Annotated in this window: 52 protein-coding genes and 1 pseudogene; 27 read left to right on the top strand and 26 right to left on the bottom strand. The window is 68.0% G+C overall.

What is annotated here, in order from left to right:
• Positions 1-64: 64 nt before the first annotated feature.
• Positions 65-526: a hypothetical protein gene (locus tag ACFXIV_RS19980; RefSeq protein WP_379393872.1), complete on the top strand. Its 462-nt coding sequence runs from the start codon at positions 65-67 to the stop codon at positions 524-526.
• A 266-nt stretch (positions 527-792) separates the two neighbouring features.
• On the opposite strand, the gene ACFXIV_RS19975 is transcribed toward ACFXIV_RS19980, so the two are convergent.
• Positions 793-972: a hypothetical protein gene (locus ACFXIV_RS19975; protein WP_379393870.1), complete on the bottom strand. Its 180-nt coding sequence runs from the start codon at positions 970-972 to the stop codon at positions 793-795.
• A 429-nt stretch (positions 973-1,401) separates the two neighbouring features.
• Entirely contained in the window at positions 1,402-2,412 is a 1,011-nt protein-coding gene (locus ACFXIV_RS19970; protein WP_379421302.1) for an Lrp/AsnC family transcriptional regulator, read from the bottom strand.
• Between the two features lie 99 nt (positions 2,413-2,511).
• Here ACFXIV_RS19970 and ACFXIV_RS19965 point away from each other — a divergent pair, with 99 nt between their 5' ends.
• Complete coding sequence (locus ACFXIV_RS19965; protein WP_379393866.1) at positions 2,512-4,041, top strand: MFS transporter; 1,530 nt, start codon at positions 2,512-2,514, stop codon at positions 4,039-4,041.
• On the opposite strand, the gene ACFXIV_RS19960 is transcribed toward ACFXIV_RS19965, so the two are convergent.
• Entirely contained in the window at positions 3,964-4,662 is a 699-nt protein-coding gene (locus ACFXIV_RS19960) for a transposase (RefSeq protein ID WP_379394341.1), read from the bottom strand. The two genes, ACFXIV_RS19965 and ACFXIV_RS19960, sit on opposite strands and share 78 nt — an antisense overlap.
• A 54-nt stretch (positions 4,663-4,716) precedes the next feature.
• Entirely contained in the window at positions 4,717-5,328 is a 612-nt protein-coding gene (locus ACFXIV_RS19955; protein WP_379393864.1) for a transposase, read from the bottom strand.
• Positions 5,329-5,945: 617 nt separating this feature from the next.
• Here ACFXIV_RS19955 and ACFXIV_RS19950 point away from each other — a divergent pair.
• Positions 5,946-7,397, top strand: a complete 1,452-nt coding sequence (locus tag ACFXIV_RS19950; RefSeq protein WP_379393862.1) for an amidase — start codon at positions 5,946-5,948, stop codon at positions 7,395-7,397.
• A 223-nt stretch (positions 7,398-7,620) separates the two neighbouring features.
• Here ACFXIV_RS19950 and ACFXIV_RS19945 read toward each other — a convergent pair whose 3' ends face one another.
• On the bottom strand, positions 7,621-9,870 hold the full coding sequence (locus tag ACFXIV_RS19945; RefSeq protein ID WP_379393861.1) for a serine/threonine-protein kinase: 2,250 nt from the start codon (positions 9,868-9,870) through the stop codon (positions 7,621-7,623).
• A 182-nt stretch (positions 9,871-10,052) separates the two neighbouring features.
• On the opposite strand from ACFXIV_RS19945, the gene ACFXIV_RS19940 reads away from it, so the two are divergent.
• Together ACFXIV_RS19940 and ACFXIV_RS19935 are read left to right on the top strand one after the other, a co-directional pair.
• Positions 10,053-10,238 carry a hypothetical protein gene (locus ACFXIV_RS19940; protein ID WP_379393859.1) on the top strand — a complete coding sequence of 62 codons (186 nt, stop codon included), beginning with the start codon at positions 10,053-10,055 and terminating at the stop codon, positions 10,236-10,238.
• 55 nt (positions 10,239-10,293) lie between these two features.
• Positions 10,294-11,643 (top strand): serine hydrolase domain-containing protein, encoded by a 1,350-nt coding sequence (locus tag ACFXIV_RS19935; RefSeq protein WP_379393857.1) that lies wholly within the window; start codon positions 10,294-10,296, stop codon positions 11,641-11,643.
• A 714-nt stretch (positions 11,644-12,357) separates the two neighbouring features.
• Here the strand turns inward: ACFXIV_RS19935 and ACFXIV_RS19930 are convergent.
• Together ACFXIV_RS19930 and ACFXIV_RS19925 are read right to left on the bottom strand one after the other, a co-directional pair.
• Positions 12,358-12,531: a hypothetical protein gene (locus tag ACFXIV_RS19930; RefSeq protein ID WP_379386452.1), complete on the bottom strand. Its 174-nt coding sequence runs from the start codon at positions 12,529-12,531 to the stop codon at positions 12,358-12,360.
• 347 nt (positions 12,532-12,878) lie between these two features.
• Positions 12,879-13,565, bottom strand: coding sequence for a TetR/AcrR family transcriptional regulator (locus tag ACFXIV_RS19925; protein ID WP_379393855.1), 687 nt, complete (start codon positions 13,563-13,565; stop codon positions 12,879-12,881).
• Positions 13,566-13,600: 35 nt separating this feature from the next.
• On the opposite strand from ACFXIV_RS19925, the gene ACFXIV_RS19920 reads away from it, so the two are divergent.
• Positions 13,601-14,974, top strand: a complete 1,374-nt coding sequence (locus tag ACFXIV_RS19920; protein WP_379393853.1) for an FAD-dependent monooxygenase — start codon at positions 13,601-13,603, stop codon at positions 14,972-14,974.
• A gap of 227 nt (positions 14,975-15,201) precedes the next feature.
• Here the strand turns inward: ACFXIV_RS19920 and ychF are convergent, their stop codons facing one another.
• Both ychF and ACFXIV_RS19910 read right to left on the bottom strand, forming a co-directional pair.
• Positions 15,202-16,281, bottom strand: a complete 1,080-nt coding sequence (gene ychF / locus ACFXIV_RS19915; protein WP_354833494.1) for a redox-regulated ATPase YchF — start codon at positions 16,279-16,281, stop codon at positions 15,202-15,204.
• Positions 16,282-16,343: 62 nt separating this feature from the next.
• A complete protein-coding gene (locus ACFXIV_RS19910; RefSeq protein WP_379393851.1) occupies positions 16,344-16,973 on the bottom strand; it encodes a TIGR03086 family metal-binding protein in 630 nt (209 codons plus the stop codon).
• Positions 16,974-17,073: 100 nt separating this feature from the next.
• Here ACFXIV_RS19910 and ACFXIV_RS19905 point away from each other — a divergent pair, with 100 nt between their 5' ends.
• Positions 17,074-18,024, top strand: a complete 951-nt coding sequence (locus ACFXIV_RS19905) for a helix-turn-helix transcriptional regulator (protein ID WP_379393849.1) — start codon at positions 17,074-17,076, stop codon at positions 18,022-18,024.
• Positions 18,025-18,066: 42 nt separating this feature from the next.
• Here the strand turns inward: ACFXIV_RS19905 and ACFXIV_RS19900 are convergent, their stop codons facing one another.
• Complete coding sequence (locus tag ACFXIV_RS19900) at positions 18,067-18,981, bottom strand: hypothetical protein (RefSeq protein ID WP_379393847.1); 915 nt, start codon at positions 18,979-18,981, stop codon at positions 18,067-18,069.
• Positions 18,982-19,126: 145 nt separating this feature from the next.
• Positions 19,127-20,167 (bottom strand): epoxide hydrolase family protein, encoded by a 1,041-nt coding sequence (locus ACFXIV_RS19895; RefSeq protein WP_379393845.1) that lies wholly within the window; start codon positions 20,165-20,167, stop codon positions 19,127-19,129.
• Between the two features lie 37 nt (positions 20,168-20,204).
• On the opposite strand from ACFXIV_RS19895, the gene ACFXIV_RS19890 reads away from it, so the two are divergent.
• On the top strand, positions 20,205-20,765 hold the full coding sequence (locus ACFXIV_RS19890; RefSeq protein WP_379393843.1) for a TetR/AcrR family transcriptional regulator: 561 nt from the start codon (positions 20,205-20,207) through the stop codon (positions 20,763-20,765).
• Positions 20,762-21,499 (top strand): hypothetical protein, encoded by a 738-nt coding sequence (locus tag ACFXIV_RS19885; protein WP_379421301.1) that lies wholly within the window; start codon positions 20,762-20,764, stop codon positions 21,497-21,499. The genes ACFXIV_RS19890 and ACFXIV_RS19885 overlap by 4 nt, the downstream gene beginning before the upstream one ends.
• Here ACFXIV_RS19885 and ACFXIV_RS19880 read toward each other — a convergent pair.
• Both ACFXIV_RS19880 and ACFXIV_RS19875 read right to left on the bottom strand, forming a co-directional pair.
• Positions 21,450-22,295, bottom strand: a complete 846-nt coding sequence (locus ACFXIV_RS19880) for an alpha/beta fold hydrolase (RefSeq protein WP_379394339.1) — start codon at positions 22,293-22,295, stop codon at positions 21,450-21,452. The two genes, ACFXIV_RS19885 and ACFXIV_RS19880, sit on opposite strands and share 50 nt — an antisense overlap.
• A 113-nt stretch (positions 22,296-22,408) precedes the next feature.
• Entirely contained in the window at positions 22,409-22,609 is a 201-nt protein-coding gene (locus ACFXIV_RS19875) for a hypothetical protein (RefSeq protein ID WP_379394385.1), read from the bottom strand.
• A 274-nt stretch (positions 22,610-22,883) separates the two neighbouring features.
• On the opposite strand from ACFXIV_RS19875, the gene ACFXIV_RS19870 reads away from it, so the two are divergent.
• Positions 22,884-23,825 carry an acyl-ACP desaturase gene (locus ACFXIV_RS19870; RefSeq protein WP_379393839.1) on the top strand — a complete coding sequence of 314 codons (942 nt, stop codon included), beginning with the start codon at positions 22,884-22,886 and terminating at the stop codon, positions 23,823-23,825.
• A gap of 55 nt (positions 23,826-23,880) precedes the next feature.
• Here ACFXIV_RS19870 and ACFXIV_RS19865 read toward each other — a convergent pair whose 3' ends face one another.
• The 3 genes from ACFXIV_RS19865 to ACFXIV_RS19855 are packed head-to-tail and all read right to left on the bottom strand — an operon-like array spanning position 23,881 to position 26,908.
• Positions 23,881-24,720, bottom strand: a complete 840-nt coding sequence (locus tag ACFXIV_RS19865; RefSeq protein WP_379393837.1) for a carbohydrate ABC transporter permease — start codon at positions 24,718-24,720, stop codon at positions 23,881-23,883.
• Entirely contained in the window at positions 24,717-25,613 is an 897-nt protein-coding gene (locus ACFXIV_RS19860; protein WP_379393835.1) for a carbohydrate ABC transporter permease, read from the bottom strand. Before ACFXIV_RS19860 ends, ACFXIV_RS19865 begins: the two co-directional genes overlap by 4 nt.
• Positions 25,610-26,908 (bottom strand): ABC transporter substrate-binding protein, encoded by a 1,299-nt coding sequence (locus ACFXIV_RS19855; RefSeq protein WP_379394337.1) that lies wholly within the window; start codon positions 26,906-26,908, stop codon positions 25,610-25,612. The genes ACFXIV_RS19860 and ACFXIV_RS19855 overlap by 4 nt, the downstream gene beginning before the upstream one ends.
• A gap of 325 nt (positions 26,909-27,233) precedes the next feature.
• Between ACFXIV_RS19855 and ACFXIV_RS19850 the strand changes: the two genes are divergently transcribed.
• The 5 genes from ACFXIV_RS19850 (at position 27,234) to ACFXIV_RS19830 (ending at position 32,238) form a co-directional block, all read left to right on the top strand.
• A complete protein-coding gene (locus tag ACFXIV_RS19850) occupies positions 27,234-29,561 on the top strand; it encodes a carbon starvation CstA family protein (protein ID WP_379393833.1) in 2,328 nt (775 codons plus the stop codon).
• Positions 29,562-29,568: 7 nt separating this feature from the next.
• Entirely contained in the window at positions 29,569-29,808 is a 240-nt protein-coding gene (locus tag ACFXIV_RS19845) for a YbdD/YjiX family protein (protein WP_379380002.1), read from the top strand.
• A 67-nt stretch (positions 29,809-29,875) separates the two neighbouring features.
• Positions 29,876-31,375 carry a DNA-3-methyladenine glycosylase 2 family protein gene (locus ACFXIV_RS19840; RefSeq protein ID WP_379393831.1) on the top strand — a complete coding sequence of 500 codons (1,500 nt, stop codon included), beginning with the start codon at positions 29,876-29,878 and terminating at the stop codon, positions 31,373-31,375.
• Positions 31,375-31,893 carry a methylated-DNA--[protein]-cysteine S-methyltransferase gene (locus ACFXIV_RS19835; protein ID WP_379393829.1) on the top strand — a complete coding sequence of 173 codons (519 nt, stop codon included), beginning with the start codon at positions 31,375-31,377 and terminating at the stop codon, positions 31,891-31,893. Before ACFXIV_RS19840 ends, ACFXIV_RS19835 begins: the two co-directional genes overlap by 1 nt.
• A gap of 72 nt (positions 31,894-31,965) precedes the next feature.
• A complete protein-coding gene (locus ACFXIV_RS19830) occupies positions 31,966-32,238 on the top strand; it encodes a DUF2277 domain-containing protein (protein WP_379393827.1) in 273 nt (90 codons plus the stop codon).
• Positions 32,239-32,276: 38 nt separating this feature from the next.
• Here the strand turns inward: ACFXIV_RS19830 and sigJ are convergent, their stop codons facing one another.
• Positions 32,277-33,167: an RNA polymerase sigma factor SigJ gene (gene sigJ, locus ACFXIV_RS19825; protein ID WP_379393825.1), complete on the bottom strand. Its 891-nt coding sequence runs from the start codon at positions 33,165-33,167 to the stop codon at positions 32,277-32,279.
• Positions 33,168-33,302: 135 nt separating this feature from the next.
• Between sigJ and ACFXIV_RS19820 the strand changes: the two genes are divergently transcribed.
• Complete coding sequence (locus ACFXIV_RS19820) at positions 33,303-33,887, top strand: NADPH-dependent FMN reductase (protein ID WP_379393823.1); 585 nt, start codon at positions 33,303-33,305, stop codon at positions 33,885-33,887.
• Positions 33,888-33,897: 10 nt separating this feature from the next.
• On the top strand, positions 33,898-34,365 hold the full coding sequence (locus ACFXIV_RS19815; protein WP_379393821.1) for a YybH family protein: 468 nt from the start codon (positions 33,898-33,900) through the stop codon (positions 34,363-34,365).
• Positions 34,366-34,419: 54 nt separating this feature from the next.
• On the opposite strand, the gene ACFXIV_RS19810 is transcribed toward ACFXIV_RS19815, so the two are convergent.
• Both ACFXIV_RS19810 and ACFXIV_RS19805 read right to left on the bottom strand, forming a co-directional pair.
• The gene (locus tag ACFXIV_RS19810) at positions 34,420-37,659 is read right to left on the bottom strand and encodes an AAA family ATPase (protein WP_379393819.1); all 3,240 of its coding nucleotides are present in this window, start codon (positions 37,657-37,659) and stop codon (positions 34,420-34,422) included.
• Positions 37,660-38,233: 574 nt separating this feature from the next.
• Positions 38,234-39,370, bottom strand: a pseudogene (locus ACFXIV_RS19805) (exonuclease SbcCD subunit D); the annotation flags it as partial.
• A gap of 246 nt (positions 39,371-39,616) precedes the next feature.
• Between ACFXIV_RS19805 and ACFXIV_RS19800 the strand changes: the two are divergent.
• Positions 39,617-40,783, top strand: coding sequence for a DNA recombination protein RmuC (locus ACFXIV_RS19800; RefSeq protein ID WP_379393817.1), 1,167 nt, complete (start codon positions 39,617-39,619; stop codon positions 40,781-40,783).
• A gap of 124 nt (positions 40,784-40,907) precedes the next feature.
• Complete coding sequence (locus ACFXIV_RS19795; protein WP_379393815.1) at positions 40,908-42,095, top strand: DUF6542 domain-containing protein; 1,188 nt, start codon at positions 40,908-40,910, stop codon at positions 42,093-42,095.
• A 137-nt stretch (positions 42,096-42,232) separates the two neighbouring features.
• Here the strand turns inward: ACFXIV_RS19795 and ACFXIV_RS19790 are convergent, their stop codons facing one another.
• Positions 42,233-43,249, bottom strand: coding sequence for a 4-hydroxy-3-methylbut-2-enyl diphosphate reductase (locus ACFXIV_RS19790; protein WP_379393813.1), 1,017 nt, complete (start codon positions 43,247-43,249; stop codon positions 42,233-42,235).
• Between the two features lie 114 nt (positions 43,250-43,363).
• Between ACFXIV_RS19790 and ACFXIV_RS19785 the strand changes: the two genes are divergently transcribed.
• The 3 genes from ACFXIV_RS19785 to ACFXIV_RS19775 all read left to right on the top strand — a co-directional run bounded on the left by ACFXIV_RS19785 (position 43,364) and on the right by ACFXIV_RS19775 (position 45,886).
• Positions 43,364-44,080, top strand: a complete 717-nt coding sequence (locus ACFXIV_RS19785) for a lipid droplet-associated protein (RefSeq protein ID WP_379393811.1) — start codon at positions 43,364-43,366, stop codon at positions 44,078-44,080.
• 355 nt (positions 44,081-44,435) lie between these two features.
• Positions 44,436-45,662 (top strand): exodeoxyribonuclease VII large subunit, encoded by a 1,227-nt coding sequence (xseA, locus tag ACFXIV_RS19780; RefSeq protein WP_379394335.1) that lies wholly within the window; start codon positions 44,436-44,438, stop codon positions 45,660-45,662.
• Complete coding sequence (locus ACFXIV_RS19775; protein WP_354833459.1) at positions 45,662-45,886, top strand: exodeoxyribonuclease VII small subunit; 225 nt, start codon at positions 45,662-45,664, stop codon at positions 45,884-45,886. Before xseA ends, ACFXIV_RS19775 begins: the two co-directional genes overlap by 1 nt.
• Positions 45,887-46,003: 117 nt before the next feature.
• Here the strand turns inward: ACFXIV_RS19775 and ACFXIV_RS19770 are convergent, their stop codons facing one another.
• The gene (locus ACFXIV_RS19770; RefSeq protein ID WP_379393809.1) at positions 46,004-46,585 is read right to left on the bottom strand and encodes a DUF4245 domain-containing protein; all 582 of its coding nucleotides are present in this window, start codon (positions 46,583-46,585) and stop codon (positions 46,004-46,006) included.
• Positions 46,586-46,713: 128 nt separating this feature from the next.
• Between ACFXIV_RS19770 and glpX the strand changes: the two genes are divergently transcribed.
• Both glpX and ACFXIV_RS19760 read left to right on the top strand, forming a co-directional pair.
• Positions 46,714-47,745 carry a class II fructose-bisphosphatase gene (glpX, locus tag ACFXIV_RS19765; RefSeq protein ID WP_356995734.1) on the top strand — a complete coding sequence of 344 codons (1,032 nt, stop codon included), beginning with the start codon at positions 46,714-46,716 and terminating at the stop codon, positions 47,743-47,745.
• A 151-nt stretch (positions 47,746-47,896) separates the two neighbouring features.
• Complete coding sequence (locus ACFXIV_RS19760; protein ID WP_379380029.1) at positions 47,897-49,303, top strand: class II fumarate hydratase; 1,407 nt, start codon at positions 47,897-47,899, stop codon at positions 49,301-49,303.
• A gap of 66 nt (positions 49,304-49,369) precedes the next feature.
• On the opposite strand, the gene ACFXIV_RS19755 is transcribed toward ACFXIV_RS19760, so the two are convergent.
• Entirely contained in the window at positions 49,370-50,554 is a 1,185-nt protein-coding gene (locus tag ACFXIV_RS19755) for an FAD-dependent monooxygenase (protein WP_379393807.1), read from the bottom strand.
• A 105-nt stretch (positions 50,555-50,659) separates the two neighbouring features.
• Between ACFXIV_RS19755 and ACFXIV_RS19750 the strand changes: the two genes are divergently transcribed.
• A complete protein-coding gene (locus ACFXIV_RS19750) occupies positions 50,660-51,412 on the top strand; it encodes a TetR/AcrR family transcriptional regulator (RefSeq protein ID WP_379393805.1) in 753 nt (250 codons plus the stop codon).
• A gap of 49 nt (positions 51,413-51,461) precedes the next feature.
• The gene (locus ACFXIV_RS19745; protein ID WP_379393803.1) at positions 51,462-51,884 is read left to right on the top strand and encodes a limonene-1,2-epoxide hydrolase family protein; all 423 of its coding nucleotides are present in this window, start codon (positions 51,462-51,464) and stop codon (positions 51,882-51,884) included.
• 108 nt (positions 51,885-51,992) lie between these two features.
• On the opposite strand, the gene ACFXIV_RS19740 is transcribed toward ACFXIV_RS19745, so the two are convergent.
• From ACFXIV_RS19740 to ACFXIV_RS19725, 4 genes are all read right to left on the bottom strand, one after another.
• Entirely contained in the window at positions 51,993-52,850 is an 858-nt protein-coding gene (locus ACFXIV_RS19740; protein ID WP_379393801.1) for an acyl-ACP desaturase, read from the bottom strand.
• Between the two features lie 114 nt (positions 52,851-52,964).
• Complete coding sequence (locus ACFXIV_RS19735; protein WP_379393800.1) at positions 52,965-53,489, bottom strand: LGFP repeat-containing protein; 525 nt, start codon at positions 53,487-53,489, stop codon at positions 52,965-52,967.
• Between the two features lie 194 nt (positions 53,490-53,683).
• On the bottom strand, positions 53,684-55,027 hold the full coding sequence (locus ACFXIV_RS19730) for a PhoH family protein (protein WP_354834070.1): 1,344 nt from the start codon (positions 55,025-55,027) through the stop codon (positions 53,684-53,686).
• 288 nt (positions 55,028-55,315) lie between these two features.
• Positions 55,316-55,702 (bottom strand): DUF488 domain-containing protein, encoded by a 387-nt coding sequence (locus ACFXIV_RS19725; protein WP_379393798.1) that lies wholly within the window; start codon positions 55,700-55,702, stop codon positions 55,316-55,318.
• A 22-nt stretch (positions 55,703-55,724) separates the two neighbouring features.
• Here ACFXIV_RS19725 and ACFXIV_RS19720 point away from each other — a divergent pair, with 22 nt between their 5' ends.
• Positions 55,725-55,997, top strand: coding sequence for a hypothetical protein (locus tag ACFXIV_RS19720; protein WP_379393796.1), 273 nt, complete (start codon positions 55,725-55,727; stop codon positions 55,995-55,997).
• Positions 55,998-56,150: the final 153 nt, after the last annotated feature.

Below are 56,150 nucleotides of genomic sequence, written 5' to 3'. Positions count from 1 at the left end.
TCCTCAATATCGCGGGCATGTTCGAGGGCAACCCGATCACGGTGCTCGGGTCGAGCTGGACACCATGCTGGCCGACAACGACGACTCGGTGCGCGGATTCAGCAACAAGATCACCCAGATGACCGGTCTGCTGGCCGATCAGGCGCCCGGTCTGCAGGGCACGCTCGATCAGCTGAATGCGTTCCTGGCCAACACCAGTGGCGCGTTCTCGCAGTACTCCGATCAGCTCAACGGCACCCTCACCGGGCTCACCAATGTCACCAACCAGCTGCGCGCCAACGCGGCCGGCGTGACCGAGGTGGTCGACGTGGCCCCGCTGCTCATGCAGAACCTGGACCGCTCGGTCAACCGAAACGGCCGATACGTGCGCACCCATTTGGTTCTGGGCTCCGCGCTCTCCGGCGAAATCGTGAGCGTGTTCTGCGAGCGCATCCAGATGAAATCGGACGGATGCCGGACCGGGCAGATGGAGGACTTCGGACCCGATTTCGGACTCATGGCCGCAATGCTGGGGCTGACGAAATAGCGCCAGCTCCCCCACCTCATCCGCTCGGCCGGCACCGCCCTGGGATCATCCCTGCGGCCACATCACCTGGCTGACTCTAGCGAACTCGAGTGCGCGCTCATGGCGCATACCGCGCTGACTGAACCGGCCAGCGTCGACGGCGGAAGATCAACCGGCCATGCCCATCTGACGTCGACCGAACATCCGCAATTGCCGAGTTCCGTGTATTTAGGGCGGCCCGCCGCGGTTCGGGTTGTTGACGGAGCTTCGGGAGCGGATGGCGAGGGTCAGGCCAGTTCCGCTCGGGCATCGGCATAGTCGGGGAAGCGTACGCGGAGGGCGATGTCGAAGGCTGTTGCCCGATCGAACGAATCGAAGTCGTCGAACCTTCCGCCGCGGAGGTACCAGGCGATCAGATCCGCCGCGTCTGCGGAGTGGTTGTTGAGTGCGCAGAGAATCACGATCATCCGCAAGTGTTCACCACTAACACCACTCCACACTGACGGTCGGTCAGAACGCACTCATCTGCCGCATACCGCGCTGACCGAACCGGCCAGCTTGGGCATCGGAAGATCGACGGGCAGAGGGTCGTACGGCTGGCGGCAGTGCTCGCTCATGCTGATGTGAGATGAGTTGCAGTACAGGCAATCCGGAATGTCATGAGGTATGCCTTAGCTTGGTGCAAGACGCCACCTCATGTCACGTGGACGCCAGGATCGCACTTCTGGATTGGTCTGTGTCATGCTGCGGCTAGTTGGATCCGTCCAGCGGCTGCCGGCGGCCGGAACCTGGTGCGCTGCAGAACATCCGGAAATGCCGATTTTCGGGCTTGTTCCAGAGCTGCTCGTCTTGTTCGGTCCGCGCCAGTGCCCAGACTCCGAGGTTCTGCCCGATGCTCAGCGTCTGCGACGTCGCGTTGGTGTGGGTTGCGCGAGTCGATCACCGTTCATGAGCGCACCCGCTTGCTTCAGCTGCCGCAGCACCGGCGATATTTCGGCGGTATGGATGCCGGTCAGATCGGCCAGTTTGGTGGTCATGTGGCGGTACAGGTCGTTGGTGTTGCCGAAGGACAGCGTCGCGATCAGGTTGAACGGTCCGGTGATCGCGGCCGCGTAGGTCGTGTTCTCGTGTTCGACGATGGCCTGCGCGACTGGTTCCAGTTGTGCTGGAGTGACAGTGAGCCACAGCAGTGCCGCGAGCCGGGTGCCCAGTGCGGCGGGAGCAATGTCGAGGTCGAAGTAGAGAAGCCCGGAGGCTTGCAATGCTTCGATGCGACGCATGACTCTTCCTGGACTCAGGCCCGTCGAGCGGGCCAGCATCGCATAGCTTGTCCGTCCGTCGCGGGCAAGGAGGTCCAGCAGTGGACGATCAGCGTCCTCGATTCGGGTATCGCCCGGGGCGACGGGCGTGGCGGCCGGATCAGCGAGCCGACGACCACGCGAATCGACCGGACTCGCGCCGACGAAGCGATGCAGAATCATCGACGCCGAGACGTCCAGGACCGGTGCACTCCGCTGCAGTCGTTGCGCCAGAAGGTCTTCGCGCGCGTGCTGGGCACGTGGATGCAGCGAAAACACCACCTCGGCGCCGCCGCCGGCGAGGCTGACCCACGCCGTGTCGTCGCGGCGCGCGAGCGCCTCGGCCACTTGTAGCGCTCCCTCGGGGCGACAACGCACCCGGACGATCCACTCCGTCTCGCCGATCGCGCGGGCATCGACCGCCCCGATCACCCGAACCAAGCCGTCGCGACGCAGTCGCCGATACCGGCGCGCAATCGTCTGTTCCGCGACACCCAGTTCGTCCGCCACGACACTGAATGGAAGGCGTGGATCGAACTGCAGCGCACGCACAATTCGCTTATCGATCGGATCTAGCACGGAGTTTTCGCGCATGACAGAGTCGCTCACTGCACAAAATCTACGCTGTGGACGACCGGAGGCGACTTCCTCCGATGCCGAGAAAGATACTCGACGCCGCATATCCAATCCCCTGAAAGGACAACGGAATTGCGGAAGTGGCTACCGCTGCTGACGGTCTGTCTCGGCACCTTCATGCTGCTCATCGACGTGACGATCGTGAACGTCGCGCTACCGGACATGCAGCGCGACCTCGACGCTTCCTTCAGCGCGCTGCAATGGGTGGTCGACGGCTACGCGCTGGCCATGGCGGCGTTGATGCTCGGCGCCGGATCGATCGGTGATCTGGTCGGGCATCGACGCACCTACCTGGCGGGTATGGCGCTGTTCACGGTATCGTCGCTGATCTGCGGGATCGCACCGAATCCGGCGATACTCATCGCGGCCCGCATCGCACAGGGTATCGGAGCGACCGCGATGGGCTCGATGAGCATCGCGCTGTTGAACAGCTCCTATACCGGCCGCGACCGGGGTGCCGCGTACGGAGTATGGGGAGCGATCGCGGGCGCATCCTCCGCCGTCGGGCCGATCATCGGTGGCGTGCTCACGAATTGGGCATCGTGGCGGTGGATATTCTTCGTCAACCTCCCGGTCGGCATCGTGGCAATAGTGTTGTGCGCCTGGGTAATCGCCGAGTCAGGTGCGTCGCACGGCGCCCGGGTCGATGCGCCAGGTGTCCTCACGTTCGCCGGCGCCGCCGGTGCCGCGACGTACGCGCTGATCCGGGCCAACGAGCACGGCTGGTCGGATGCCGGGATCCGGTGGACACTGCTGACCGCGGCGCTCGCGCTCGCGCTGTTCCTCACCATCGAACGGCATTCGACACATCCGATGCTCGACCTCGCTCTGCTGCGGGACCGTTCGTTCATCGGCGTACTGATCGCCGGGGTCGTCTTGTTCTTCGCAGCGTTCGGGGCGCTCATGTACACCCAGATCTGGCTGCAATCGGTGCTCGGGATGAGTCCCATCGGTGCCGCCCTCGTGGGACTCCCCTTGTCCGCACTGGCATTTGCAGTGTCCGGCGGACTCGGCCGACACCTGCACGGCCCGAATACTGGGCGCATCATCGGTGCCGGACTGCTGATCACCGGTGCAGGCGGGATAGTGGGCGCGCTGCTGGTCCACGGCGGCGCTGGTTGGCCTGCGCTGGTTCCGGGGTTCCTGCTGCTCGGCGCCGGGGTTGGGCTGGCCACGGCAACCCTGAATTCTGCTGCGGTATCGGCGGTTCCGCTGCAGCGCGCCGGAATGGCGGCCGGTGCGGTCAACACCGCACAGCAGCTCGGCATGGCCGTTGCCATAGCCACGCTGGGCAACACATTCACTCTACGAGCTCAGCACGTGCTCGCGGCCCAATCGATGCCCGACCCCGCCGCCACAGCGCGCGCCGTGGCAGGCGGCCAAACCCCACTGATACTGGCGCGCACTCCGGCCGCGGTGCAGCCCATCGTCCGCGAAACCCTGCATACAGCTGCCGCCGCCGGCATCCAGAGCACACTCGCCGTCAGCGGAATCGTCGGACTGCTGGGAGGCCTACTCGTTCTGCTACTCACCCGCCCCCTCCAAAAAGCAGGTCTCACACCCGAAACTGCCGCACCCGGAGTCGAATCCACCAGCCACTGAGCACGGCGAGCCGGACAGGTGCACGACACCTGCCCGGCTCGCCCAGACTGGAGCCGATCCACCGGCCCAGACAAGATCATGACGTCCGCGGCGCCAACGCACGATATTGGCTCCCCTCTCGTGTCGAGGCGCGGTTTGGAGGGCAGGGCTGGTCTGGTTGATGGTGAGTCCGGGTTGTGGCTTTTCCGAAGAGCCGGTGTGCGGGGTCGAGCCGGTCGCGCTGGAGTCAAGAGTCGCCCCCGATTGCCCTCCCGGGCTTGCCTTTTCGCGCCGCTGCTGGTCGGCGAGTATGCGGGCGTCGACGACATTCGACAGCCGCCGTTTCAGCGCCCGCATCGCTTCCATCGAGGTCTTGCCCGCGGCTCTGCGGCGGTCGTAGTAGGTGCGCCCGGCGCTGGGACGGCGTAGTTGAACAATGGCCATGGTGTGCAGAACCCGGTTGATCTTGCGATGTCCGGCGCGAAAGAGCCGATGGCGTTTCTGCTGGCCGGAGGAAGCGTCCAAGGGTGCGGCGCCGTTCCAGGAAGCGAACCGGTCCCGGTCCCGAAATCGGTGGATGTCACCGACATCGGCGAGTAGCCGGGCTGCGCCGGCCGGGCCGATGCCGTGGAGGTCGGTCAGAGTGGAGCCGCGTTCGGTGACGAGTTGGCGCAGTTCTTTGTCCGCGGCCTTGGTTTAGCGGTCGATTGCTTCGCGTTCGCTGATCAACTCGACGGCCTGTCGGCGCCGGAGGTTGCCTGCCGGGTCGCGGGGTCTGACGGTGGCGACCAGCTTGCGGGCTTGCATCGCGGTCAGGAACTTCTTCGCTCCACCTGGCAGTAGTTCGAGCAGCAGCCGGTGACCCCGGTTGACGGTGTCGGTGCGGGCGCGGCCGAACTCGTCGCGGCGATCGGCGAGCATGCCCGAAGCGATCAGCTCCGAATCCGCCTGCACTCGGTGCAGATCCGGTGACCGCAACGCCGCCAACGCCACTGAATGCGCATCGACGGGATCGGTTTTGCCGCCGTTGCCGGTCGCGAACACTCGCACCTGTGCCGAGAGTTTCGCCGGCACGTCGATCACGGTTTCTCCGTCGCGGACCAGACGGTGCGCGATATGTCGGCCGATGCCGTCGCAGCCCTCGATCGCCCATACCCGATCCGGGTATCGCTGTGCGGTGGTGAGCATTTCGGTGTATCCGGTGTTGTCTGTGCCGCATCGGCCCGTGGCCAGTGCTGTGCCGGTGGGGTCGATGATCTCGATCGTGGCCGAGCGTTTGTGCGGGTCCATTCCGATGATGACCGTCACCAGTGCGTCCTTCCCGTGTCGGGCTACGAGGTCCGTGCGGGAAGGCACCGCTACTTCGAGCTGGGCAACCCCCTCTTCAGCCATTCCCGGCACGGTGACCGGTGAGACGCAAGCCAATAGTGAGCCACACCAATGACGCTGGCGGGCAGCCGATTAGGGAGCTACTCACCGGGCACCTGGACCCGATCCTGGCCGGGATCAGGCCCCACCGCCAGTGTCAAGTAGCCGAGGACCGGACATACCGATGTTGATGAAGCTGTCCGGGTACACGTCGTTTCGCAGCCTCGCGAAGTACGCGAGGGTGTCCGACGACGGCTAGCTGAACTTCCGGGCCGACACCGAATTCGCCGCGTGCCGCCATGGCCAGCGGGCGCGCGAATAGTCCTTCAGCCGAGAGGAACATGACAAGTACTGAGATATCTATCCCGTTGTGCGAACCGGCATTTCATGGCTTGCACCAATGGCACTAGCCCACTACCAACACCATGACCTGGGGTGAGCCACCTCTGATGACGGATCGAGTGCGTGACATTGCCGGTGGAGGTGGCCCGTTCGACCTTCCCGTTGTGCGAAGCGGCATTTTATGTCCTCTGCGGCAAGCCAATAACGTCGGATTCATGGAATGGAATCTTCGGTCGGCAGAAGAACTTTCGGCGGCGTTGCGGGCCGGTGAGGTGACATCGGTGGAACTGACCGATGAGGCGATCGCTCGTATCGAGCGGGACGACAAGGCGATCAACGCGATCTGTGTGCCGGATTTCGACCGTGCGCGGGCCGCCGCACATCGTGCCGACCAGGCGCGCGCCCGCGGCGAGGACCGGCCCCTGCTCGGTATCCCGGTGACGGTCAAGGAGTCCTACAACATGGCCGGGCTGCCCACGACCTGGGGCATGCCGCAGCACGCGAACTATGTGCCGGCCGAGGACGCGGTACAGGTGTCGCGGTTGAAGGCGGCGGGCGCGGTGCTGCTCGGTAAGACCAATGTGCCGTTGATGCTGCGAGATATCCAGAGCTTCAACGAGATCTACGGCACCACCAACAATCCGTGGGATCACGGCCGCACGTCGGGTGGATCCTCCGGCGGATCGGCGGCGGCCCTGGCGTGTGGATTCGGCGCGCTGTCCATCGGCTCCGACCTCGCCGGTTCGCTGCGCACCCCCGCGCATTTCTGCGGTGTCTACGCGCACAAGCCGACACTCGGGCTGGCGCCGACCCGCGGCATGGTCGCGCCGCCCGCCCCGGCACTGCCGATCGACCTCGACCTCGCCGTCGTCGGCCCGATGGCGCGCACCGCCCGCGACCTCACGCTGCTGCTCGACGTGATGGCCGGACCGGACCCGCTGACCCACGGCGTCGCCTACGACGTCGCATTGCCGCCCGCGCGCCACGAGCGGCTGTCGGACTTCCGTGTCCTGATCATCGAGGACCATCCGCTCATTCCGACCGGATCGGCGGTGCGGGCGGGCGTGAACCGGGTCGCCGAGGCGCTCGTCGACGAGGGCGCCCGCGTCGAAAGGCACAGTCCGCTGCTGCCCGATCCGACCGAAGCGGCGACGCTCTACATGCTGCTGATGCTGTCGAACGCCGCCGCAAGTCTTTCCGTCGACGTGTACGAACAGCTGCAGACCCACGCCGCCGCCCTGAGCGCGGACGACCGGAGTCTCGATGCGGCGCGGCTGCGCGGTATGGTGCTCAGCCACCGCGACTGGGTCGAGGCGAACAACCGTCGCGAACTCCACCGCCACGGCTGGCGGCAGCTCTTCGCCGAGTTCGATGCCGTGGTGTGCCCCATCACGCCCACTCCCGCCTTCCCGCACGACCACAACGGAGGTCTGGAGAACCGGCACATCGACATCGACGGCATCGCGTACCCGTACTTCGACCAGCTCGTCTGGGCCGGTGTGGCCACCATGCCCGGCCTGCCCGCCACCGCCATACCCGCGGGCCGATCCCCCGAGGGGCTGCCGGTGGGAGTGCAGCTCATAGGTCCGATGTTCGAGGACCGCACCCCGCTGCGGCTGGCCGAACTACTCGAGCAGAAGATCGGCGGCTTCCAGGCACCGAAGTAGGGCGCACCACCGGGTGTCCAACCAGGACGAAGCGCCAGCAGAAATCGCACCCGACCACGACGACCCGAGAATCGTTGCAGAAGTCAACATCCGCCATTGCACGGGCGTTCGCGGCAACGCACGACAGCGGCTCCCGCCTACGCCAGCGCGCCGCTGGTCGCATGTGAATGTCCTTCACACCGGCTCGAGATCAGCCGATCTCGGTCGTATGGCCATCCATCGGTCAGGCGTGAGAATGGGGATTCACGATGCGATTGAGAGCCGCCAGATCCGATTGCAGGGCGTAGAAGGTGCGCAGGGCGACGGCGAAGGCGACAAGCCCACCGACACAGAGGGCTACCATCGAGCCGATCACCGTGTGCTGCTGTTGCGGAGTCAAGAACATCAGCCCTAACGGCACGCCGATCAGCGGAACCGATGCCGCCACACCGAGGTACACACGGCTGCGTTGGATCAGCCGATGCAGCCGGGTGGCGTCGTCGGGGGCGAGGTGCCCGGCGGCGACCAAACCCGGGTAGTACCAGCGCAGCACGAAGAAGGTGGCCGGAAAGTACGTGTACACGACCGCTACCGTGGCTGCGACGAGGCTCGAGGCGATCAGATTAGCCAGCAGCCCGCCCGGCAGCGACCCCAGTGACAGCAGTTTCACCAGGAAGATGCCCATGGCCAGGATCCATCCGGTGAACGCGACTGCCGCGATCCGGTCGCCGCAGACGAGGGCGTCGGCGCGCGCACGGGCGAGGGTGGTCTCGTCGAAGTGTTTGCCGCGGCGCAGGCCGTCGGGCACTAGGAAGACGTTGCGGCACCAGTACAGCAGTCCGGCGATGGCGACCGGATAGGAGATCGCGATCACCACGTAACCCAGGTGGGTCAGCCGCCCGGCAGCCTCGGAGCCCAGTTCGAGTTGGATCAGCCGGACATTGTGCGCCGAAAGGTACAGTCCGGCCGCGACCTGGCCGAACATGCCTGTCGGAAGCACCACCGGAATCGGCCGCATGCGCAGCCGTGCCCGCAGGCTGTGTGCGGGTGGGTCGACCAGGTCGCGGGCGGCCCGGTCCTGGCTCAATTCGAGCCGCTGGGCCAGTTCGGCACCGCTGGGGTAGCGGTCGGCGGGGTCGGGCGCAAGGCAGGTGAGCAGTGCGTGACGCAGTAGGGCCGGGCAGTCAGGGGGCAGCTCGGCCTCCAGAGTCGCGTCGACAGGCCGGCGGCGTCGATCGATCATCGCCTGCAGCGATTGCTCCGATTCGCCGGCCCCGTCTCCGTCGTCGAACGGTCGCAGTCCGGTGAGCAGTTCCCACAGGACCACCGCCAGTGCGTAGAGGTCGCTGCGGGTGTCCAGATCGGCGGCAGTGGTGGCCACGTTGGGGTGGCAGGCCTCGAGCTGTTCGGGGGACATGTAGCGCAGGGAGCCGCCGAAGTACGCGACGGGGTTCGCACCAGGCAGATGCCGGCTGAAGCTGATGTTGAAATCGGCCAGCTTGGGCTGACCGTCGGCGGTCAACAGCACATTTGCGGGTTTGATGTCGCGGTGCAGCACACCGTGGCGATTGGCGTAGTCGAGCGCGGCGGCCAGCCGGGCGCCCAGCCAGGCCACGGTTTCCGGCCAGGTGAGCTGTTCCAGTTCCGCGCGTGCGGGCGAGGGCTGCGGCGCGAGCACGCCCGTGGTCGTGGTGGCGGCGTCGATAGCCGCCAGCAGCAGCTTGCCGCTGCGTCCGGCCGGTGGGGTGCGCCGCAGCAGTCGCAGCACGCCCAGCAGGGTGCCGCCGGACACGTACTGCATGTACATCAGCTTCAGATGCTGTTCAGTGATCTGACGCTGATCGAAGACGCGGACGATATGGTCGTGGTCGAGCTGGGCCAGCGTCTGCGGTTCGGCGCCGTGGTCGCGGGAGATCTTCACAGCTACCAGTCGGCTCAGCGATCGCTGCCGAGCCAGGAATACGCGCGCGAACGCGCCGCGGCCCAGCGGCAGCAGCAGATCGAAATCGTCCAGGGATGTGCCCGTATTGATGGAGTCGAGAGCATCGACTGCCGTGGGGTCGGCCAGCAGCGTGCTGCGCACGCCGCCGACATCGAAAGTCTCGGTGATGCGGGCCATTTGGGCCGGATAGTCGTGCTCGTACTCGGTGAGGTCGATGTCGTTGCGACAGCTGCGGGCACTGATCTCCTCGTAGATGAGATCCGGCGGCAGCGGGGCAGTGCCCAGTTCCGGGAACTGTTCGCGATAGTCGGCAAGGCGCAGCGCGTCGTCGCTGCGCCGCCACCGTTCGTGCAGATCCACTTTGATCAGTTCGATCAACGTGGTCCGCCGCAGCGCCGGCTCGGCCGGCAGGTGGATCGACAGATCAGGTGGTTCGCTCGATGAATGCCAGTCCTCGGCGAACTGGGCAACCAGAGTCGTCAACGCGGTCTGCGTTGCAGTCGCGCGGGCGGCACCGGGGTCGAATGCGCTCGCGCCGAGGTCCTTATCCATCGTCGCTCGCCTCGAAGCGGTTGATCCCGCCTCCCCAACAAGGGGTATTGGATCCCTCAGGTGGATGTTCGGCACTTCACCAATAGCCATACACCGTCGCTCCCCAGCTGTCCACCCCCTACCAAGGAGCCACACCCCGGGCGTTCATGGTGTCCGGGGTGTCGGCCTACCAGGACACATGCATGAAGATCGACCCCGACCCGGTCCTCATCGGATCGTCACCGCCTACAGCGTCGGTACTGACCGGGCTCACGGTCCTCGTCATGGGCGCAGGATGGGTTCACGGCACGAACACGCCGCTGATGTCCTCCAAGAGGAATCTTGGAATATTCGACGTTGAGCGGTACGCCCGGTTTGCATTCGGCTGAACCTTATTCAGCCTGTTGTCCGCTCTGGCACTGCCGGGGGCGATAGCCTCGAGCTATGGGTCGCATCGACGGATTCCTGGCCGGAACTGCGGCGATATCGATGGTCGCTGGGAGCGTTTTCGCCGGGGGTGCGCAGGCCGCGCCCGCCGCGCAGCGGTCGTGTGAGGTGTCGTCCGGGCGGGACCCGGAACGGGCGGCTCCGGAACAGGTTGGACTGGATTCGGGGCTGCTCGCGGGCGCCTTGGCGTTCGCCAGTGGGCGTAATCGGTTGAATGTGCAGGTGTTCCGGCACAACTGCCTGATCGGTGAGGGGCCGACGAACGACGAGACCGGCAATGTCGCGTGGAATATCTGGAGTGCGACGAAGAGCGTTGTCTCCCTGCTCGCCGGAATAGCCTGGGATCAGGGGAAACTCGATCTCGAGGCGCCGATCGATCGGTATCTGCCGCCCGGACTCGGTGATGAGCGGCATCGGTCGATCACCGTGGAGAATCTGCTGACCGAATCGTCGGGCCTGGCGGCGGATATCCTTACCGAGGGTGTCACCGGGGTGATTCCGATCGATCCGAATGGTGCCGTGCAGGCGCTCGGGGTGCCGTTGGACAATCCGCCGGGTGCGGTATTCAGCTACAGCGAGCGCGATGTCGATCTGCTCGCCTATGTCATCGAGTTGGCCATCGGCGAGCCGTTGCAGCAGTTCGCGCAGCGTGAGCTTTTCGATCCGCTCGGCATCGAACGCGGTGATTATTACTGGGCGCGCGATCGCGCCGGGCACACCTACGGTTATGCCCATCTGATGATCCCGCCGAACGATTTCGCGAAGCTCGGTCTGCTGGTGAGCAATGACGGGCGCTGGGGCACACAGCAACTCGTCTCCGAGGCTTATCTGCGCATGGCACGCCAGCCGTCACCAGCGAACAAGTGCTTCGGCTACCTGCTCTGGATCGGCCTGGGATGCGAAGAGTCCCAGGACTTCCAGCCCGCTGACGTGTATTTCATGGTCGGAGGCGGCATGCAGAACGTCTTCATCGTGCCGAGTCTGGATTTGACGGTGGTGTGGACCGGAGTCTTCGGAAGTGTCAGCAACCAGGGCATCGAGGAGGCTCTGGAGGACACCACGGAGCTCGCGCACGAATTCTTCCGCAGATTGTTCGCGGCATTCCAAGACCCTCTGGTGCCCGATCCCGGTCCGTATGTCGAACCGCCGCTGCGCGCGGATTCGAGCCAGTACGTGGATACGGATCTGCTGATCGCGGTCTTCGGCGTCGGGCCCGCGGCATATCCGGGCTGCAATGTCTTCAGCTGCCTGAACTACCCGTTGGCACCGCCGTTCGCGGATACCGCGCCGGGCTGCGTCATTCAAGCCTGCCTCGGTCCGGACCCGCGCACGCCCGGCATCCGCTGAATCACATGCCGAAGAAAGGGATATCGCCTTCCTTCGCGCCGTGCGCGAAGAAATGGTCACCCACTGTTGTGGTCCCCCAACCTCTAAACACTGGCGGTGCTGCGCTGCGCATCCGTTGAGAGCGCAAACTCAGTCATGACATCTATTCTGCCCGTTGAGCTTTCACTCAGGCCACCAAATGCACGAGTGCCTATGTCCTAATCTACGGGCACACGGGTTACCGCCGAAGTCAGCCGAACACGCACGCGGACCGACTACCCCGCTGACCGAGCCGGGTCTTCGCGCGGGGCCGCCGTAACAGCTGAGCCCCCACCCGGGGAACCGGATGGGAGCTCAGCAGAGTCTCTACCAGCAGCGATACGCGCGCTGCCCTACTTCTTCGCAGAGCCTAATCCGCTTCGGAACTCGCCGACCAGCATCAATATCTGCACGTCAAACGCCCTGGTCGGAGCCCAGCTCACGCTCCGAAGCCGAATAGCCTCTGCAGGCGACTCGCCAATCCAGCCGCCGCCGGCACCGCCTTGAGACCGCCCCTCCGACGGCCCCACTGACTGGCTGGCTCTAGCGCACTCAAGTGCGCGCTCATGCCGAATGTCGTGCGATTCGAAATCGTCTCCCCGAGATCCCTTGATGAATCCGCCTGGGCCGTCCGCGACTTCGCTGTCGGATTGAAATCCGACGGCCCGGATTACCTACCGTAGGCAGCCTGACGCATCACTGGCCGTAGAGGCGTATGAAGTCCTGGGTCGGGTCGACGGTGGGCACCGAGTAGCTCGACGAACTCCCGTCGACATGGGTCTCCTCGACGTACTGGGCGGGTTCGACGGGCAGGCGGCGCCACCGGGCGCGTGGATCATCGGCCTGCTCTCGGTGACTGTTCGACGACATGATGTCCCCCTCCATAGTCGTTTCACCACATGCTACCCGGAGTTACACGTGCAGAGCAGCACGCATTGCGGCAAAGGCCAAGCCGGGCTGGAGGTTCGAGGACGTTGCTGTGGGCCAGAGTCACGGCGAGGGCCACCCGCCTACTGTATGCGCCGATGCCTTGCGCAAGGCAATCCAAATGTCCTGTATTGCCGCATACCGCGCTGACCGAACCGGCCAGCGCGGGGCATCGGAAGATCATGTGGCCGTGCCGATCCGAGGTCGGCGGAATGTCCGCAGCTGCCGAATGCAGTGTGTCGCGTAGGTGGTTTCCCGCTCAGGCGGGATCGGCCTCGGTGCATTCGCGATCACTTTGCCGTCTGCTGAGAGTCCGCGATCCCGGTGAGGATGCGGCGCAAGCCGTACGAGAACTGTTCGGCCGGGCTCAGGTCGGCGGATTCGGTCATGCGCGAAACCCGGGGATATGCGCCGCTTTCGATGATCTTGCGCATGTAGGGGGCGACGGCGGCGCGCCACTGGTCCTCGGTCCGACCGGTGCGCCGCTGGGTCTCTTTCTCGGCGAGCTCGCGTATGACCGCGCCGCGCACGTAGTCCCTGATGAGCCCGACAGCCGAGGCCGCGTCGGCGATGTCGGAGGTCAGCGGGGCGGCGGCGGTGAGGGCGTGTTCCAGGCCGCGCAGCCAGTTGGGGCCGAGCGATGGCCGGGTGGCCAGCAGCGGGGCGAGCCAGGGGTGCCGTAGCCACAGCTCGCGCTCGTGGTGGGCGTACGCCTCGAGGTCGGCGCGCCAGTCTCCCGTCAGCGGCACGTGGTCGTCCTGTACCGCATCGGCCATGAGGTCGAGCAGGTCGTCGCGGCTGTCCACGTAGCGGTAGAGCGAGGTTGTGCCGGTCGACAGCTCGGTGGCGACGCGGCGCATCGATAGCGCGTCGAGCCCCTCGGCGTCGGCGATGGCGACCGACGCGTCCACGATGCGCTCCACGCTCAGGGCCTGCCTTTTCGACCGGTACGGCTCACGTTCCCAGATAAGCGACATGGACAGGAGTCTACAGAAGTGGATACAGTGTGCCCATGAACGGGAACACTGTGCCCACAGATGTTTTGATCGCAGGCGGCGGATCCGTCGGGCTGATGCTCGCGGTGCTGTTGCGCCACCACGGCGTCAATCCCCTCGTCGTCGAGGAGAAGCCGCAGCTGTCGCCCCACCCCAGGGCCACCGGCATCGGGTCGCGGTCGGTGGAGATCCTGCGCGAGGTCGGCCTGGATCACGCGGTCAACGAGGCTGCGGTCGACTTGCGGGCGGGGAAGATCAGAGCGCGCACGCTCGCCGAGGCCGACTTCACCGAAAGCGCTGAGTGGAAGACGAAAACCGCGGCCGAGCTCACCTACACACCAGCCCGGATCCGCGGCACCTGCGCACAGAACCGGCTCGACCGCGTACTGATCACCAGGGCAGGCGACGTGGAGTTCGGCGTAGCGCTCGACTCGTTCGAGCAGGATTCCGGCGGCGTCACGGCGACCCTGTCCGACGGGCGTGTCGTGCGGGCGCGCTATCTGGTGGCCGCCGACGGTGTGCGCAGCCGGGTTCGGGAGGTCCTCGGCATCGGTCTCACCGGTCCAGGTGCGATCGGTCAGGAGACGACGAGTGTCCTGTTCGGTGCGGATCTGCGTCCGCGTAAGCCGTTCGCAATGTGCAATATCGAGCATCCGGACGCGACCGGCCTGCTGGTGACCGTCGACGGCGAACGTGAGTGGGTGTTCCTCACCCGCCTCGACACGGAGCCGACTGCCGACCTCATCCGCACCGCGCTCGGCGACCCGTCGATCGAGGTGGAGATCCGCAGTGTGCTGAGGTTCCGGGGGCGCGGGCAGGTGGCCGATCGGCTCTCCGTCGGGCGGGTCTTCCTGGTGGGCGACGCGGCGCACGCGATCCCGCCATTGGGCGCGTTCGGGTTGAACGCCGGCATCGCAGACGCGCACAATCTGGCGTGGAAGCTCGCGCACGTACTGCGCGGTGAGGCCGGACCCGAGCTGCTCGAGACTTATCACGCGGAACGCCATCCGGTGGCCCTCATGACAATGGAGCAGGCGCGCCTGCGGTTCAACGATCCGTCCCTGCACTGGGGAAAGGACATGGCAGAGGCGCGCAAGGCGGCGGGGGCGATCAACGCGCCAGTGGTGCACATGGGCTACCGGTACGACGGCGCGGAGCTCCCCTCCACCGAAGACGTCACCCTCGACCTCGACGGGTCGCCGGGATCCCGCCTGCCGCACATGTGGGTGGCCGACGGGGTGTCCACACTGGATCTCGTCGGATCGCAGTGGTGCGTGCTCACGGCCGATCCCGGCGTGGCGGCCGACGTTCCGGTGCACGTCGTGGACGGCTGGCCGTACGGGACGGTGTTGGTTCGCCCTGACGGTTTCGTGAGCCGGTCGTACCGCTAGCGCGCCCGTGTGCTGTCCCAGCCCGCACGGTTCGAACCAGCCGCGGCAGTGTCTCGAAGATAGACGTCGCCAGCAAACGCACTACTTTCCCGCATACCGTGCTGACCGAACCGGCCAGCACGGGGCGCTGGAGAAACGACTGAGCCCCCACCCGGATCACCGAATGGGGGCTCAGCGGAGTCTCTACCAGCAGCGATACCCGCGCTGCCCTATTTCTTCGCAGAGGCTCAGACGTTGAATCTGAATTCGACGACGTCGCCGTCGGCCATGACGTAGTCCTTGCCTTCCATCCGGACCTTGCCGGCGGACTTGGCGGCGGCCATGGAGCCGGCCTCGACGAGGTCGGTGAAGGCGACGATCTCGGCCTTGATGAAGCCGCGTTCGAAGTCGGTGTGGATGACGCCGGCGGCCTTGGGGGCGGTGTCGCCCTGGTGGATGGTCCAGGCGCGGGCTTCCTTGGGACCGGCGGTGAGGTAGGTCTGCAGGCCTAGGGTGTGGAAGCCGGCGCGGGCCAGGGCGTGCAGGCCCGGCTCGGTCTGGCCGATGGACTCCAGCAGTTCGAGGGCGGATTCCTCGTCCAGCTCGAGCAGTTCGGCCTCGACCTTGGCATCCAGGAACACCGCGTCGGCGGGGGCGACGGCGGCCTTCAGCTCGGCCTTCTTGTCCTCGTCGGTAAGGATCGACTCGTCGGCATTGAAGACATAGAGGAACGGCTTGATGGTGAGCAGCGAGAGTTCCTTCAGCAGCTCGGTGTCCAGCTGGTCGCGCGCGGCGAACAGGGTCTTGCCGCTGTTGAGGATCTCCTGCGCCTGCTTGGCGGTATCGGCGACCGGCTTGCGGTCCTTCTTGACCTTGGCTTCCTTGTCGAGACGGACCACGGCCTTCTCGAGGGTCTGCAGGTCGGCCAGGATGAGCTCGGTCTCGATCACCTCGATGTCGGACAGCGGGTCCACCTTGCCGTCGACGTGGATCACGTCGTCGTCGGCGAAGACGCGCACGACCTGGCAGATGGCATCGGCCTCACGGATATTGGCGAGGAACTTGTTGCCCAGGCCCGCACCCTCGGAGGCGCCCTTCACGATGCCCGCGATGTCGACGAACGACACCACCGCGGGGACGAGACGCTCGGAGCCGAAGATGCCGGCCAGCGTGTTCAACCTCGGGTCCGGCAGCGGCACCACACCGACATTCGGCTCGATGGTGGCGAACGGGTAGTTCGCGGCCAGCACGTCATTGCGCGTCAGAGCGTTGAACAGCGTCGACTTTCCGACGTTGGGCAGGCCGACGATTCCGAGGGTGAGACTCACGAGAGTGGGAGTCTACCCGGACCGGCGGCCCGCTCCGTCACCGCAGGTCCGGGGCCGGTCCGTCAGGCCCGCGGGTTGCGGCCGAGGTAGGCCAGCAGTTCGTTCGCCACCGGGGTGCCGGTCGCGGGCAGTTCGGTGACGACGGGCGCGAAGACGCCGTAGTCACGCAGCGGCTCGACGAGGCCACGGGCGGCGGTGAGCAGGTGTCCGGCCAGTTCGTCGGTGAGCGGCGAGGGCTGCCCGGTGCCGATGGCGATGTCCCAGGCGTGCACCGCGGCGTCGAGCGCGCACATGACCGCGGCCACCGGGGTGGGGAGCTCGCCGTGCGGCAGCGGGGTGGGCACGGTGTCGGTGGCGTCGGTGACGGTGGCCCAGGCGGTGGCGGTGGGTTCGATTGCGGCGGAGACCAATTCGACCGCACCGCCGTCGATGTGACCGGAGGGCTCGAACGGGTTGTAGGCCGGGCCGTCACCGATGCCGAGGAACTTGGCGTAGGCCAGCTGATCACCGGCCGCGTGCTGAACCACCTGTGTCACAGTCCATTCCGAGCACGGGGTGGGGTTGTCCCACTGGTCCGCGCCCACACCGGCCACGACCTCGGCGAGCGCGCGGTGCGACGCCGCGAGGACCTCGCGCCAGGCCGGGGCGAGGACGGTGGCGGGCGAGTTGCCGGTCTGCGGGTTGGCGCTCATTGTTCTTGCCTCTCAGGTCGTTTCGATCCGTTGAGATAAAGGTATGACCCGATTAGGCTGGTTTTCTTCCTAATTATCCGGCCGGATGGAAGGGTGCTGTGTGACCTCCACCGCAACCCGTTTGCTGCGCCTGCTGTCCCTGCTCCAGGAGCGCACCCTCACCGGCCGTGAACTGGCCGAACGACTCTCTGTCACCGACCGCACCCTCCGCCAGGACATCGCGCGCCTGCGCGAACTCGGCTACCCGGTGCACGCCGCCCGCGGCCCGGTCGGCGGCTACCGCCTCGGCCAGGGCGCCACCATGCCCCCGTTGCTGCTCGACGACGACGAGGCCGTTGCGGTGGCCGTCGCCATGAACGTGGCCGCCGACGGCAGCACCGGCATCGCCGACATCCACGCCAATCTCGAACGCGCCCAGGCGAAGATGGACCGCATCCTCCCGAAACGCCTGCAACGCAAGGTCACCGTATTGCGTTCCGTCACGGACATCGGCCCCGCCGTCACCGGATCCCGGGAACCCGACGCCCCCGTCTCCGCCGAAACCCTCGCCACCCTCGCCACCGCCATCCGCGCCACCACCACCCTGCGCGCCGACGCCACCGAACTCGAGCCCTACCGGTTGATCAGCTGGCAACGCCGCTGGTACCTGGTCGCCTACAGTCTCGATTCCCACTCCTGGCAGGCACTCCCGGTGGCGTCGATCACCGAAATCCTCACCGGCACCCGCCATTTCGCCCCACGCCCACTCCCCGACTCCGACCTCGTCGCCTTCGTCCTGCGCGAAATAGCCTCCACCGGTTGGCAAGTCCACGCCCGCGTCACCGTCCTGGCCCCCGCCGAAACCGTCATAGCCCGCATCAACCCGACAGTCGGCGTCGTCGAACCCCTCGACGACACCTCCTGCCTCCTGCTGACCGGAGCCGACCGCCTGGAAACCATCGCCATCTACCTCAGCATGCTGATGATGGATTTCCGCGTGACCGACCCGCCCGAACTCGTCACCCACATCCGCACCCTCGCCCACCGCTACGCGGCCGCCACCTACCCGTGAACTTCACCGATGAGTCAGCAGTGATTGCCAATGTGGTGAGAACTACTGGGTGCCCGCAGGTTCGGGCAGGACCGTGACGTGGCGGACGGTTCCGGACAATCCTGGAAGCTCGACGGGTGCGGTCCAGGTGTGGAATCCGTCGTGGCTGTCGCTGTAGAAGTACTTCTTCTCGGTGTAGGCGTCGAAGTAGATCCGGTGCCCTCCGTCGGGCAGTTCGATCACACAGTGGCCCTCCCGCGGTGCACCCCAGCCGGCCCAGTCGCCGGTGCCGATGAACCGGTACGGCCCCAGCGGCGTAGTAGCGACCGCAAGCTCGATGTACTTGCTCGATTCGTTCTTCGTGAAGGCGTAGTAGCTGCCGTCGCGCGCGACGACGGCAGTGTCGATGTAGCCGAGGTGCCCCGGGTGCTGCGGCCCGATCCCCGCGAGCGGAGTCGGCGGGCTCCACACCGGCCGGGCCGGATCGGCCGTGACGATCAGATAGGGCCGGAAGCCATGCCCCTGCGAGATGGAGACGAGCACCCCGACGTATCCGGGAATGAGGTCGAACCATGTTGGCGCCCAAGCAGCTTCGGCGCTCGGCACCGGGACCGGATAATCCGACAGGTGAGTCCAGGTGAGGCGGTCGGTGCTACGGGCGAATCCGATGGTGTGACCGTCTCCGGCAGTGGTGTACGCGATGTAGTAGGCCCCGTCGGTGTGCCGGAGCAAACTGGGATCCCGCACCAGTCCGGCGGCCGGGCGGTAGGCGCCGGCCCGCAGCAACGTGAAGTTTGCCGCGTCCTCGGATTCATAGACGTACAGGTCGGTATCACTGCTATTGGTGAACGCGGTCATCGTGTACCGCGTGGTCGCCGCCGCCCGCGCGATCGCGGTTCGACCGCCGAGCCCAGCCCCGGCCGACAGCACGGCCATCGAAGCCAACACCGATCGACGATTCCACCGGATCGCGCTCATCCACAGCATTATTCAGTGCCCGATAGCTGACCCGTAGCCGCCGCGCCGAGAAACTCCCACCACCAACCCGGTCACGGTGTCGACTGCCGACCGGAGGTGTGTGGGCGTGTGGCGTTGCAGTGGTGGAGCATTCGCACGCGTCGTTTCAGCTGCCCAGCTCGATGGCGCGACGTATGTCGCCGACGTAAGCCTCGGGTTGTTCCCAGGCCGCGAAGTGGCCGCCGGCGCGGTGTTCCACGTAGTCGCGAATGTTCAGGAAGGCTTCGGCGTAACTTCGTGGCTCGGGCTTGATGTCGTGTGGGAAGACCGAGAGCACGGTTGGGGTGTCGATGCGGGCGGGGAGGGTGACCGGTTCGACGTAGGTGGCGAACGAGGTGCCGATCGTGCCGGTGGCCCAGTAGGCGGTGACCCATGTGAGGAGTTCGTCGGTGGTGAAAGCCGATTTATCGGACCAGGACTCGAGTTTCTCGACAAGCCACGCTGCGAGTCCGGCGGGTGAGTCGCCGAGGGCGACGGCGAGGGTGTTCGGCCGGGTCGACTGCTCCGCTATGTATCCGCCGTCGGTGCGGAACCACTGCGCCGAGCGGTCGAGGTAGGCGGCCGCGTCGGGTGCGAGTGTCGCCGGATCCGCGGTGAGCGCACGCCGCGGGGCGATGTTCGTAAGGTGCAGGGCCGCTACGCGATCCGGGTGTTCGGCCGCAAGAATCTCTGCGACCGTGCCGCCCACATCGCCGCCGGAGACCGTGTACCGCGAGTAACCGAGCTCATGGAGAGCGTTCGCGACGATGCCGGCGATCCGGTTGACCGACATACCGGGCGTGGTGAGCGGGGGCGCGAACGGGAAGCCCGGTAGCGCCGGAACCACCACGTGCATGTCGGTGAGCAGAGGCAGGACGCGTTCGAACCGCAGCACCGAGTCCGGCCAGCCGTGCAGCAGCACGACGACCGGGGCGCCGGGATCGGTGGACCGCTGGTGGATCACACGCAGATCGGTGTCGGCTGTTCGCACTGTCACCCAAGGGAATTCGCGGATACGCCGTTCATGTACGTCCCAGTCGTATCCATCGGCCCAGTGTTCGAGTAGTTCGTCGAGGCGGGTGCCGGTGATGCCGCGCGTTTCGTCGTCGCTCCACGGGGTCGTGACGCGCCGCGTCCGCCGGAGTTGTTCCCGCATCTCGTCACTCATGTGTATCAGCGTACACATGATGTGTATCCTCATACACATGAGTTTGCGCAATGCGGCTGCCACCCGTCAGCGGATCCTGGAGCACGCGCAACGCCAGTTCGCCGAGCGCGGGTACGCGGCGATCACGGTCAAGGGTGTGGCCGACGCGGCCGGCGTGTCACCCAACCTCATCACGCGCTATTTCGGCGGCAAGGACGGCCTTTTCCTGGCGGCCACCCAGGTGGAGATCCCGGTCTCCAGCTCCTTCGACGGCGACCGTTCCGCCCTGGGCGCGCGCCTCGCGGCGATGATCGTCCACCGCTGGTTCGATGCGCCCGGACAGGATCCGCTGCTCGTCCTGCAACGCGCGTCCGGCGAGCGCCCGGAGGCCGCGGAGGCGCTGGCCGGCTTCCTCGACACGAACTCACTGGAGCCGCTGCACCGCTACCTGCGCGACAGCGGCCTCGACGACGCGGACGCCTACAACCGGGCCGCCGCGATCGACGCCTTCGTACTCGGCGTCTCGACCCGCCGCCGCGTCCTGCGATCCGAACTCGGCGACCCAGCCGACCTCCAGGCCTGGCTGAGCGCCGCCATCCAGCGCCTCGCAGACGGATGACGCACGACCACAAGAACCGCCGAATCTCCGCTTCCACTGGGCATTTTCGGTCCACCCACCGACATGCCGAGTTCCCCGGAGGCCGTCGCCGCCCTCCTGCTCAGCGAATGAATCGCGGCTGCGTCTGCGCACAGGCGACAGGTCTGGGCCGTATCTGGACGAGCCTCGTCGCCGATGCCCCGGCGTTCCTCATCGATCACCGCATGACGGTGCTCGCCGCGAATCGGCACGCCGATCTGCTGTACGGCCGCCGCGCGCAGGGATTGAACATCGCGCGGCACGTCTTCCTGTCCGACGAAGGCCGCGCCCTGTTCGCCGACTGGGATGGCTGCACGCTCGACACCGTCGGCCACCTGCGCTTGTCGGCGGGCCGCCACCCCGACGACTCCGAACTGGCCTCTCTCATAGGCGAACTCGCCATGCGCAGCGAACGCTTCCGCCGCCTCTGGGCACGCGCCGACGTCCGTAGCCGCACCCACGGGCGCAAGGCGTACAACCATCCCCTGGTCGGCTACCTGGAACTGCACCAGGAAAACTTCGCGCTCCCCGACGCCACCGGAACGGAACTCGTCACGCAGTCGGCCGCCCCCGGCACGACCGCCCACGACAACCTCCGCCTCCTGGCCAGCCTCGGCGCGAGCGACGCCGCCGAGACGAAACCAATTGGCGGCCTACATCATCGGTTCAGACGAGCTGGTCGAGGATGGCCGCCAGTTCGCGAGCCCGGAACATGACACCGGCATGCCCGGCCTCCAGGCTGTGCACATCGAAGGGATTGTCCGGGGTGAGGCGGTCGGCGTCGTCGATCATTTTCGTGGCCAACGCCGCGGAGATGACATTGTCCCGGGTGAGACGTATGTAGCTGTGGGGAATTCGTCCCCAGGTGTCGGCCTCGACCCGGGCGTCGGCGAAATTGGTTTGTGCGCCGTCCTCGGGCTGCATTCCGAAGTTGAGTACCAGGAGCATCTGCTCGACCGTGGCCTCGGGCATATTGGTCACCCGGAAATCCTCGAGCGCTTCGGGATCGGCCGAACGCAGGTTGAATCGGATGAGGCCGCGGGATACCGGCTCCATTCCGAGAAACAGTGAATGGTCCGGATTCGGGATCGGGACGTCCTTCAAGGCTTCGGGAGTCTGGCTCAGCGCCATGGCGCTGGGCGCGTCCGGGGTGGACGGGCAGAAGGCGGACAGGTAGACGATGCGGTGAATGGCTTCGGGTATGGCATTGCCGACCAGACCGATCGTGATGCCGCCGAGGCTGTGGCCGACCAGGATCACCGGGCCGTGCCGCCGCACCTGCCGCACCACATCGATGACGTGGGTGACATTGTCCTGCACGGTGATTGCGGCCATCGGCGACGGCCCGGTGGTGAATGCGGCAATGTCCTGCGCCTGATATGACAGCGGTATCGAGGCGTCGAGCCCGTGGCCGGGCAGATCCACCGGCAGGCTGCGGTGTCCGAGCAATGCCAGTTCGCGCACTACAGGCGTCCAGAAGAAACTGTTGCTCGTCAAGCCGTGAACGAACACGAATGTCGGAGCGGTGGTGGAGATTTCGGAGAGTTGACCGTCAGGTTCGGGCACATTTCCCCCAGTGGTCGACAACGACGGATGCTGGGTTCTTTACCCACACCGGCGTGCCGTCAACCTTCCGCGCCGAGGGAGGGCAGTTCGCGGCTCGTGCTCGCGACGGGTGTGCGCTCGGCGGCGGGGATCTCGGTGCCGTGCAATGAGGTTCCGGCGGTTTCGCGCAGGAAAGCGCAGGCGGCCAGGCCGATCAGGGTGAGCAGTTCGCGCCGGTAATTGGTCAGCACCGGGCGCAGGCCGCCCGGCGGGGTGGCCACCGTTGCCGAGGGTGCCCAGCGAGCCCGGGAAGAAGGCGGACGTGAGGTAGCCGGCCGTGGCGGCGTACACGCCGTAGTCGAACTACTCGGTGGCATTGCGTGATGGTCGTGACAAATGCGGCAAATTCGTCTCGGCGGTTCGACTGGTGGGGCCGGATACGCCCCAATCCCATCGTGTCCGTCTAGGGTATAGGCGCGGCGATGCCGCGCAGTCAGCGATGCATGAACAGCGGTATGTTCCGTGGTTTTTTCCACCGAATCCGAAAGGCGCTGTATGGCTAGGGACTTGACGCAAATCGAGTTACTGACGGAATTGGAGCCGGTTGTCGCGGCCAATATCGACCGGCATCTGTCCACGGCGAAGGACTGGTGTCCGCACGACTATGTGCCCTGGAGCGAGGGCCGCAACTTCGCGGCCATGGGTGGCGACGATTGGGAGCCCGGGCAGTCACGGCTCTCCCAGGTCGCCAGGGTCGCGATGATCACGAACCTGCTGACCGAGGACAACCTGCCCTCCTACCACCGGGTGATCGCCGAGAACTTCTCCCGGGACGGCGCGTGGGGCACCTGGGTCGGCCGCTGGACCGCCGAGGAGAACCGCCACGCGATCGCCATGCGGGACTACCTGGTGTGCACCCGCGCTGTCGACCCCGTCGCGCTGGAGAACGACCGGATGGTGCACCTGACCCGCGGCGTCCACGCGCCGGATGGCTTCGGCGGCGTCCTCGATCAGGTCGCGTACGTGACCTTCCAGGAGTTGGCCACCCGGGTCAGTCATCGCAGCACCGGAAGGGTCTGCGACGACCCGATCGCCGACCGGATGCTGCAACGCATTGCGGCCGACGAGAACCTGCACATGATGTTCTATCGCAACATCACCGGTGCCGCCTTCGACATCGCTCCCGACCAGGCGATGGAGTCGGTGACCAAGATCGTGAATACCTTCGCCATGCCGGGCACCGGGATGCCGAACTGGCGTCGCAACGGCGTCCTGATGGTCAAGCACGGAATCTACGATCTGCGCCAGCACTTGGACGAGGTCCTGTTGCCGGTCCTGCGCATCTGGAACGTCTTCACGCGCACCGATTTCACCGCGCGCGGCGAACGCAGTCGCGAACACCTCGACCAGTACCTCGAGAAACTCGGTCGCGATGTCATCCGGTTCGAAGAACAACGCGAACGGATCCTCAGCCGCGAAGCGGCACGGGTCGGCTAGCCGGTGGGTCGGGCATGTGCCCAGCGCATGCTCGACCAGCTACCGGTCCTGCCTATCAGCGGCCACCCAGACCGGAGAGGGCGATGCCGCGGACGAAGGCGCGCTGAGCGAGCGCATAGAGCAGCAGCAGTGGCAGCAGGATGACCGTGGCCGCGGCCATGAGCAGCGGCCAGTTGGTCGAGTACTGCCCCTGGAGCCGGACGAGACCCAGGGTGGCGGTCGCGTAGTCGTTGCGTTGAATCATGATCAGGGGCCAGAGGAAGTCGTTCCAGACGGTGATCCAGGTGAGGACCGCCAGCACCATGACCGCCGGTTTGGTGTGCGGCAACAGGACTCGCCAATAGGTCTGCCACGGGGTGCAGCCGTCGAGAATGGCCGCCTCCTCCAATTCGATGGGGAGGGTGCGGAAGAACTGGCGCATCAGGTACGTGCCGAAGGCGCTACCGAAGAGACCGGGAACGATCATCGCCCAGGGGGTGTCCATCCAGCCGAAGGCCCGCATGAGCAGGAACTGCGGGATGACGGTGACGGTGAGCGGGACCATGAGGGTGGCCAGGTAGCCCACGAACAGCACCTCGCGGCCGGCGAAACGCAGGCGGGCGAAGGCGTATCCGGCCAGAGAGCAGAAGAAGACCTGGCCGGCGGTCACGCAGGCGGCGTAGACGACGGTGTTGAGCAGCATGCGGCCGAGCGGGATGGCGTCGAAAGCCTCTCGGTAGTTGGACCATTGGGGGTGCGACGGCAGGGGCGCCGCGTCGGTCAGCTCACCGTCGGACTTCAGGGAGGCCATGACGGACCACAGGATCGGGGTCAGCGCGCACCACGCCACCACGATCAACGCCAGATAGGTCAGTGCCGCGGCGACCAAGCGCCGCACCACTCCGCCGCGGCTCAAAGCCCCACCTCGGACCGTCGGGCCAGCCATTGCTGGATCAGGGTGAAGGCCAGCAGGATTGCGAAGATCACCCAGGCCAGAGCGCAGGCGTAGCCGACCTCGTAGAAGCGGAAGGCGTTCTGGAACAGCATGATTCCCAGGACGTAGGTGCCGGTCTCGGGGCCGCCGTTGCTGCCGGTCAGGGCATAGGCCTGGTCGAAGGCCTGGACCGAGTTGATGACGGTGATGACCAGGACGAAGGAGAGCGCGCCGCGGATCAGCGGGATGGTGATCGAGCGGAAACGGCGCCAGGCGTTCGCGCCGTCGATTTTCGCTGCCTCGTACAGGTTTTCGGGGACGCCCTGCATGGCCGCGAGCAGGATGACGGTGGCGAAGGGCACCGATTTCCACACCGTCACCAGGCTCAGCGAGACCATGGCCCACTGCGGATCGGTCAGCCACGGCACCGGGCCGAGGCCGATCCAGCCCAGGAGAATATTGGCGAGCCCGTCATCGCTGGCGAAGATGAAGCGGAACACCACCGCCATGGCGACGGTCGACGCCACCAGCGGCAGGAATGCCACGGTCCGGAACACCCCGACACCGCGCAGTTTCCGATTCAGCAGTCCCGCGACGGCGAGGCTGACCGCCACCGTCGGCACCAGCGTCAGGATCGTGAACACGGCCGTATTCCGCAGGGCGATATAGAACAGCGGGTCCTCGGAGAACAGCCGCCGATAGTTCGCCACACCCACGAACCGCGGCGGGCTGAACAGATCCCAGGAGTGGAAGCTCAGATACAGCGAAAACCCCAGCGGGAACAGCATGAACACCAGGATGGCGGCCAGATTCGGTGCCACGAACAGCCTTCCGGCGCGCGCCCGCCGCCGCTCCAGCACCGGCCCACCCCTCATACCGCCGCCCGCAGTAGCTGATCGATATCGGCGCTGGTCTGTCCGCCCAGCGAGTCCGCTGTCGCCGCGCCCCGCAGCACTCGATTGCAGCCACGTTCGAGCAGCGCTTCCACCTTGCCCCACACGGGCGTCACGGCCAGCGGACGCGAATTCTCCGGCCCCTCGGTGAAGACTTCGAGATTGCGCAGCGTCGGGTGAGCCGCGGCGAATCCCGGTGACTGCATGGCCGATCGCAGGACCGGCACGAACAGACCCGACTCCGCGATAATGGCCTGTCCCTCGGGCCCGGTCGCGAACTTCACGAATTCCCAGGCCTGTTCACGCCGCGGACTGCTCGCCGCGATGGCCAGTCCGGTGCTGCCGATATCGGTGATCGCGCCCGGACCCCCGTCCGGCCCGACCGGCAGCACCGTGACATCGAAGTCGAGGTCGTCGTGCCCGGTGAACTCCGAGTACAGCCAGTGCCCGCCCATGAGCATGGCGGCCCGCCCGCTGCGGAACAGATCCTGCGCCGAAACCGATTGCCGGTCACCGACACTGGGCGCGACCCGATGCCGCACGGCCAGGTCGGCATAGAACTGGAACCCGGCCGCGAACCGCGGATCCCCGAGATTGGTGCTGGTGGGCCGCACCGGCGGACTGAACCATTCGACGCCGTTGTTCATACCGAAGCAGGCCGCCGAGAAGTAGGGCACCCAGGCGTCCACGAATCCCCACTGCCCGGTGCGCCCGCCGGCGTCGCGGTGGGTGAGCGCCCGCGCGGCCGCCAGGAACTCCGCGAAGCTCCAGGCCTCCGACCAGCGGGCGGGCGGGCGAATCCCGGCCTCGGCGAACAGCTTCCGGTTGTAGTAGAGGAACACCCCCGACCACTGCTCCGGCAGCGCGTACTGCCCGCCGTCCCAGACGAAGGTGTCGCGCAGTGTCGCGTACCCGTCGGCGCGCAGCCGGGCAGCGTAATCCGGCTCCCGGTCCAGGAATTCGCGCAGATCCACCAGCACACCCCGATCGGCGAGCCCGGCGTAGAGCAGCTCCCACGCCATCAGCACATCCGGGCATTTGCCGCCCGCGCAGTAGGTGAGCATCTGCTGCAGGGGATCGGGCCCGGACATGATGGTGCGGATCCTGATATCCGGTCGCCGCCGGTGGAATTCGTCGATGATGCGCAGCCGCGCCCGGGCCTCCTCGGGCCGCGCCTGGAAGAAGAAGGTGACCGCGTCGTCGCCCCCACCCGCGCAGCCGCCCGCGGCCAGCAGCGCCGCCAGCGCGGCCGAGCGCAGCAGGCTACGCCGATCCATTCCGCCGGGCCGGGCCGCCCATTCGCTCGCCAAAGATATATCTCCGTGAACTAAACGAACTAAAGGACCACAGTGACGCAGATCTCGAACCAGCATGGCAGCATACGGGGAGCAACCTGCGACACGCGGCAAACACGCGAAATCGCGGGAATCCGACCGGCTCGCACCACCCCCGCGCGCCGGCCGCAGCGTCCGCCGGGCCACCCGTACCCGGCGCTACCACACCAGGTGAACAGCTGGTCGAAGCCGGTTCACTCGCATGTCGGTTGGGCTACGTTGTGACCATTTCAGTTAGAAGCCGCAGTACCGCAGGGAGAGTTGTCGCATGGCGACCATCGAATACCTCCGGACGGATCCCGACCTACCTCCGGTAGGTGTCGTGGACCGGACGCCCATGACGCCCGCGAAGAAGGGCATCTTCCTCGTCATCGCCGTGATCGGCGCAATCGCCTGGGCCATCCTCGCTTTCATGCGCGGCGAGAACGTGAACGCGGTGTGGATCGTCATCGCCGCCCTCTGCACTTACGTACTCGCGTACCAGTTCTACGCCCGGCTCATCGAATACCGGATCACCAAGCCGCGCGATGATGTCGCCACTCCCGCCGAGGAAATGGAGAACGGCAAGGACTACATGCCGATGGACCGCCGGGTCCTGTTCGGCCACCACTTCGCCGCCATCGCGGGCGCCGGCCCGCTGGTCGGCCCGGTGCTGGCCGCGCAGATGGGCTATCTGCCCGGCACCATCTGGATCATCGTCGGCGTGGTGCTGGCCGGTGCGGTGCAGGACTACCTGATGCTGTGGGCCTCGGTGAAGCGCCGCGGCCGGTCGCTGGGCCAGATGGCGCGCGACGAGCTCGGCGTGGTCGGCGGGGTCGCGGCCATCATCGCGGTGCTGGTGATCATGATGATCCTGCTCGCGGTGCTGGGCATCGTCGTGGTGAATGCCCTTGCCGCGACCAAGAATCCGACCACCGGCGCGCTCGAGGGCGGCAGCCCGTGGGGTGTGTTCTCCATTTCGATGACCATCCCGATCGCCCTGTTCATGGGCCTGTACCTGCGCTTCTTCCGGCCCGGCAAGGTCGGCGAGGTGTCGCTGTTCGGCTTCGTGCTGCTGCTGGCGGCGATTCTGCTCGGCAATCCGGTGTCCCAATCCGGTTGGGGCCGCGACCTGTTCACGCTGTCCGGTACCACCATCGCCTGGATGCTGATCATCTACGGCTTCATCGCCTCGGTGCTGCCGGTGTGGCTGCTGCTGGCTCCGCGCGACTACCTGTCCACCTTCATGAAGATCGGCACCATCGGCCTGCTCGCCATCGGCGTGCTGGTCACCATGCCGGTGCTGCAGGCCCCCGCGGTCTCCCAGTTCGCGTCCAACAGCAACGGTCCGTCCTTCGCGGGCAGCCTGTTCCCGTTCCTGTTCATCACCATCGCCTGCGGTGCGCTGTCCGGCTTCCACTCGCTGGTGTCCTCGGGCACCACGCCGAAGCTGCTGGAGAAGCAGTCGCAGGCGCGCATGATCGGCTACGGCGGCATGCTGATGGAGTCGTTCGTGGCGGTCATGGCGATCATCGCGGCGTCGATCCTGGATCAGCACCTGTACTTCGCCATCAACAGCCCCGGCCTCACCTCCGCGCAGGCCGCGGCCGACAGCGTGAACAAGCTCGGTGTGGGCGGCAGCCCGATCGACGCGAAGTACCTGAACGACATGGCGCAGAGCGTCGGTGAGTCCCGGGTCTACTCGCGCACCGGTGGCGCGCCCACCCTCGCCATCGGCATGACCGAGGTGATGCACAAGTTCATCGGCGGTACCTCGCTCAAGGCGTTCTGGTACCACTTCGCCATCATGTTCGAGGCGCTGTTCATCCTCACCACCATCGACGCGGGCACCCGCGTCGCGCGGTTCATGCTCTCGGATTCGCTGGGCAACCTGGGCGGCGTGGCCAAGAAGTTCCGGGATCCGTCGTGGTGGCCGGGCGTGTTCATCTGCTCCGGCGTGGTCGTGGCCGCGTGGGGTTCGGTGCTGCTGATGGGTGTCACCGACCCGCTGGGCGGCATCAACACCCTGTACCCGCTGTTCGGCATCTCCAACCAGCTGCTGGCCGCGATCGCGCTGACGGTGGTGCTGGTGATCGTGGTCAAGAAGGGGCTCGTGAAATGGGCCTGGATTCCGGCGCTTCCGCTGGTCTGGGACCTGATCGTCACCATGACGGCCTCGTTCCAGAAGATCTTCTCGGGTGACCCGAAGATCGGCTACTGGACGCTGCACAACAACACCATCGACAAGCAGAACGCCTACATCGCCGCACGCGATTCGGGGCAGCTGCCGAAGGGCGTCAAGGACGTCGCCGCGCTGAACCAGCAGATCCACGATATGGACAAGATCATCCGCAATACCTTCGTCCAGGGCACGCTCTCCATCGTGTTCGCGGTGATGGTGCTGATCGTGGCGCTGGTCGGCGTGTGGGTCTGCCTGCGCGCCATCCGCAAGGGCGGCAGTGAGACCACCGAATCGCCGGAGGTGCCGTCGAAGATCTTCGGCCCCAGCGGTTTCCTCGCCACCAAGGCGGAGAAGGAGGTCCAGCAGGAATGGGACACCCTGATCGCCGAGGGCAAGATCCGCGCGCCCGGCGCGGCCACGGTCGCCAGCCATTGACGCGCCGATGAGTACCCCCGAAGCCCCGCTCGCCGCAGGTCCGCTGCGGCGGGCGGGGCTCGCCCTCGTCCGGGCCGTGAAAGCCGTTGCCTGGTGGTTCAACTCGATCCTCGGCGGCAACGATTACGCCCGATACGTCGATCACCTGCGACTGCAGCACCCGGGATGCGAGATTCCCAGCGAGCGCCAGTATTGGCGCGATCGCCATGCGGCCGCCGCCAAGAACCCCGCAAATCGCTGCTGTTGACACGAGTGGCGGTTTTCCGCCAACATCCATGTCCGATACCCGCTAGCAGAGGTCGGCCGGGACTGACATGGTGGTATGCGTGAGTGCGAACGACTTGGATTTCGAGCGTTGCTACCGCGCCGTGGCAACCCGGGACGCCCGGTTCGACGGGCAGTTCGTGACCGCGGTGCGCACCACCGGAATCTATTGCCGCCCTTCCTGTCCGGCCATCACCCCCAAACGCACCAACGTCACCTTCCTGCCCACCGCGGCCGCCGCACAGCAGCACGGCTTCCGCGCCTGCCGCCGGTGCCTGCCCGACGCCGCGCCCGGCTCGCCCCTCTGGAACACCCGCGCGGACCTGGCCTCCCGCGCCATGCGCCTGATCGGCGACGGCGTCATCGAACGCGGCGGCGTGCCCGCCCTCGCCGATGCCCTCGGCTACTCCCAGCGTCAGCTCACCCGGGTACTCACCAGCGAGCTCGGCGCCGGCCCACTGGCACTGGCGCGCGCCCACCGCGCGCACACCGCCCGGCTGCTGATCCAGACCACCCGGCTGCCCATGTCGGACATCGCGTTCGCGGCCGGATTCGCCAGCATCCGGCAGTTCAACGACACCGTGCGCGAGGTGTTCGCGGTCAGCCCGACCACGCTGCGCGAGGAATCCCGGCGGCGCAACGGCGACACGCTGCCGGCCACCAACGGGCTGCTCACCCTGCGACTCCCCTATCGCGAACCGTTGGACAAGTCGTGGCTGGAATGGTTCCTGTCCGCCCACACCGTCCCGGGCGTGGAGCTGTGGGAGAGGGGCGTCTACAGCCGCAGCCTGCGAACACCGCACGGCCACACCACGATTCGACTGTCCATCCAGCCCGGCCACGTGCGGGCCTCACTGTCGCTGCAGGACATGCGCGACCTCGCGCCGACCGTCGCCCGCATCAGGCACCTCCTGGATCTGGACGCCGATCCCATCGGGATCGACGAGGCCATGGCCGCCGGCATGGCGGGAAGCCCACCGCGCCCGGGCTTTCCGGGCGCCGTGCTGCCCGCCGGCATCCGGGTCCCCGGCTGCCTGGACGGCCCGGAACTGTTGCTGCGCACCATGATCGGGCAGCAGATCTCGGTGGCCGCGGCCAATACCCACACCGCGCGGCTGGTACAGGGCCTGGGCGAGACCATCGCCGGGCCGATCCCACACCTGTTCCCCACCGCCGAGGCCATCGCCGAACGCGGCTCCGAGGTACTGACCGGGCCGAGCCGGCGCATCGAGGCCATCGTCGGCGCGGCCAAGGCGCTCGCCACCGGCGACCTGGTGCTGCACCCCGGCCGCACCGCCGGTGAACTGCGCCGCGACCTGCTGGCCCTGGACGGGGTCGGACCCTGGACCGCGGACTACGTCACCATGCGCCTGCTCGCCGATCCGGACGTGCTCCTACACTCCGACCTGGTCGTGCGCCGCGGCGCGGGACTGCTCGGCATCGACCTCGCCGATACCGCCCGCTGGTCGCCATGGCGCTCCTACCTCACCATGCACCTGTGGAAACACGCCCTCGCCCACCCCGCCGAGGCCAACCGGAGGACCCCGTAGTGAGCTCCGAAACCCCTGTCGGCACAGCCGATTACGCCACCGTCGCGACACCCGCCGGTCCGTTCACCGCCATCGTGGACGACGACGGGGTGGTCCTCGCCTCCGGCTGGACCGACGATCCGGAAGAACTGCGGGCGCTCATCCACCCCGGCATCCGGCCCGCCGCGCTGCGCGGACGAGACGCCCTCGGCGCGGTCACGCGAGCCGTCACCGAGTACCACGCCGGGGACCTCACGGCCATCGACGGCATCGCCGTGCGCCAGGTCTCCGGACCGTTCCTCACCCACGCCTGGGAGATCCTGCGCAAGGTGCCGGCCGGAGCTCCCGTCACCTACACCGACTTCGCGGCCATCTCCGGGCGGCCCGCCGCCACCCGCGCGGCGGCCAATGCCTGCGCCCGCAATGCCGCCGCGCTCTTCGTGCCCTGCCACCGGGTGATCCGTACCGACGGCAGCCTCGGCGGCTTCCGCTACGGCCTGCCGATCAAGCGCTGGCTGCTCGACCACGAGTCGGCCTGAGGGCTCCCGCCCACGGGGTCCGCGCCCGAGCATGCCCGGGCCGCGTCGGTGCCCGGGCGTAGCGTGGCAGCCATGTGCCGCAACATTCACACCCTGCACAACTTCGAGCCGCCGGCCACCCCGGACGAGGTGTATGCGGCCGCCCTGCAGTACGTCCGCAAGATCAGCGGAAGCACCAAACCGTCCCAGGCCAACCAGGACGCCTTCGACCTGGCGGTGGCGGAGATCGCCGCGGCAACCACCCGCCTGCTGAACGGCTTGACCACCACCGCCCCACCCAAGGACCGCGAGGTCGAGGCCGCCAAGGCGCGCGCCCGCGCCGAAGTGCGCTTCGCGGGCCGATAACCGAATCGGCCGGAACAGCCTGCGGATCCCTGTTCAGTTCAGCCGGCCGTCCAGGGCCGCAGTTTCTCCGGGTTCCGGATCACCCAGATGCGGGTGATCCGGCCGTCTGCGATATCGAACGCGTAGACCGAGACGATGGTGCCGTCGAGCTGCGCGACCAGGCCGGGCTGGCCGTTCACCGTCCGCTCCAGCAGGGTTACCACGGGGCCGCGGGTGGCGATTTCCATCCAGGCGTGAGCGACCTGCTCACCGCCGTTGATCGGGTCGTGGAAGGATAGTGCCAGGCCGCCGCCATCGGCCGTGGCGATCACCTGCGGATCGAGCAGGCCGATCAGGGCCTCGATATCCTTTGTCTCCCAAGCCCGTTTGAAATCCCGGACCACCTCGGTGCGCACAGCGCTCGACGGGCTCCGCGAGGTATCGATGCGGCGGCGGGCGCTGGAGGCGAGCTGGCGGCAGGCTGCGGGGGTGCGCCCGACGATGCCGGCGACCTCGGCGAAGGAATAGCGGAAGACGTCGTGCAGGATGAACGACACCCGCTCTGCCGGTGTCATGGAATCCAGCACGACGAGGAAGGCCATGCTGATCGACTCGTCGAGGGTGACCCGGTCGGCGGGATCGACGGGGGCGGGACCGTCGAGCCATTCGGATCGGTCGGGGACCGGCTCCGGAATCCATTCGCCCACATAGCGTTCCCGCCTGGCGCGCGCCGAGCCGAGCAGATCGAGGCAGATCCGGCCGGCGACCGTCGTCAACCACGCGCCGGGCGCCGCCACCTCCCGCCGCTGCCGCTCGGACAGCGCGTACCAGCGAGCGTAGGTCTCCTGTACCACATCCTCGGCCTCGGACAGGGAGCCGAGCAGCCGGTAGGCGAGATTGATCAGCTGACGGCGTTCATCGATCACCCCGGGCAGGTGCGGGTCGGTCATGTGCGGCTCCTTCGGTTCGTGCGTACCCCACCGAAATCGACGAATCAGCGACCCGATTTGTGAGGCGGCCTGACATTCCGGACAGCTGTGTCGTCGGAGGGTCATGACGTTTTCAGCAGAGCAGGAGTTCCGGAAATGATCAGAATCGGCATCATCCTCGGCAGTACCCGGCCCAACCGCAAAGGCCCACAGGTCGCCCAGTGGGTTCTGGACTCGGCAGCGCAGCGCGGCGACGCCGAGTTCGAACTGATCGACCTGCGCGACCACCCGCTCCCGCATCTCGACGAGCCTGTGCCGCCGATGTTCGGCCCGTCGATGCATGCACACACCCGCGCCTGGGCCGAACGGATCGCCCGATTCGACGGCTTCGTGATCGTCACTCCGGAGTACAACAGCGGCGCCCCCGGGGTGCTGAAGAACGCCCTCGACCATCTGCTCTGGGAGTGGACCGACAAGGCAGTCGGATTCGTCTCCTACGGCACGGCCGGCGGCGCCCGCGCCGTGGTGCAGCTGCGGGTGGTCTGCAGCACGCTGGGCATGGCCGATGTCGGCTATCAGGTCGCGGTCTCGGTGCTCACCGATTTCGAGGACCTCACCACCTTCACACCTCGCGACCATCATGCCGCCGCCCTGACCAAGACGCTGGATCAACTCATCGCCTGGAGTGGTGCGCTCGCGCCCCTGCGCGCCGCCGCCGAAACCACGCTCGCCAATTCCTGAGGAGTCGATCATGACCACACCCAACGACTTTCAGTCACGCGCCGACCGCATCGAGGCCGATGAAGTCGAGATTCGCCGGACCATCGACAAGGTGGTCGAAGGACTGCGAGCCAAGCACCTCGACGCCCTGAAACAGGCGTACACGCCCGACGTCGTGTCCTTCGATGTCGAGCCGCCGCTCCAGCATGTCGGGATAGCGGCGAAACTCGAGAACTGGGCGAAAGTCTTCCTGTTCTTCGAGAGTGTGACCTATGAGGTTCGCGATCTGACGTTCACCGTCGGCGATGATGTGGCATTCGGGCACGCCTTCGCTCGTCTCAGCGGCACGCTGAAGAACGGGGCCGCGACGAGCGGTATGTGGGTCCGGGTCACCTACGGCATGCGGAAGATCGACGGCAACTGGTTGATCGCGCACGATCAGGTATCGGTGCCGTTCGACATCTCGAGCGGCAAAGGTGTGATCGACCTGGAGCCGTGACGGGCCGGGGGTGTCGGGTGCCGTTGCCGTGCGGGCTTTCGCCCCGCCGAAAGCCTATGCGCCGACCGAGGTTTCGAGGCGGGAGCCGGTGCGACCGCGAATGACGTGCAGGCGACTGGGGATGCGCTGGCGCATCTCGTCCACATGGCTCACCACGCCGACCACCCGGCCCCCGGAACGGAGCTCGTCCAGGACGCCCATCACGGCGTCGAGGGTGTCGGCATCGAGGCTGCCGAAGCCCTCGTCGATGAAGAGGGTGTCCATGACCAGGCCGCCGGATTCGGCCGACACGACGTCGGCCAGACCCAGGGCCAGGGCCAGGGAGGCCATGAAGGTCTCGCCGCCGGAAAGGGTTTTGGCCGGACGGGTCGCACCGGTGTAGTCGTCACGGATATCGAGGCCCAGGCCGCCGCGGCGGCCGCGCGGGCCCGCGGCATCGGTGTGGACGAATTCGTAACGGCCGCCGGACATCCGGCGCAGCCGCACCGAACCGGCCAGCGCCACCTCCTCCAGGCGGGCGGCCAGCACATACGAGCGCAGGGACATGCGGCGGTTGTTCTCGCCACGGCCGGACACCACCTCGGCCAGGCGGGCCAGCTCGTCGTGGGAGCGCTGGAGCGGGGCGATGCGATCGACGGCCGCCGACAGCTGTGCGCACAGGCCCTCCAGCTGCGCCAGCCGCCGGTCCGCCTCGGCATTCGCGGCGACGGCCCGGGTCAGCTCCGATTCCGCCTGCGCCACCGCGGTTTCCAGCTCGCGCGGATCGCCGGGTTCGTCCTCCCCGGCCGACTGGATCTCAGGTTCGGCGAGCACGGCCTCGGCGTGCGCGCGAGCCCGGTCGGCGGCCACCAGTTCGTCCTCGATGGCCGTCTGCTGCGCGGCGCTGCGGGAGGCGGCGTCGACCGCGCGGGCGTACTCGCCCAGCACGCCGTAGTCCGGCCCCGACTCCCCCATCACCGGCGGCGCGGAATCCACCAGACCCGCGTCGTAGGAAAGCTTTTCGACCCGGACGGCGGCCACCGCGACCTGCTCGCGGGCAGTTGCCGCCTCGACACGTGCGGACCGCACCGCCGTGGCCTCCTCGACCAGCGCCGCCAGGCGGGCCCGGCGGCGGTCGACGGTGCCGTCGGCGCCGGCGGCCGCGCGCAGCCGCTCGGTGAGTTCGGCCAGCCGCCGATCGCTGGCGACGATCCGCTCCGTCGTTGCACTGGACCGGCTTTCACATTCCCGCGACTCGTCCTGCAGCCGGGTCTGATCCGCGCGCAGCGTGCCGAGTTCGGCGGTCAGCCCGTCCACGAGACCCGCGATGCCCTTGGCCGCGGTGTACCGCCGGGTCGAATCGTCCAGTGCGGCGGCCAGTTCCGCCTTGTCCACATCACCGCCCCGCTCGACCAGCACCTCGACCGCCCGCTCCAGCTCGGCGACCCGCTGCCCGGCCCGCTCCCGCTCGGCCTCGGCCTTCCGCTCCGCGGCCAGCGCCGCGTCCTCGTCGGCCTTGGACACCGCATGCTCGGCCGGCCGCGCCGGATCCGGATGCGCGAGCGACCCGCACACCGCGCACGGCTCGCCCGCGGCCAGGCCCTCCGCCAGCTCCACCGCCATCCCGGCCATGCGCTGCTCTCGCAGTGCCTGCGTATGCTGCCACGCCTCGGCGTGCCCGGTCCGCGCCCGCTCGAAAGCGGTTCCCGCCCCAGCCAGTTCACCGCGCCGCCGCTCCAACTCCACCGCGGCTGCGGCCGAGGTGCGCAACCGCTGGCACTCGGCCTCCAGTCCGGGCAGTGCGGCCGCCGCATCCGCGGCGTCGCGCAACCGGACCTCCACCGCCGCAACGGCTTCCGGCAGCTCCCGCAACCGCTGAGCCAGCTTGCCGGTCCGGGCAGCCAGATCGGTCTGCTCGGTCCGCAGCCCGGCCAGCTCCCGCGTCAGCCGGGTCGCCGAATCCGCATCCGCCCGAACCTCATCGAGCGCGCCCACCTGTGCGCTCCACCGCTGCACAGCCGCCTCGAGCCCCGAGGCGCGGCCCTCGCGCATCGCCGATCCATCGTCCTCGACGCCGCTGCCGTCGTATGTCCGGTCACCAGCGTCGGAGTCGACGGCGTCGAACGGGCTGGGAAGGGTGAGATCTCGAGCGTGACCTGCGTTGGCGTCGATGTCTTCGAGGTCGGCGGCGAGGTCGGTGCCGGTGAGTTCCGCGGCGGCGAGATCGGCTGCGGCCCAGGTGGTTCCGGACAGCTCGGCGCTGGCCGGTTCGAGGAGGCGGTCGGCGAGTCGCTCGGCGGCGCGGGTGGCGTCGTCGGTGCGGCGGCGCAGGGTGACGGCGGCGGCGCGGGCCTCGGCCAGGGCGGTGGCGACGGGTTCGGCGCGGCGGGCCCGGTCGAGTTCGGACTGACGCGCGGCGCGGTGGCCGGCGGTGGCAGCGAAGTCGGCCAGCTGGGTGCGAGCCGCGGTGCGGCGGCGGAAGAGCTCATGGCGGCGGCGCTCCGCTTCGGCGGCGGCACGCACACCGGCCGAATCCTGCCGGCGCTGCCGCAGATCGGCGGCCGTCTCGGTCACCAGGGTGCGGGCGGCCGCCAGCAGCGACTGCGACCAGCCGACCGACTCGAGGAGCCCGGCCGTCTCGGTGGCGGGCAGGCCGGCGGCCGTACCGACCTGGGCGATGAGACGGTCGATGCCGTGCTTGCGGGCATCCAGATCGGCGGAGCTCGCGCGGCGCTTCTCGACCAGCCACTGCTCGGCGGTGCCGAAACGCTCGGTGTCGAAGAGCTTTTCGAGCAGCTTCTCGCGATCCTCGTTGTCGGCGCGCAGGAATCGCGCGAAATCACCCTGCGGCAGCAGCACGACCTGGAAGAACTGATCGGCGCTCATGCCCAGCAGGCGCAGCACCTCGTCGCCGATATCGGGAATGCGGGACAGGTTCTGGCCCCGCCCGTCCAGCCACTCCAGCGTGGCGGCCGCGTTCTCCTTCACCCAGCCCGATTTGGCGCGCTTGCTCGGCCGCTGGAATTCCGCCGACCGGTTCAGGCGCAGTCGCCGGCCACCGACCGTGGCCTCCAGCAGCACCCGGGGCGGCGTCTGCTCGTCGGCGTGGTCCGAATGCAGCCGCTTGATATCGCCACGCGCCCCCGGCACGCTCCCGTACAGCGCGAACGCGATGGCGTCCAGCACCGTGGTCTTCCCCGCCCCCGTCTGCCCGTGCAGCAGGAACAACCCGTCCGCACCGAGCTCGTCGAAGTCGACCACGGCCGTCTCGGCGAACGGCCCGAACGCCGTCAGCTCCAACCGATGCAGCCGCACGCAGCGCCCCCTTCCCTCAACGCCACGCCCCATCCAACTACCCGGCACCCGCCGCCCACCGCGGGACACGCCGAAACACTCAGCGCCCCAACGCTCATGCGGTCATCCCGCCGGCCACATCGCCCGATTCGCCCGGCTCCAACCCGAAGTCACCCAGATCGAACAGCCCGAGCGCCGCATCGGCCTCCGCCGCATCCACCCCACGCACCGACCCGTCGAACCCGGCCGCACTCACCACCCGGGCCGCAACCTCGGCCCCGCCGCCTCCCGCCGAATCGGCACCCACCGATCCATGTCCGGCGTCGGCACCCGACGCATCGGCATCATCGGGCACGGCGAACAACGCGCCCTCCGCAGTCACGACAGCCTCCGCCGGCACAGCAGCTGTCAGTGCGCCGCCTTCGGTAATCCCGGCAGCCTCGGCAGAGACGGCAACCGCGGCGGCCGCAGCCCCTTCGACAGATACGGCGGCCGGATCGCCCAACGCAGCACCGACAGGCACGACATCCTCGGCGACGACAGCGGCCGGAGAAACGGGTGCGGCGGTTTCGACCGGGGCGGGAAGATGTAGGGGAGCGTCGGTTTCGCGGGTGGCGGCGGCGAGGGCGCGTTCGAGCCAGGTCATTTCGCCGGGGGTGGGGGTGCCGCGGACGTCGGCGAGGAAGCTCTGGGCTATCTCGGTGTCGCGGCGGCCGTGCACGCGTTCGCGGTAGCGGAGTTCCGGGTTGCCCTCGGGGCGTTGCCATTCCACGTGGACGGCGTGCGGGAAACGCTCGCGGAGGCGGCGCAGCGCGTCCACGGGGCGCGCCTCGTCGGTGAGGGTGGCCGAGACATAGTGCGATTCGGCTTCGGCGTGCTCCGGCGCTTCCAGGAGGGATTCCAGGGGCCCGGTGAGTTGCGAGAGGCCGCGCACCACCGGGAGTTCGCGGCGCTGGACGGCGGACAGGCCCGCGCCGTCGATGTCCACGATCCAGACCGCCTTGCGATGCGAGCGCTCGCCGAACGAATATGGCAGCGGCGAACCCGAATAGCGGACGGACTCCGACAGCGTCTGCGGCGAGTGCAGGTGGCCGAGCGCCACATAGTCGATCCCGGCGAAGGCCGACAGCGGCACGGTCTCCACGCCCCCGACCGAAATGGACCGCTCCGACCCGGTGGCCTCGCCGCCCACCACGAAGGCATGCGCCAGCACCACCGACCGCGCCCCCGCCCGCCCGGCGAGATCGGCGCGCACCAGGCTCATGGCCGCATCCAATATCTCGGCGTGCGAACGCGCCTGCGGCACGCCCAATTCCACCCGGGTGATCTCCGGCTCCAGATAGGGAATGCCGTAGAAGGCAATGTCGCCGAATTCATCGGACAGCACGATCGGCCGCGCCACGTCCGCGATCCGGCAGCGCAAATGCAATCCGCCCGCCGCTGCGAAACTCCCGAGCGCACCGAGCCGAGTCGGCGAGTCGTGATTACCGGAGGTGGCGACAATGGTCGCCCCCGCCGCCCGAATTGCCTCGAATCCTCGATTGCACACCGCAATCGCATCCGCACTGGGAATGGAACGGTCGTACACATCCCCCGGCAGCACGACCACGTCCACCCCCTCGGCCGCCACCAATTCCGCGACGGCCCGCAGCGAGCACTCCTGATCGGCCAGCAGATCGACGCCATGAAAGGTGCGCCCGATATGCCAGTCGGAGGTGTGCAGGATCCGCATGCCGCAAGACGCTATTGGATCCCCCCGACAACCCGCGCGACACCCTCGCGAGTCGCGTCGAACACGCCGCGCGTATGCCAGGGCGACAACTGATTTCGCAACGGTCGGGGTAACTCACCGGGTACGACCGGAATCGGTTCGGCACCCTACCGCCGGCACGGATATGAGACCGGCGACAGCACCTGACGCGCCGCTGAAGTCCCGGAGAGGCGGAATTGTCGGTGGTCTCCGGCACTATCTCTGGCCATGACCGCACCGATGCTGTTCGCGCTGCTGCTGGTGTTCGTATCGGGGCTGGCCCTGGGCTGGCTCGGGCATGCCGCGCGGGCGGGACAGCGGGCGGCGGTGGCCGAGGCGCGGCTGGCGGCCATCCGGGACAACGAGCGGCTGTTGCGGCAATCACTCGGCGCGGCCAGCGAGGACGCGGCCCGGCGGCAGTCCCACGCCATCGGCGCGCTGGTCGATCCGCTGCGGGAGGCGGTCGGCAGCCTCGACCGCCACATTCGCGAGGTCGAGCACAACCGCATCAACGCGTACTCCGGCCTGCGCGAACAGGTCGCAGGCATGCAGCGGATGTCACATCAGTTGTCCACGCAGACCGGTCAGTTGGTGGCCGCGCTGCGCGCGCCCCAGGTGCGCGGCCGCTGGGGCGAGATCCAGCTCGAGCGTGTGGTCGAGCTGGCCGGCATGGCCCGGCACTGCGATTTCGACACCCAGGTCACCCGCCGCGGCGACACCGTGGTGCGCCCGGATCTGGTGGTGCGCCTGTCCGGCGGCCGCCAGATCGTGGTGGACGCCAAGGTGCCCTGCACCGCCTTCCTGGACGCCGCCGGTACCGAGGACCCGCGCGAGCGTGAGGGCCACCTGGCCCGCCACGCCCGGCATCTGCGCAACCATGTGGATCAGCTGGCGGCCAAGGAGTACTGGGCGGCCTTCGATCCCTCCCCCGAGTTCGTGGTCCTGTTCGTGCCCGGCGATCCGTTCCTGGACGCGGCCCTCACCACCGACTCCGGATTGCTCGAGTACGCCTTCGGTCGCAATGTGGTCCTGGCGACGCCCACCACACTCATGGCCCTGCTGCGCACGGTCGCGCTGGGCTGGCGGCAGGAGGCGCTGTCGGCGGACATGGCGGTGATCCAGCAGCTGGGCCGTGAGCTCTACACCCGGCTCGGCACCACCGGCCGCCATCTGGACCGGCTGGGCACGCAGCTGGGCAAGGCGGTCGACGCCTACAACCACACCGTGGCGTCGGTGGAGTCGCGGGTCATGGTGACCGCCCGGAAGCTGCACGACCTGGAGATCGCCGACGCGCCGGTCCCGGAGGTCCGGCGGGTGGAGAGCTGGCCGCGGGCCGTGGGGTTCGCGGACGAGTACGCAGTGGGGTTCGCCGATGAGATCGAACAGCGGGGATGATGCCTGAGCAACCGCTTGGTCTACACGCCGGGGCCGAATAGCTATCACCGGGTTCATGCAATTCCGCATACCCGCGTGATGTCGCCTGCCTCGCGAAACACCGATATGCCTTAGTGTGCTTGACGTGGCAGTTACCCAACGCGAGCGAACCGAGGTGCCCCCGTCGCACCGTTCGATCCTGCCGTCGGTTCCCGGCGTCCCGGCCGGAGCCGCGGTGCTGATCGCTGTGACGTGCACGTTCATCGGTCTGCTGATCGACGCGCAGAGCGCGGGTAGCCGACCGCAGGGCGACGAACTCACCGGTTCCTTCACCTTGCTGTACATCGCCGGCTGTGTGGTGGCCGTGCTCGCGGTCCGCTACCGCGGACTGTTCACGACGCTCGTGCTGCCGCCGCTGCTGCTGTTCATCGCGGTGCCACTGGCCTATCAGTTCCTATTCGGGTCCTCCGGCAGTCTCAAGCTGAAGGACATCCTGCTGAATCTGGCCATCCCGCTGGTGAATCGGTTCCCCACCATGGCGCTGGCCACCGTGATCGTGCTGATCGTCGGCGCGGTCCGCATCGTGCTGCACCACCGCGAGACCAAGGCCGGCGCGACCGGCGAACCGCGCAGGACCCGGGCTCGTGCCACCCGCCCCGGCAGCGCCCGCGCCCAGCGCACCCGTTCCACCGCCTCCAAGGAACCCGCCAGACGCCGCTTCCGGCCCGGCGCGGACACCGCTGAGGAAGGCGACACCCCCGACACCGAGACCGCCCGTTCGTCACGCCGCGCGGACGCCCGGGTCGCGGCCGGGCCGCCGCGGGTAAGCAACACCGGACGACCCGCCGGCGAGGGCCGCCGCCGTCGCGCCCAGGATCCGGATCAGGCCGCCGCCGAACGCACCCCGGCTGCCACCGAGGGCCGCCGCCGCGCCGCGGGCCCGAACCAGTCCGGCGCCGCTACCGCCGAGGGCCGCCGTCGGGCCCAGTATGCCGAGCAGCCGTCCCGCACCGGCGAGCGCCACGCGGCCCCTGCCGACCAGCCCCGCACCGGTGAGCGCCGCGCCGCCCCGGCCGATCGCCCCCGCAACGGTGAGCGTCGCGCCACCCCGCCGGCGCCGGAGGCCGCCCAGGGCGAGGGCCGCCGCCGTCGCGCACAGAGCCCCGAGCAGGCGGTGGGTCGCGGCGCCGAACGCCACGCCGCCCCCGAGCGCAATCCGGCCCCCGCCGCCGAGGGTGGCCGCCGCCGTCGCGCGCAGCCGGGTGAACTGCCGCCGCATCCGCGTCCGAATGTGCGCTACCGCGAACGTGATTCGGGTCGCATCGAACGCTGAATCCCCGGCGACATTCGAGCGACTCGCACCGTGTATTTCCGGCAATCAGGAAATCGGGCACGAAATAAGATCATCCGGATAGCAAATTCGCGCCCTCCACAACGAATGTGGAGGGCGCGAATGCGTTTCGGAACGAGTTACGCGCGTGCGGTGCGAAGTTCGCGTGGCAGCGAGAAGACCAGCGTCTCATTGGCGGTCGTGACCGGAACCACCGCACCGAAACCGTGCTCGGCCAGCAATTCCAGCACACCCTCCACGAGAATCTCCGGAACCGAGGCGCCGGAGGTGACGCCGACCGTGCGAATACCCTCCAACCAGGTGGCATCCACCTCGCGGGCATAGTCCACCAGGTGCGCGGCGCGGGCGCCGGCACTCAGCGCGACCTCCACCAGCCGGACCGAGTTGGACGAGTTCCGGGAGCCGACCACGATCACCAGATCGCATTCGGGAGCCATGGCCTTCACTGCAGTCTGGCGGTTGGAGGTGGCGTAGCAGATGTCGTCGCTCGGCGGATCCTGCAGCTTGGGGAACTTCTGGCGCAGGCGGTTGACCGTCTCCATGGTCTCGTCCACCGACAGCGTGGTCTGGGAGAGCCAGATCACCTTGTTCTCGTCGCGCACGGTGACCGAGTCGACGGCGTCGGGGCCGTCCACCAGCTGCACGTGGTCGGGCGCCTCACCGGCGGTGCCCTCGACCTCCTCGTGGCCCTCGTGGCCGATGAGCAGGATGTCGAAGTCGTCGCGGGCGAAGCGCTTGGCCTCCTGGTGCACCTTGGTGACCAGCGGGCAGGTCGCGTCGATGGTGTGCAGGTTGCGGCGGGCGGCGGACTCGTGGACGGCCGGGGAGACGCCGTGCGCGGAGAACACCACGAGCGCGCCCTCCGGCACCTCCTCGGTCTGGTCGACGAAGATCACACCGCGCTCGCGCAGCGTTTCCACCACGTGCCGGTTGTGCACGATTTCCTTGCGGACATAGATGGGCGCGCCGTGCTTTTCGAGCGCCTTCTCCACCGTTTCGACCGCTCGGTCCACACCGGCGCAGTAGCCGCGCGGTTCGGCGAGCAGTACTCGCTTCTCTTGTGGGCCCTGTGGCGCGTCGGCATCACCCGCCGCGGACCCGACGATTCCGACGTTCAAAGGGATAGCCGAGGACATGCCCCACAGAATACGTGTGCGCTCCGGCGCGCATTCGCGCGGAGGTCAGGGTCACAATCACCTTTCGCGGCTTTTCACCTTTGCATCACACGGCGTTTCGGGCAGGCTAGGGGCATGTTCCGACCTCCGTTCCTGGCCCGGGTCGCCGCCGGGGCTGCCGTCTATGCTCTCGAGGAAACTCGTCGGCTACCGACGACCGCGATCAATTTCCCGATCACCGCGATCAGCCAGGTGCTGCAGACCACCATGCACCTACAGCAGTTCGTGACCAGCCTCGCCCTCAAGGGCGACGCCGTTTTCGACCGTTTGCTCAACCAGCCCGAAGAACAGCCCGCCTGGGCCACCTTCGATGAGGACGAGGAAGACGAGCAAACTCCGAGCTTCGCCGCCGAATCGGTACGGCAGAGCCGTTTCGACCTCTTCACCGAGCCGGAACCGGCCATCGCGGAGCCCGCTCCGGCCGTGGTGGAGCCGGTCGCGGCCCCTGAACCGGTCGCGGTCGAGACCGAACCGGTCGCGGTCGACCCCGAACCGGTGCCCGCCGAATCGGCCGCGCAGGAGGCAGCCGATCCGGAGGTCACCGAGACCGCCGCGCCCGGAACGGCTTCGAAGGCGGCCACCAACGGCCACCACAGCAGCCCCGTCACCGAGCCCGAAGTGGCGGCCCGCTTCGACTACTCCGCCATGACCATCGCCCAGCTGCGCGCCCGCCTGCGCCAGCTGACCGTCGACGATCTCGCGGCTCTCCTCGCCTACGAGCAGGAGACCCTCGACCGCGCCCCGTTCGTCACCATGCTGACCAACCGCATCGCGACCGTTCAGGCGAAGTGAACCCAACTCTCGGGAGCTCTCAGGGGTTTCACCCCTGAAACTCCTCGAGACCACGGGGCTCCGTCCCGGACCCCGAAACAACTCGAGACTGCGGGCTCCGCCCGGACCCGATGCAACGTTCGGGGCCCGGCCCCGGAACTCCGACAGCGTCACATCGGCGGTCCTCGACCAGTGCCGGCCGCTCGGGCTACCACCCGGGCGGCCGGTGTCGTATGCACCGGGATCCGCGGGTCGGACAGTGCGTGAATCCCGTGTCGGCGGGCGGTGTGCGCCGGGCGTCGGTGGGCACTGACAGAATCGTGCGGTGAGCACCGATACGACGCCGCGGCCGCCGAGCTCGTCCGCCGAGAACCCGATGCCGGTGCGGACCGTCGCGGTGAAGGTGGCGCAGTGGATCGACCGGCTGGGGGCGGTCTGGGTGGAGGGGCAGATCACCCAGATGAATGTGCGGCCGGGGACGCGGACGGCCTTTCTGGTGCTGCGGGATACGGCGGCGGACATGTCGCTGTCGGTGACCTGTGATCCGGAGCTGCTGCGTAATTCGGCGGTGCCGCTGCAGGAGGGCAGCCGGGTCGTCGTGTACGGCAAGCTGTCGTTCTTCACCGGGCGGGGCACGGTGTCGTTGCGGGTCACCGAGATTCGGCCGGTGGGCATCGGCGAGCTGCTGGCCCGCATCGAACGCTTGAAGGCGCTGCTGTCGGCGGAGGGCCTGTTCGATCCGCGGCTCAAGCGCCCGATCCCGTTCCTGCCCAATCGGATCGGCCTGATCACCGGCCGCGCCAGCGCCGCCGAGCACGATGTGGTGACGGTGGCCACGCAGCGCTGGCCGGCGGTGCGTTTCGAGATTCGCAATACCGCCGTGCAGGGCCCGACCGCGGTGCCGCAGATCCTGGAGGCCATCGCCGCGCTCGACGCGAATCCCGAGGTGGATGTGATCGTGCTGGCGCGCGGCGGCGGCAGTGTCGAGGATCTGCTGCCGTTCTCCGATGAAACCCTGTGCCGCGCCATCGTTTCCGCCACCACTCCGATCGTGAGCGCCATCGGCCACGAGCCGGACAATCCGATCTCGGACTATGCCGCCGACCTGCGGGCCGCCACCCCCACCGACGCCGCCAAGCGCATCGTTCCCGACGCCGCCGCCGAAACCGCGCTGCTGCAGGAACTTCGGTCCCGCGCGAACGCGGCCCTGCGCGGCTGGGTGGACCGCGAGACCCGCGCCCTGACCCAATTGCGTTCCCGCCCGGTGCTGGCCGACCCGCTGCGGCTGCTCGATCAGCGCCACGACGAGGTGGAGCGGCTGCGCGCCGGCGCCCAGCGGGCCGTGGACCACCTGTTGAACGGTGAGTCCACCACCACCCGGCACCTGCGCGAAAAGCTCTCCGCGGTGGGCCCGGCCGCCACCCTGGCCCGTGGTTACGCCGTGGTGCAGCGGGTGAACGGCAAGGACCGCGAGGTGGTCCGCGCCATCGAGGACTCCCCGCCCGGCACGCAGCTCCGCATCCGGGTGGCCGACGGCGCGATCTCCGCCGCCGCCCTCGGCGCCCAATCCCTGGTTCCCCGCCCGACCCGGAAGGACTCCTGATGACCGACGACGAACGCGCCGAAATCGCCACCTTCGGCTACGAGCGCGCCCGCGACGAACTGGTCAATGTCGTCAAGATGCTCGAGCAGGGCGGCATGGATCTCGACGACTCGCTGGCCCTGTGGGAACGCGGCGAAGCCCTCGCCACCCGCTGCGAACAGCATCTCGCCGGCGCCCGCAAGCGCGTCGAGGACGCCCTCGCCCACCGCACCGCGCAGGAGTGACCGCTAGGCGACGACCGTGCCCTGGTGAAAAACGATCTGCCACTCCGCCCCGGCCCGCCGCCAGATGGTGGCCCGCCGGCTGACCCGCTCCGGCTGCCGCAGTAGCGATTTACGGAATCAGCTGCGCGGCAGCGGCTGCGCCTGGCCCATGGCGGTGGCGAGGGTATCGAAGGCGGTGGGATTGCCGGCGCCCTTGATGAGGACACGGACGTCGCCGAAGTCGCTGATCCACGCGGGCTCGGAGCCAGCCTCGGCGTAGACGTTCCACATATGGTCGCCGTACCGCTGGGTGCCGGTGGCGGTCTTGGCGGGCGCGTACTTCTTGGCGATGGCGTCGATGGTCGCGTTCGACTGCGTCAACTGCATGTAGGTGCCCTGGGGGGTGATGAATCCGACGGTGCTGGTGTCACCGCCACCCGTCCCGGCGATGGTGTCGTGGCTGCCCGAGTTCGGAGTCCATTTGTCCGGATCCGTATCCGGCAGGGCCGGCAGGCGGATCGGGAAGGACAGGTGGCGCGCGTCGTCGGTGAGCGCGGCCTTCGCATCGAAGTTCGGAATCCGGCCCTGGGTCGGACCGCCGGTGGAGAACGAGCACTGGCTCGCGATCGCGGCGATGACCAGGCAGATGAGCACCAGCGGAGCGAGCGACCAGATCAGGTCCTTGTAGTCGTTCTGACTGCGCGGCTTTTGGTACGACACGCACTCAGTATCCACGGGGCCCGGGTGCGACCGAGCTCACGGTCTCGGGAAACGTAAGTACGTGCCGAGGGCCGCAAACCGCAATGCGACAATTTACGCAGCTTTATACAACCAAGGAGGCTCTCGTCATGACCGCATCCAGCCGCCGCGAGGCACCGGACCGCAACCTAGCGCTCGAGTTGGTCCGGGTCACCGAGGCCGGCGCCATGGCCGCGGGCCGCTGGGTCGGCCGTGGCGACAAGGAGGGCGGCGACGGCGCGGCCGTGGACGCCATGCGGCAGCTGGTGGCGACGGTCTCCATGCGCGGCATCGTCGTGATCGGTGAGGGCGAGAAGGACGAAGCGCCCATGCTGTACAACGGCGAGCTGGTCGGCGACGGCACCGGCGCGGAACTGGATTTCGCGGTCGACCCGATCGACGGCACCACCCTGATGTCGAAGGGTTCCCCGGGCGCGATCTCGGTACTGGCGGTCGCCGAGCGCGGCGCCATGTTCGATCCCTCGGCCGTGTTCTACATGGAGAAGATCGCCGTCGGCCCCGACGCCGCCGACGTGATCGACCTATCGGCCCCGATCGCGGAGAACCTACGCCGGGTCGCCAAGGCCAAGAACTCCTCGGTCTCCGACCTGACCGTGTGCATCCTGGACCGCCCCCGCCACGCCGAGCACATGAAGGCCGTGCGCGACGCGGGCGCCCGCATCCGCCTCATCTCCGACGGTGACGTGGCCGGCGCCATCGCCTGTGCCCGTCCGGAGTCCGGCGTCGACATGCTGATCGGCATCGGCGGCACCCCCGAGGGCATCATCGCCGCGGCCGCCATGCGCTGCCTGGGCGGCGCGCTGCAGGGCAAGCTGGCCCCCAAGGACGACGCCGAGCGCCAGAAGGCCATCGACGCCGGCCACGACCTGGACCGCATCCTGAACACCACGGATCTGGTCTCCGGTGAGGACGTCTTCTTCAGCGCCACCGGCGTCACCGACGGCGACCTGCTCAAGGGCGTCCGCTACTACGGCGGCGGCGCGTACACCCAGTCCATCGTCATGCGCGCCAAGTCCGGCACCATCCGCATGGTCGACGCCTACCACCGGCTGACCAAGCTGCGCGAGTACGCGTCGGTGGACTTCGTCGGCGACGAGCACGCCACCCCGCCGCTCCCCTGATCCGAGCGAAACAGCTTGCCGCCCCGGTGGATCCGTCCACCGGGGCGGCGCTGTCTCCGGGGGCCGGCGATGTCCTATTCCCGCAGGCGCTGTGCGGATTCCCTCAGGCGTGGCACTCCCACGGGGTGCGCGGCGGGCATAGGGTCGGTTCATGAGCGAGGAGACGCAGTACCGCATCGAACACGACACCATGGGCGAGGTCCGCGTTCCCGTCGACGCGCTGTGGCGGGCGCAGACCCAGCGGGCGGTGGAGAACTTCCCGATCAGCGGACGCGGCCTGGAGCGCGCGCAGATTCGCGCACTCGGCCTGTTGAAGGCGGCCTGTGCGGCCGTGAATCGCGATCTGGGCCTGCTGGACAAGGCCAAGGCCGACGCCATCATCGCGGCGGCGGAGGAAGTCGCCGACGGCCGCCACGACGACCAGTTCCCGATCGATGTCTTCCAGACCGGTTCGGGCACCAGCTCGAACATGAACGCCAACGAGGTGATCGCGAGCATCGCCGCCCGTGACGGCGTCACCGTGCACCCCAACGACGACGTGAACATGTCGCAGTCGTCCAATGACACCTTCCCCACCGCAACGCATCTCGCAGCCACCGAGGCGGTGGTCAAGGATCTGGTCCCGGCCCTGGATCATCTGCGGCTGGCGCTGCTGGACAAGTCCCAGGAGTGGAAGTACGTGGTCAAGTCCGGCCGTACCCATCTGATGGACGCGGTTCCGGTCACCCTGGGCCAGGAGTTCGGCGGCTACACCCGGCAGGTGAGTGCGGGCATCGAGCGCCTGCTGGCCACCCTGCCCCGGGTGGGCGAGCTGGCCATCGGCGGCACCGCCGTCGGCACCGGATTGAACGCGCCGGCCGGTTTCGGCGCGAAAGTCGTTGCGGAGCTGGCCCGGGTGACCGATCTGGATCACCTGTCGGAGGCCCGCGATCACTTCGAGGCGCAGGCCGCCCGCGACGGACTGGTGGAGTTGTCCGGTGCGCTGCGCACGGTCGCGATCAGCCTGACCAAGATCGCCAACGATATTCGCTGGATGGGTTCGGGCCCGCTCACCGGACTGGCCGAGCTGCAGCTGCCGGACCTGCAGCCGGGTTCCTCGATCATGCCGGGCAAGGTGAATCCGGTACTGCCGGAGGCGGTTACGCAGGTGGCCGCGCAGGTCATCGGCAATGATGCCGCGATCGCCTGGGGCGGCGGCAACGGCGCGTTCGAATTGAACGTCTACATTCCGATGATGGCCCGCAATGTGCTGGAGTCGATTCGCCTGCTGGCCAATGTCTCCCGCCTGTTCGCCGACAAGTGTGTCCGCGGCCTGGTCGCCGATGTGGACCGGCTGCGGCGGCTGGCGGAATCCTCGCCGTCGATCGTGACCCCGTTGAATTCCGCCATCGGTTACGAGGAGGCGGCGGCGGTCGCCAAGCAGGCGTTGAAGGAGCACAAGACGATCCGGCAGACGGTCATCGATCGCGGTCTGATCGGCGACAAGCTCTCGGTCGAGGAACTGGATCGCCGGCTGGATGTGCTCTCCATGGCGCAGGTGGATGGAAAGAACGAATAGGGCGTCACATTCGGCATCCGGCTCGGCGGGTGTGGCGGCGGTGGCTGCCACACCCGCGCCAGGGATTCAAGCGGCCCCGACCATGTCCGGGTAGTTCTTCAGATCGATGTCGTTCTTGGCGTTCTCGGCGTACTTCGCCATCATCTTGAAGCCGCGCGAACGCACGAACCAATTACGAAGGCGCAGACCACGTGCGGTGCGGGGCGCCAGGAATCGGCCGGGGCTGGCATCGTCGGCCTTGCGCAGCAGACGCTTCATGATTTCCTCGTAGCGAGCGAATGCCACGGTGTGATCGCCGTCGGCCGCGGCCAATTCACCGGCCAGCACATAAGCCCCGACAATCGCCGAACCGGTGCCGAATCCGTTCAGCGTGTGGCCGTGCGCGGAATCGCCGACCAGCGCCACCCGCCCCGACGTGAAGTGCTTCATCGACACCCTGGCGATGGCGTCCAGGTAGAAACCGTCCAGGAGCGGAAGTTCGGCCAGCATGCGCGGCACCTCCCAGCCCATTCCGGCGAAGCGCTCGGCGACGATACGGCGCTGCTGATCGAAATCGTCACGCGAGTAATCGATTTCGGGCGAGGCGAACAGGTACATCTGCGCGGCCTTGTTACCGCCCGTCATGGCGAGCCGGCCGGGGGTATTGCAGCCGAGGGACCTGGCGCGGGGCCGATTCCCTTCCGGCATGTCCTCCCAGACCGAGGCTCCCGCGATGGCGTAGTAGTAGCCGTCGTGCGTGACGAAGTCCGCCTCCGGGCCGAAGGCCAGCTTGCGCACCCGTGAATGGATGCCGTCGCACCCGAAGACCAGATCGAAGACCCGCGCGGGCGCGTTCTCGAATTCGACGTATACCCCGTCGCCGGTCTCCCGCAGCGCGGTGACGGTGTCGCCGAAGAGGTATTCGCACTCCCCCGCGGTCCGGCTGTAGAGGATCTGGGCGAGGTCGCCGCGCAGGATCTCGATATCGCCGCCGAGGAACTCCCCGGCCATCACGGCCTGCTCGACGCCGTTCTCGTCGACCAGCACCCAGTCGGTCTTGCCGGTCTGCCGCCGCTCGATGTCGTCGAGCACGCCCATGCGCTCGAGCACGGTCATGTGGGTCTCGCCGGTGAAGTCGATGGCCTGGCCGCCGGCGCGCAGCGCGGGCGCCTTCTCGACCACGGTCACCCGGAAGCCGTAGCGGTGCAGCCAGTAGGCGAGGGCGGGACCGGCGACGCTGGCTCCGGAGATGAGGACGGTGGTGTTGCGCATGGCGGTGACTCCTTCGATAACTGCGTCCCTCGGACGCTGTTGATGTCCAAAGCGTACGATGGACGCAGTTTCACGTCAAGCCTGGAATCCGGAAGGATGGCAACCATGCCGGCACCGACCACCCTCGAACTGCTCTGGGGCTCCCCCGACCGCCCTCGGCGCGGGCCCAAGCCGTCCCTCACGCTGGAGCGCATCGTCGCCGAGGCCATCGATCTCGCCGACGCCGAAGGACTGGCCAACCTGTCCATGGCCCGGTTGGCCGAACGCCTCGGCTGCGCCAAGATGGCGCTGTACCGCTACCTCCCCGGCAAGACCGAGCTCATCGCGCTCATGATGGACACCGTCCTCGGCGTGCCACCGGAAAACACCACCGCCCCTTCGGATTCCGATCCGGAACCCTGGCGCGCCTATCTACGCCCGTGGACCGAGACCTTCTTCACCCGCGCCGTCGCACACCCCTGGGCGAACGACGCGTCCACCGGCATCCGCCCGATGGGCCCGAATGAGCTGGCCTGGCTCGATTCGGCCGTCGGCGCGCTGAACGGCACCGGTCTGACCGCGGCCGAGTGTTTCGACACCGTCGTGCTGCTGCTGGGTCACGCCCGCGGCATCGCCCAGCAGACCGCGACGGCGGGTGAGGATCTGGAGGGCGAACTGGCCCGGGAGCTCGGCGAGGTGTTGTCGGCGCAGGCACAGCGCTTTCCGCACGCCGCGGCCGCCTTCGCCGAGACCATGTCCGGCAGCGCGGCCGAGACCGGCCGCGACAATGCCCTCGCCTTCGGCATCGACCGCATCCTGGACGGCCTGGCCGTGCTCATCGAGACCCGGCGTGGCCGCCACGAACGGACACAGCGGTAGTTGCCGCGGATATCTGTGCCACTGCCCGGTTTCGGCCTACGCTCGGCTCATGTCAGAGCTACCCGAGCTGAAGCAGGATCCGGTCACCACGGTGCGCGAATTCTTCGCGGCAATGGAAATGAAGATCGTCGGCGAAGCCCTGGAGCTGGTCGATCCCGGCATCGTCTGGAAGAACACCTCGCTCCCCGACATCCGCGGCGTGGACCGCGTGCGCTGGGTCTTGAATCTGCTCAACAGTCCCCGTTACGGCTTCCGGGCCGACATGCACCACATCGCCGCCACCGAGGACGGCACGGTGCTCACCGAACGCACCGACTACCTGCGCATGGGCCCGGTCGAGATCTCGTTCTGGGTCTGCGGCACCTTCGAGTTCCGTGACGGCCGCATCACGCTGTGGCACGACCACTTCAGCTGGGAGAACTTCCTGCGCGGCACGGTCACCGGCGTCGTGCGCGCACTCCTTTCCCGCTGAGCCGGCTCCTCCAGCGGAAAGCACGACGCCCGCCACGTTTTCGCGGCGGGCGTCGGCATCGAACCGTGCACAGGGCACGGGATCAGGTTCTGCGGGGCAGGGGCATGCTCAGGGGCGCAGGTGGGCCAGTTCGGCGCGTGCCTTCTCGCCTTCCTCACCGAAGTCGGTGCGGCTGAAGATCTTCCACTGCTCGAGCAGGGGCGCGAAGACCAGTTCGGCTTCGTTCGCACGGTCGTAGATGCCGGCCTCGGCGAGGACCTCGTCGCTGGTGCGGCCGTCGGCGAGTTGCACCACCGGGGCGTGGAAGTCGGCGATGCGGTCGGCGATGGCGCGCACGGTCTGGTCGGGGGCCAGGTCGAGGGCCGCGCCGACCAGGTTGGCGAAGAAGACGGCCTGCAGTTCGTCGTCGGCGGCCAGCCGGTCGGCGATGGTCGCGACCATGACATTGTCGGTCCGGCGCGCGGTGGTGCGATGCCGGACGGCGGCCGCGGTCTCTTCCAGGGCCCAGGCGGCGAGCACGTCGGCCAGGTGCATGGCGGGGCGGCGGAAGCCGGTGGTCATGTGCGCCATGCGCATCCGCTCCAGCGCGACCGGGTCGACGGCGCGGGTGACCATCAGGTAGTTGCGGATGAGGATCTCGTGCCGGTTCTCCTCCGCGGTCCAGCGGCCGACCCAGCGCCACCACGGTCCGCTGCGCAGGTACTTGCCGACCTCGCGGTGGTAGGCGGGCAGGTTGTCGGCGATCAGCACGCTCACCGTGAGCGCGGTCTTGGCGACCTCGCTGAGGTCGGATTGCGCCGGTTCCCAATCGGTTCCGCCGAGGAACTGGAAATTGCGGCCGTCGTCCCACGGCACGTAGTCGTGGGGCTGCCACTCGGGGGCGGCGGCGATGTGCCGCTCGAGGTTGGTCTCCACCTCCGCCGCGAGTGATTCCAGCAGTTCCCGATCGGACAAAACGTTCTGCACGCGAACAACCTAGCGGCATCGGGGCAAACATGGGGGCCTTCGCGCGGTATTCGAATCCGCTATGGCCGCAGCCAGGTCCGGGATGCCGTCACCGAGCGGCCCGGACCGGCCGGGCTACTTCTCGGTGACCGTGGTCTCGTTGTCGACCCAGGTGATGGAGCCGCCGCCGAAATCGCTCTGCTTGCCGCCGGTGATGTCGTATTCGTCGCTGGTCGGGTAGCCGAGCGTGCCGCCGGCGCCGCCCTGGTCGTCCCACGCCTTGCGGATCTCGCCCCACACCACGTGGGTGCCGTCGGCCGGGCTGGAGTAGATTGCACCGCCGTCGAATTCCTGCACCATGCCGCCGTCGGGCGCGTCCGCGGCGGGGCCGGTGGGCATGCCGAGAGCACCGGTGGCGCCGCCCATCTGGTTGTACTTCTCGAGAATGCCGCCGGCGACGGCGATCCCGGCGCCCTCGCGGGTGGCCATCTTGGTTTCGGCGGCGTGGGTGTCGTCGCCGGCCGGTGCGGCCGCGGAGGTGGTCGAGGTCGTGGACGACGCGGAGTTCTTGTTGTCGTCCTTGCTGCAGCCCGCGCCGAGCGCGGTGACGACCGCAAGCACCGCGACGGTGCCAGCCGTGCGTCGTGCGAAGTGGTGCATTTTCCATCCTCCCGCGAATCTTGGCCGACAACTCGGTTACGATCCGGCGAATTGGACAGCAATCACCGAAGGGGTATCCGAGCTGGAATTACAGCGAAACGTACCCCACCACATGTGAGTTCAACCACTTGCCAAAGAATTGCCCGGCCGGAGGCGCGTCGCTCTCCGACCGGGCAGGTCCTAGCTACCGGGCGTCAGGAATTGGGCCCGAACTCCTCCAGCATCTCGGTGACCAGCGCCGCGATCGGCGACCGCTCACTACGGGTCAGGGTGACGTGCGCGAACAACGGGTGCCCCTTGAGCTTTTCGATCACGGCGGCCACGCCGTCGTGCCGGCCCACGCGCAGGTTGTCGCGCTGTGCGACGTCGTGGGTGAGCACCACCCGCGACCCGCTGCCCAACCGGCTCAGCACCGTGAGCAGCACATTGCGTTCCAGCGACTGCGCCTCGTCCACGATCACGAAGGAGTCGTGCAGCGAGCGCCCGCGAATGTGGGTGAGCGGCAGCACCTCCAGCATGCCGCGCGCCTGCACCTCCTCCATCACCTCCGGGCTGGCCAGCCCGTCGAGGGTGTCGAAGACGGCCTGCGCCCACGGCCCCATCTTCTCGCTCTCGGAGCCCGGCAGATAGCCGAGCTCCTGTCCGCCCACCGCGTAGAGCGGCCGGAACACCACCACCTTCCGATGCGAGCGGCGCTCCAGCACCGCTTCGAGCCCGGCGGTCAGCGCCAGCGCGGATTTGCCCGTGCCGGCCCGCCCGCCGAGCGAGACGATGCCGACGCTCTCGTCGAGCAGCAGATCCAGCGCGATGCGCTGTTCGGCCGAGCGCCCGTGCAGCCCGAAGGCCTCGCGATCACCCCGCACCAGTTGCACCCGCTTGTCCGGCGTCACCCGCGCCAGCGCGCTGCCGCGCGGGCTGAGCATCCGAATTCCGGTGTGGCAGGGCATGTCCCGAGCCTCGTCGAGGTCGATGACGCTGTCGGAGTAGAGCTTGTCGACGGTGCCGGTGGCGACCTCCAGTTCCACCATGCCGGTCCAGCCGGAGGTGACGACGTCCTGCGCGTGGTACTCGTCGGCCCGCAGGCCGACCGCGCCGGCCTTGACGCGCAGCGGAATGTCCTTGGACACCAGCACGACTCGCTGTCCCTCGGCGGCCAGGTTGAGCGCGCAGGCCAGGATGCGGGAATCGTTGGTGTCCGTGCGGAATCCGACGGGCAATACGGTTGGGTCGGTGTGGTTCAACTCCACCTGGAGTGTCCCGCCCTGGGTGCCGACCGACACCCGCTGATCGAGCCGACCGTGTGCCAGACGCATGTCGTCCAGCATGCGCAGTGCCTCGCGAGCGAACCAGCCGAGTTCGTGGTGATGGCGTTTGGCCTCGAGCTCACTGATCACCACCAGCGGCAGCACCACATGGTGCTCGCCGAAGCGGGTCAGTGCCCAGGGGTCGGACAGCAACACCGACGTGTCGACTACGAATGTTTTCGCCGGTCCGGAATCGGCCGACTGCGAGGCGCGAACTCCCCGTGTCGTGGTCAGCGGGCTCTGGTCAGAGCCGGCGTCCCTGCTGGGAGCGTTGACGGAGCGTGCATCAGTCACGGTGGGCTCCTTTGCCACTCGCGCGACACCGCGCGAGCGTTCTCGCTGGGCCGGTCAGCCTTGGGGTCGTACGACCCGAGGGCCGGGTGCCGGCCCCCTCGCACTGAGTTGCTCAGTCACGATCAGGACCTCCCGTACGAGCCACACCTACGCGGCTCGCACTCCCGACGCTACCGCCGAAATCGCGATCCGGCTTCCGGACTGCGGGGCGCATTGGTGAAGATCGCGTTAACGCGAGTCCGCTCTGTGTGTTTCGCCCAATTCACTCAGCAGCACGGGAACATGGCTGTGCTCCGGCTCTTTGGTGGCCGTGACCAGCGTCAACGGGGCGGATGCGGCCTCCGACCGCAGGCGCGCCAGCCCCTCCTGCGCCGCGTCCGCGGCGAGCTCGATTCGATACCGGCGCTCGAACTCGGCACGGCGTGTCTCCGGCGCGGCGTGATACCACCTCCGCAGCTCGTTCGACGGCGTCACGTCCTTGGCCCATTCGTCTATGGCCGCTTGCTGTTTGCTGATGCCGCGCGGCCAGAGCCGGTCCACCAGCACCCGGCGGCCGTCGGCCGCATCGGGATCGTCGTACACGCGCTTGACCCGGTACCTGGGTTGCTGTGTCATGTCCTCCATTACAGTCGAGGGCATGGCCGAAACTGCGGATCTGGCAACGCTGCCCACCAAGGAATTGCACGACCGTGCCGTGAAGCTGGCAGCCCGGCGCGGCGACATCAAGTTCCTGTGGCAACTGCTCAAGGCGATTCCCGGCGCCGAGGTCGCGGCCGGCAATCAGGGCGAGGGCGAGGTCGACATCTGGAACACCGTCGCCCTGCTCGACGACTACTTCCACGCCGGCGAGGGCAGGGTCGGCGAGGCGCTGCGCCCGATATACCTGGACTACCTGAGCAAGCACGCCTGAATCAGGAGCCGTCGGGGGGGGGGGGGGGGGCCCCCCCCCCCCCCCCCCCCCCCCCCCCCCCCCCCCCCCACCCCCCCCCCCCCCCCCCCCCCCCGCCCCCCCCCCCCCCCCCCCCCCCCCCCCCCGCCCACCCCCCCGCCCCCCCCCCCCACG

Source organism: Nocardia sp. NPDC059236, from assembly GCF_042754085.1.
In the GTDB taxonomy this organism is placed as follows: Bacteria; Actinomycetota; Actinomycetes; order Mycobacteriales; family Mycobacteriaceae; genus Nocardia.
Note: the sequence above shows the minus strand (reverse complement) of the source record. Positions and strands in the feature narration are given on the sequence as shown.

Coding starts and splice junctions, on each gene's coding strand:
- ACFXIV_RS19980 (WP_379393872.1), top strand. CDS start 65: ATGCTGGCCGACAACGACGACTCGGTGCGCGGATTCAGCAACAAGATC.
- ACFXIV_RS19975 (WP_379393870.1), bottom strand. CDS start 972: ATGATCGTGATTCTCTGCGCACTCAACAACCACTCCGCAGACGCGGCG.
- ACFXIV_RS19950 (WP_379393862.1), top strand. CDS start 5,946: ATGGAATGGAATCTTCGGTCGGCAGAAGAACTTTCGGCGGCGTTGCGG.
- ACFXIV_RS19945 (WP_379393861.1), bottom strand. CDS start 9,870: ATGGATAAGGACCTCGGCGCGAGCGCATTCGACCCCGGTGCCGCCCGC.
- ACFXIV_RS19940 (WP_379393859.1), top strand. CDS start 10,053: ATGAAGATCGACCCCGACCCGGTCCTCATCGGATCGTCACCGCCTACA.
- ACFXIV_RS19935 (WP_379393857.1), top strand. CDS start 10,294: ATGGGTCGCATCGACGGATTCCTGGCCGGAACTGCGGCGATATCGATG.
- ACFXIV_RS19930 (WP_379386452.1), bottom strand. CDS start 12,531: ATGTCGTCGAACAGTCACCGAGAGCAGGCCGATGATCCACGCGCCCGG.
- ACFXIV_RS19925 (WP_379393855.1), bottom strand. CDS start 13,565: ATGTCGCTTATCTGGGAACGTGAGCCGTACCGGTCGAAAAGGCAGGCC.
- ACFXIV_RS19920 (WP_379393853.1), top strand. CDS start 13,601: ATGAACGGGAACACTGTGCCCACAGATGTTTTGATCGCAGGCGGCGGA.
- ACFXIV_RS19910 (WP_379393851.1), bottom strand. CDS start 16,973: ATGAGCGCCAACCCGCAGACCGGCAACTCGCCCGCCACCGTCCTCGCC.
- ACFXIV_RS19900 (WP_379393847.1), bottom strand. CDS start 18,981: ATGAGCGCGATCCGGTGGAATCGTCGATCGGTGTTGGCTTCGATGGCC.
- ACFXIV_RS19895 (WP_379393845.1), bottom strand. CDS start 20,167: ATGAGTGACGAGATGCGGGAACAACTCCGGCGGACGCGGCGCGTCACG.
- ACFXIV_RS19890 (WP_379393843.1), top strand. CDS start 20,205: ATGAGTTTGCGCAATGCGGCTGCCACCCGTCAGCGGATCCTGGAGCAC.
- ACFXIV_RS19885 (WP_379421301.1), top strand. CDS start 20,762: ATGACGCACGACCACAAGAACCGCCGAATCTCCGCTTCCACTGGGCAT.
- ACFXIV_RS19870 (WP_379393839.1), top strand. CDS start 22,884: ATGGCTAGGGACTTGACGCAAATCGAGTTACTGACGGAATTGGAGCCG.
- ACFXIV_RS19860 (WP_379393835.1), bottom strand. CDS start 25,613: ATGAGGGGTGGGCCGGTGCTGGAGCGGCGGCGGGCGCGCGCCGGAAGG.
- ACFXIV_RS19855 (WP_379394337.1), bottom strand. CDS start 26,908: ATGGATCGGCGTAGCCTGCTGCGCTCGGCCGCGCTGGCGGCGCTGCTG.
- ACFXIV_RS19850 (WP_379393833.1), top strand. CDS start 27,234: ATGGCGACCATCGAATACCTCCGGACGGATCCCGACCTACCTCCGGTA.
- ACFXIV_RS19845 (WP_379380002.1), top strand. CDS start 29,569: ATGAGTACCCCCGAAGCCCCGCTCGCCGCAGGTCCGCTGCGGCGGGCG.
- ACFXIV_RS19840 (WP_379393831.1), top strand. CDS start 29,876: ATGGTGGTATGCGTGAGTGCGAACGACTTGGATTTCGAGCGTTGCTAC.
- ACFXIV_RS19830 (WP_379393827.1), top strand. CDS start 31,966: ATGTGCCGCAACATTCACACCCTGCACAACTTCGAGCCGCCGGCCACC.
- sigJ (WP_379393825.1), bottom strand. CDS start 33,167: ATGACCGACCCGCACCTGCCCGGGGTGATCGATGAACGCCGTCAGCTG.
- ACFXIV_RS19820 (WP_379393823.1), top strand. CDS start 33,303: ATGATCAGAATCGGCATCATCCTCGGCAGTACCCGGCCCAACCGCAAA.
- ACFXIV_RS19815 (WP_379393821.1), top strand. CDS start 33,898: ATGACCACACCCAACGACTTTCAGTCACGCGCCGACCGCATCGAGGCC.
- ACFXIV_RS19800 (WP_379393817.1), top strand. CDS start 39,617: ATGACCGCACCGATGCTGTTCGCGCTGCTGCTGGTGTTCGTATCGGGG.
- ACFXIV_RS19790 (WP_379393813.1), bottom strand. CDS start 43,249: ATGTCCTCGGCTATCCCTTTGAACGTCGGAATCGTCGGGTCCGCGGCG.
- ACFXIV_RS19785 (WP_379393811.1), top strand. CDS start 43,364: ATGTTCCGACCTCCGTTCCTGGCCCGGGTCGCCGCCGGGGCTGCCGTC.
- xseA (WP_379394335.1), top strand. CDS start 44,436: ATGCCGGTGCGGACCGTCGCGGTGAAGGTGGCGCAGTGGATCGACCGG.
- ACFXIV_RS19775 (WP_354833459.1), top strand. CDS start 45,662: ATGACCGACGACGAACGCGCCGAAATCGCCACCTTCGGCTACGAGCGC.
- glpX (WP_356995734.1), top strand. CDS start 46,714: ATGACCGCATCCAGCCGCCGCGAGGCACCGGACCGCAACCTAGCGCTC.
- ACFXIV_RS19760 (WP_379380029.1), top strand. CDS start 47,897: ATGAGCGAGGAGACGCAGTACCGCATCGAACACGACACCATGGGCGAG.
- ACFXIV_RS19755 (WP_379393807.1), bottom strand. CDS start 50,554: ATGCGCAACACCACCGTCCTCATCTCCGGAGCCAGCGTCGCCGGTCCC.
- ACFXIV_RS19750 (WP_379393805.1), top strand. CDS start 50,660: ATGCCGGCACCGACCACCCTCGAACTGCTCTGGGGCTCCCCCGACCGC.
- ACFXIV_RS19745 (WP_379393803.1), top strand. CDS start 51,462: ATGTCAGAGCTACCCGAGCTGAAGCAGGATCCGGTCACCACGGTGCGC.
- ACFXIV_RS19735 (WP_379393800.1), bottom strand. CDS start 53,489: ATGCACCACTTCGCACGACGCACGGCTGGCACCGTCGCGGTGCTTGCG.
- ACFXIV_RS19725 (WP_379393798.1), bottom strand. CDS start 55,702: ATGACACAGCAACCCAGGTACCGGGTCAAGCGCGTGTACGACGATCCC.
- ACFXIV_RS19720 (WP_379393796.1), top strand. CDS start 55,725: ATGGCCGAAACTGCGGATCTGGCAACGCTGCCCACCAAGGAATTGCAC.